Source organism: Flavobacterium sp. (assembly GCF_013822155.1).
Taxonomy (GTDB): Bacteria; Bacteroidota; Bacteroidia; order Flavobacteriales; family Flavobacteriaceae; genus Flavobacterium.
Genome location: NZ_PNJW01000014.1, coordinates 1 through 57671 on the forward strand (window position 1 = coordinate 1; position 57671 = coordinate 57671).

At 35.6% G+C, this 57671-nt stretch carries 52 protein-coding genes (1 of these 52 running past the window's edge); 18 read left to right on the top strand and 34 right to left on the bottom strand.

Translation table 11 applies throughout. The annotated features are described in order from the left end of the window. Positions 1–238: 238 nt before the first annotated feature. The 5 genes from C0512_RS05450 to C0512_RS05470 all read right to left on the bottom strand — a co-directional run bounded on the left by C0512_RS05450 (position 239) and on the right by C0512_RS05470 (position 4630). Positions 239–529, bottom strand: coding sequence for a hypothetical protein (locus C0512_RS05450; RefSeq protein WP_290859554.1), 291 nt, complete (start codon positions 527–529; stop codon positions 239–241). Positions 530–557: 28 nt separating this feature from the next. Continuing rightward, positions 558–830: a hypothetical protein gene (locus C0512_RS05455; protein WP_290859555.1), complete on the bottom strand. Its 273-nt coding sequence runs from the start codon at positions 828–830 to the stop codon at positions 558–560. A gap of 1051 nt (positions 831–1881) precedes the next feature. Further along, the gene (locus tag C0512_RS05460) at positions 1882–2154 is read right to left on the bottom strand and encodes a YegP family protein (protein ID WP_367160572.1); all 273 of its coding nucleotides are present in this window, start codon (positions 2152–2154) and stop codon (positions 1882–1884) included. Between the two features lie 155 nt (positions 2155–2309). Next, positions 2310–2978, bottom strand: a complete 669-nt coding sequence (locus C0512_RS05465) for a response regulator (RefSeq protein WP_290859557.1) — start codon at positions 2976–2978, stop codon at positions 2310–2312. A 2-nt stretch (positions 2979–2980) separates the two neighbouring features. Beyond that, positions 2981–4630, bottom strand: coding sequence for a tetratricopeptide repeat protein (locus tag C0512_RS05470; RefSeq protein ID WP_290859559.1), 1650 nt, complete (start codon positions 4628–4630; stop codon positions 2981–2983). Between the two features lie 303 nt (positions 4631–4933). On the opposite strand from C0512_RS05470, the gene C0512_RS05475 reads away from it, so the two are divergent. Both C0512_RS05475 and C0512_RS05480 read left to right on the top strand, forming a co-directional pair. Beyond that, positions 4934–7030 (top strand): Ig-like domain-containing protein, encoded by a 2097-nt coding sequence (locus tag C0512_RS05475; protein WP_290859560.1) that lies wholly within the window; start codon positions 4934–4936, stop codon positions 7028–7030. Between the two features lie 72 nt (positions 7031–7102). Continuing rightward, a complete protein-coding gene (locus C0512_RS05480; RefSeq protein ID WP_290859561.1) occupies positions 7103–9127 on the top strand; it encodes an OmpA family protein in 2025 nt (674 codons plus the stop codon). Between the two features lie 165 nt (positions 9128–9292). Here C0512_RS05480 and C0512_RS05485 read toward each other — a convergent pair whose 3' ends face one another. Together C0512_RS05485 and C0512_RS05490 are read right to left on the bottom strand one after the other, a co-directional pair. Next, positions 9293–10174: a cupin-like domain-containing protein gene (locus C0512_RS05485; RefSeq protein ID WP_290859563.1), complete on the bottom strand. Its 882-nt coding sequence runs from the start codon at positions 10172–10174 to the stop codon at positions 9293–9295. 164 nt (positions 10175–10338) lie between these two features. After that, a complete protein-coding gene (locus C0512_RS05490) occupies positions 10339–11058 on the bottom strand; it encodes a carbonic anhydrase (protein ID WP_290859564.1) in 720 nt (239 codons plus the stop codon). 224 nt (positions 11059–11282) lie between these two features. Between C0512_RS05490 and C0512_RS05495 the strand changes: the two genes are divergently transcribed. Next, positions 11283–11735 carry a KTSC domain-containing protein gene (locus C0512_RS05495; protein ID WP_290859566.1) on the top strand — a complete coding sequence of 151 codons (453 nt, stop codon included), beginning with the start codon at positions 11283–11285 and terminating at the stop codon, positions 11733–11735. Positions 11736–11849: 114 nt separating this feature from the next. Here the strand turns inward: C0512_RS05495 and C0512_RS05500 are convergent, their stop codons facing one another. From C0512_RS05500 to C0512_RS05525, 6 genes are read right to left on the bottom strand one after another with little or no spacing between them, the layout of a single operon-like run. Further along, positions 11850–12392, bottom strand: coding sequence for a YceI family protein (locus C0512_RS05500; RefSeq protein WP_290859568.1), 543 nt, complete (start codon positions 12390–12392; stop codon positions 11850–11852). 9 nt (positions 12393–12401) lie between these two features. Then, positions 12402–12743 (bottom strand): hypothetical protein, encoded by a 342-nt coding sequence (locus C0512_RS05505; RefSeq protein WP_290859570.1) that lies wholly within the window; start codon positions 12741–12743, stop codon positions 12402–12404. Positions 12744–12754: 11 nt separating this feature from the next. Continuing rightward, a complete protein-coding gene (locus tag C0512_RS05510; protein ID WP_290859572.1) occupies positions 12755–13624 on the bottom strand; it encodes a DUF5777 family beta-barrel protein in 870 nt (289 codons plus the stop codon). A 2-nt stretch (positions 13625–13626) separates the two neighbouring features. Next, entirely contained in the window at positions 13627–14025 is a 399-nt protein-coding gene (locus C0512_RS05515) for a hypothetical protein (RefSeq protein ID WP_290859574.1), read from the bottom strand. 18 nt (positions 14026–14043) lie between these two features. Next, positions 14044–14841 carry a T9SS type A sorting domain-containing protein gene (locus tag C0512_RS05520; protein WP_290859575.1) on the bottom strand — a complete coding sequence of 266 codons (798 nt, stop codon included), beginning with the start codon at positions 14839–14841 and terminating at the stop codon, positions 14044–14046. A 27-nt stretch (positions 14842–14868) separates the two neighbouring features. Continuing rightward, complete coding sequence (locus tag C0512_RS05525; RefSeq protein WP_290859577.1) at positions 14869–15390, bottom strand: ankyrin repeat domain-containing protein; 522 nt, start codon at positions 15388–15390, stop codon at positions 14869–14871. A 404-nt stretch (positions 15391–15794) separates the two neighbouring features. On the opposite strand from C0512_RS05525, the gene C0512_RS05530 reads away from it, so the two are divergent. Continuing rightward, the gene (locus tag C0512_RS05530; RefSeq protein ID WP_290859578.1) at positions 15795–16535 is read left to right on the top strand and encodes a porin family protein; all 741 of its coding nucleotides are present in this window, start codon (positions 15795–15797) and stop codon (positions 16533–16535) included. Positions 16536–16566: 31 nt separating this feature from the next. Continuing rightward, positions 16567–17709, top strand: a complete 1143-nt coding sequence (locus C0512_RS05535) for a hypothetical protein (RefSeq protein ID WP_290859579.1) — start codon at positions 16567–16569, stop codon at positions 17707–17709. Between the two features lie 99 nt (positions 17710–17808). Here C0512_RS05535 and C0512_RS05540 read toward each other — a convergent pair whose 3' ends face one another. Beyond that, positions 17809–18567 (bottom strand): LuxR C-terminal-related transcriptional regulator, encoded by a 759-nt coding sequence (locus C0512_RS05540; protein WP_290859580.1) that lies wholly within the window; start codon positions 18565–18567, stop codon positions 17809–17811. Positions 18568–18745: 178 nt separating this feature from the next. Here C0512_RS05540 and era point away from each other — a divergent pair, with 178 nt between their 5' ends. Together era and C0512_RS05550 are read left to right on the top strand one after the other, a co-directional pair. Beyond that, complete coding sequence (gene era / locus C0512_RS05545) at positions 18746–19630, top strand: GTPase Era (protein WP_290859582.1); 885 nt, start codon at positions 18746–18748, stop codon at positions 19628–19630. A 129-nt stretch (positions 19631–19759) separates the two neighbouring features. Continuing rightward, positions 19760–20770, top strand: a complete 1011-nt coding sequence (locus tag C0512_RS05550; protein ID WP_290859583.1) for a DUF481 domain-containing protein — start codon at positions 19760–19762, stop codon at positions 20768–20770. Between the two features lie 19 nt (positions 20771–20789). On the opposite strand, the gene C0512_RS05555 is transcribed toward C0512_RS05550, so the two are convergent. After that, the gene (locus C0512_RS05555; RefSeq protein ID WP_290859584.1) at positions 20790–21284 is read right to left on the bottom strand and encodes a hypothetical protein; all 495 of its coding nucleotides are present in this window, start codon (positions 21282–21284) and stop codon (positions 20790–20792) included. Positions 21285–21458: 174 nt separating this feature from the next. Here C0512_RS05555 and der point away from each other — a divergent pair, with 174 nt between their 5' ends. The 6 genes from der (at position 21459) to C0512_RS05585 (ending at position 26808) form a co-directional block, all read left to right on the top strand. Then, positions 21459–22769, top strand: coding sequence for a ribosome biogenesis GTPase Der (der, locus tag C0512_RS05560; protein WP_290859585.1), 1311 nt, complete (start codon positions 21459–21461; stop codon positions 22767–22769). An 89-nt stretch (positions 22770–22858) separates the two neighbouring features. Next, positions 22859–23293: a hypothetical protein gene (locus C0512_RS05565; RefSeq protein WP_290859586.1), complete on the top strand. Its 435-nt coding sequence runs from the start codon at positions 22859–22861 to the stop codon at positions 23291–23293. A gap of 152 nt (positions 23294–23445) precedes the next feature. Next, a complete protein-coding gene (locus C0512_RS05570; RefSeq protein ID WP_290859588.1) occupies positions 23446–24036 on the top strand; it encodes a DUF4136 domain-containing protein in 591 nt (196 codons plus the stop codon). 23 nt (positions 24037–24059) lie between these two features. Continuing rightward, positions 24060–24788 (top strand): DUF2092 domain-containing protein, encoded by a 729-nt coding sequence (locus tag C0512_RS05575; protein ID WP_290859589.1) that lies wholly within the window; start codon positions 24060–24062, stop codon positions 24786–24788. 27 nt (positions 24789–24815) lie between these two features. After that, positions 24816–26054 (top strand): DUF6515 family protein, encoded by a 1239-nt coding sequence (locus tag C0512_RS05580; RefSeq protein WP_290859591.1) that lies wholly within the window; start codon positions 24816–24818, stop codon positions 26052–26054. A 286-nt stretch (positions 26055–26340) separates the two neighbouring features. Beyond that, positions 26341–26808 carry a hypothetical protein gene (locus C0512_RS05585; RefSeq protein WP_290859593.1) on the top strand — a complete coding sequence of 156 codons (468 nt, stop codon included), beginning with the start codon at positions 26341–26343 and terminating at the stop codon, positions 26806–26808. Positions 26809–26898: 90 nt separating this feature from the next. On the opposite strand, the gene C0512_RS05590 is transcribed toward C0512_RS05585, so the two are convergent. The 14 genes from C0512_RS05590 to C0512_RS05655 form a co-directional block, all read right to left on the bottom strand. After that, positions 26899–27294 (bottom strand): hypothetical protein, encoded by a 396-nt coding sequence (locus C0512_RS05590; RefSeq protein ID WP_290859595.1) that lies wholly within the window; start codon positions 27292–27294, stop codon positions 26899–26901. Positions 27295–27331: 37 nt separating this feature from the next. Then, positions 27332–29710, bottom strand: a complete 2379-nt coding sequence (locus tag C0512_RS05595; RefSeq protein WP_290859597.1) for an arylsulfatase — start codon at positions 29708–29710, stop codon at positions 27332–27334. A gap of 234 nt (positions 29711–29944) precedes the next feature. Then, positions 29945–30751, bottom strand: a complete 807-nt coding sequence (locus tag C0512_RS05600) for a carbonic anhydrase family protein (RefSeq protein ID WP_290859599.1) — start codon at positions 30749–30751, stop codon at positions 29945–29947. 22 nt (positions 30752–30773) lie between these two features. Further along, the gene (locus C0512_RS05605) at positions 30774–31901 is read right to left on the bottom strand and encodes a DcaP family trimeric outer membrane transporter (protein WP_290859601.1); all 1128 of its coding nucleotides are present in this window, start codon (positions 31899–31901) and stop codon (positions 30774–30776) included. Positions 31902–32379: 478 nt separating this feature from the next. Further along, positions 32380–33765 (bottom strand): DASS family sodium-coupled anion symporter, encoded by a 1386-nt coding sequence (locus tag C0512_RS05610; RefSeq protein ID WP_290859603.1) that lies wholly within the window; start codon positions 33763–33765, stop codon positions 32380–32382. A gap of 98 nt (positions 33766–33863) precedes the next feature. Beyond that, positions 33864–35051 carry a porin gene (locus tag C0512_RS05615; protein ID WP_290859604.1) on the bottom strand — a complete coding sequence of 396 codons (1188 nt, stop codon included), beginning with the start codon at positions 35049–35051 and terminating at the stop codon, positions 33864–33866. 15 nt (positions 35052–35066) lie between these two features. Beyond that, the gene (locus tag C0512_RS05620; protein ID WP_290859606.1) at positions 35067–36140 is read right to left on the bottom strand and encodes a type II asparaginase; all 1074 of its coding nucleotides are present in this window, start codon (positions 36138–36140) and stop codon (positions 35067–35069) included. Between the two features lie 32 nt (positions 36141–36172). Further along, the gene (locus C0512_RS05625) at positions 36173–37639 is read right to left on the bottom strand and encodes an aspartate ammonia-lyase (protein ID WP_290859607.1); all 1467 of its coding nucleotides are present in this window, start codon (positions 37637–37639) and stop codon (positions 36173–36175) included. Positions 37640–37656: 17 nt separating this feature from the next. Further along, positions 37657–39009 carry an anaerobic C4-dicarboxylate transporter family protein gene (locus C0512_RS05630; RefSeq protein WP_290859608.1) on the bottom strand — a complete coding sequence of 451 codons (1353 nt, stop codon included), beginning with the start codon at positions 39007–39009 and terminating at the stop codon, positions 37657–37659. 425 nt (positions 39010–39434) lie between these two features. Continuing rightward, the gene (locus C0512_RS05635) at positions 39435–41762 is read right to left on the bottom strand and encodes a hypothetical protein (protein ID WP_290859609.1); all 2328 of its coding nucleotides are present in this window, start codon (positions 41760–41762) and stop codon (positions 39435–39437) included. 311 nt (positions 41763–42073) lie between these two features. Then, positions 42074–43192 (bottom strand): AI-2E family transporter, encoded by a 1119-nt coding sequence (locus tag C0512_RS05640; protein ID WP_290859610.1) that lies wholly within the window; start codon positions 43190–43192, stop codon positions 42074–42076. 92 nt (positions 43193–43284) lie between these two features. Continuing rightward, positions 43285–43833 carry a DUF4136 domain-containing protein gene (locus C0512_RS05645; protein ID WP_290859611.1) on the bottom strand — a complete coding sequence of 183 codons (549 nt, stop codon included), beginning with the start codon at positions 43831–43833 and terminating at the stop codon, positions 43285–43287. Positions 43834–43959: 126 nt separating this feature from the next. Further along, positions 43960–45288, bottom strand: a complete 1329-nt coding sequence (locus tag C0512_RS05650; protein ID WP_290859613.1) for a BamA/TamA family outer membrane protein — start codon at positions 45286–45288, stop codon at positions 43960–43962. A gap of 43 nt (positions 45289–45331) precedes the next feature. Then, positions 45332–46075 (bottom strand): hypothetical protein, encoded by a 744-nt coding sequence (locus C0512_RS05655; protein ID WP_290859614.1) that lies wholly within the window; start codon positions 46073–46075, stop codon positions 45332–45334. Between the two features lie 266 nt (positions 46076–46341). Here C0512_RS05655 and C0512_RS05660 point away from each other — a divergent pair, with 266 nt between their 5' ends. From C0512_RS05660 to C0512_RS05670, 3 genes are all read left to right on the top strand, one after another. Continuing rightward, positions 46342–47118, top strand: coding sequence for a hypothetical protein (locus tag C0512_RS05660; RefSeq protein ID WP_290859615.1), 777 nt, complete (start codon positions 46342–46344; stop codon positions 47116–47118). A gap of 64 nt (positions 47119–47182) precedes the next feature. Then, entirely contained in the window at positions 47183–47974 is a 792-nt protein-coding gene (locus C0512_RS05665; protein ID WP_290859617.1) for an SDR family oxidoreductase, read from the top strand. Between the two features lie 90 nt (positions 47975–48064). Further along, entirely contained in the window at positions 48065–50848 is a 2784-nt protein-coding gene (locus C0512_RS05670) for a TonB-dependent receptor (RefSeq protein WP_290859619.1), read from the top strand. 60 nt (positions 50849–50908) lie between these two features. Here C0512_RS05670 and C0512_RS05675 read toward each other — a convergent pair whose 3' ends face one another. From C0512_RS05675 to C0512_RS05695, 5 genes are all read right to left on the bottom strand, one after another. Then, positions 50909–51700 (bottom strand): YgcG family protein, encoded by a 792-nt coding sequence (locus tag C0512_RS05675; protein WP_290859620.1) that lies wholly within the window; start codon positions 51698–51700, stop codon positions 50909–50911. Continuing rightward, complete coding sequence (locus C0512_RS05680; protein WP_290859622.1) at positions 51701–52138, bottom strand: TPM domain-containing protein; 438 nt, start codon at positions 52136–52138, stop codon at positions 51701–51703. A gap of 3 nt (positions 52139–52141) precedes the next feature. Beyond that, on the bottom strand, positions 52142–52726 hold the full coding sequence (locus C0512_RS05685; protein ID WP_290859624.1) for a LemA family protein: 585 nt from the start codon (positions 52724–52726) through the stop codon (positions 52142–52144). Between the two features lie 80 nt (positions 52727–52806). Further along, positions 52807–53139, bottom strand: a complete 333-nt coding sequence (locus C0512_RS05690; RefSeq protein WP_290859627.1) for a MerR family transcriptional regulator — start codon at positions 53137–53139, stop codon at positions 52807–52809. A 63-nt stretch (positions 53140–53202) separates the two neighbouring features. Further along, positions 53203–54183 (bottom strand): M23 family metallopeptidase, encoded by a 981-nt coding sequence (locus C0512_RS05695; RefSeq protein ID WP_290859629.1) that lies wholly within the window; start codon positions 54181–54183, stop codon positions 53203–53205. Positions 54184–54413: 230 nt separating this feature from the next. Here C0512_RS05695 and alaS point away from each other — a divergent pair, with 230 nt between their 5' ends. Together alaS and C0512_RS05705 are read left to right on the top strand one after the other, a co-directional pair. After that, positions 54414–57062, top strand: coding sequence for an alanine--tRNA ligase (gene alaS / locus C0512_RS05700; protein WP_290859631.1), 2649 nt, complete (start codon positions 54414–54416; stop codon positions 57060–57062). A gap of 6 nt (positions 57063–57068) precedes the next feature. Then, positions 57069–57671, top strand: partial view of a GSCFA domain-containing protein gene (locus C0512_RS05705; protein WP_290859632.1) — the 5' portion only. It continues 363 nt past the right edge of the window; the window shows 603 of its 966 coding nt (coding positions 1–603); it begins with the start codon at positions 57069–57071; its stop codon lies beyond the right edge, outside the window.

The following is a 57671-nucleotide window of genomic DNA, read 5'->3' on the forward strand; positions in this document are numbered from 1 at the left end:
CTAGGACAAGCGTAGCAAAACAACGAAGGAAGGAACGGCAGCAACCCTCATAGCCGAGGAGGAACGACGAGCGACTTGGGTTGCGGAGAGACTGACGAGGTAGTTTTCAAGCTTGAACTAGTGAGGCTTGATTTTTTTTGTTTCTTTTTTCATCAAGGAAAAAAGAAAAGAACTTCTAGTATAAACCAACTAACCGCGAACAAAACTCAGTTACTTAGTGTGTCAACACCTTCTATCCTTAAGACCCCGCAAACGGAGTTCCAAAAATTCCAACTGCAAGTTCCGCCCAAACAAGAAAGAAAATAAATAAAACAATCCCACAAATGATGATTCTGCTTTGAAGACTTTTAAACCTTCGCAAAATCAACTCACAGAGAAGACCCGTGCCAAGCAGTAGGCCTCCCATGACAACAAAATCAAAAAGATTCCAGTTTACTTCGTCCGTAAATTGCATCGCAACAAGCGGAACAAGCAACAGTAAACCAACCGATAAAAGAATAAAGCGTAAGCGAGTGTCTGGTGTAATCATAACCAATGAATTTAAAAAGTGAATAAAATTATAGCCCTGCAATATCCGCCAAATCCGTTACAGCCAATGTTCCCCACATCACAACCAAAGCCAAAAACAGTTGCACATAAAAAGGGATTTGGATATGTAGTGTGCGAAAGATAAGCCTGGTTATAAATGGAAAAAATAACAAAGAAAAAAACAAGTAAAACAAGCCCGGCACCGGATGCACCAGAAGAAAATTAAAAAAACTAATCACCAAAAACCAAAAACCCAATATCCAGCAAACAAGGTTTTTGTAATTAAATCCAGAAGCTTCCATCGATTATTTTCTTTATAATGAATTAATAACAAGTAGTATGCTTGTAGCAAAAGTACTTTGCAGTACAAAGTAAAATAAAAAACAAATCATCCCCAAATTTTTATTCATAAAATTGTAAAAAGTCAAACTTAACCAAACAACTAGTGAATAATAAATGGGGATAGTTTTTTACTTCTGAATTACCTCTAAAAATATTTCTATATCAATTGAAAACCAACTAACCGCGAACCCATTAGCACAAATCCCCAACTAAAAACAAAATAACCGCGAAGCCCCTCCGCCCTAACAGAACTGACGTAGAAAACAACGAAGGAAGGAGAGGCAGCAACCCTCATAGCCGAGGACGTAGGACGAGCGACTTGGGTTGCGGAACGACTGACGAGGTAGTTTTCAAGACAGGGCTGTTCAGGCTTGATTTTTTTGTTTCTTTTTTATCAAGAAAAAAGAAAAGAACTTCACCTAAAAACAATATGACCGAAAACTCATTAGCACAAATCCCCAACTAAAAACAAAATAACCGCGAAGCCCTTCGCCCTACTAGGGCAAGCGTAGCAAAACAACGAAGGAAGGAACGGCAGCAACCCTCATAGCCGAGGACTTGTCTCGCCTTTGGCGGAGGCACGACGAGCGACTTGGGTTGCGGAGAGACTGACGAGGTAGTTTTCAAGCTTGAACTAGTGAGGCTTGAAATCGAAGATTCACGAAATCCCTAGGCAAAATATAAACCTGAGTAATTTTTTGTTTCTTTTTTCATCAAGAAAAAAAGAAAAGAACATCAAATGAAAACCAACTAACCGCGAACAAAACTCAGTACCTCAGCACCTCAGTACCTCAGCTAACGACGAGCGACTTGGGTTGCGGAGAGACTGACGAGGTAGTTTTCAAGCTTGGGCTAGTGAGGCTTGAAATCGAAGATTCACGAAATCCCTAGGCAAAATAAAAACGTGAGTAATTTTTTTCTTACTTTTTTTATCAAGAAAAAAAAGTAAAGAACTTCACTTGAAAACCAACTAACCGCAAACAAAACTCAGTAACTCAGCAACTCAGTAACTCACCCCCTCACTACCGCATCCCCGGCAACCTTTTTCACTAACGCCATAGCCTGTTCACACCCATCCAAATGAGGATACATTTCACTCACACCAATAATTTTTTCACTTCCCATGGAGCGAAGCACAAAAAAATGGTCTTTTCCGGGAGAGACACGCCGTTCGTAATTTTCAGGATAAGCTGCATTCATGCGGACAGAAAGAATTTCCCCATGGCAACTTTGATTAAATTCATGTTTTAATCCGGTTAGCAAAATACTGCCGTTGGCGGACAAAAGTTGGTAAAACCAGGAACCTGAATCGTGTTTTTGGATGATAAAGCGTGGCATGGTGGGTTGATTTTTAACAAAATTACAACTGCTTCAACGAAGTCTTTTACGGAAAACCGTAAAGGGAAGGTTTTTTTAAAAAGAGGAATGTGAAAAAGGGGTTAAATCAGGCCTAAGTCTTTGGCCATCGCAACCAAATGAACGGTGTTGTTCGCCCGAAACAATACTTTAAGTTTCCCAATTCGTTTTTCAATGGTGCTTTTGCTGTTGGGTGAAATGCCCTTTTGTTTGAACACTCGTTCCATTTCTTCTTGTTGAACGCCTTCGGACAAATGCTTGATGATTTGAATGTCAATCGGTTCAATCGTGGCAGTGGTTTTATCTACCAGGATGTGTTTCAGTTCGGGAGCAAGATAGGGTTGGTCTGATTCAAAAATAGCTAGTATGGCCTTTTTTAATTGAAGAATACTGTCACGGCCTTTTAAGACGAACCCATTAATGTGTTGCACCTCAAAAAGCGATTTGATGCGGTAGTTTTTGTCTTCGATGGAGTAAACGAGTACCGGAAGTTCGGGTTGAATGTTTTTAACGGCTGTGATGAGTTCTTCCCCTGAGGCGAGGGTTACTTTTCTGCCGTCTTCTTTGAAGGAGAGGTCTGAAATGAGTAAGTCAAACGGTTTGCCGTCGGCTAACGCCCGTTTGATTTTTGGGATGGCATCATCACAGTATTTCACATGATGAATTTCAGCAATGGCGAGTTCCCTCACCACATAATCAATGGCTAGGTTGATGCTGTCTAAATCTTCGGCTATTAATACTTTTTGAAACATAGTTATTTCGGAATGATAAGTTTGGCCCTAAATCCTTTTTCGGGTTCAGAGTCAAAAGTAAGGGTTCCTTGAATAGCAAGAATACGGTTTTCCGCATTCTGTAAACCTGATTTTTTGGGAATGGTTAAATCATAGCCTAAACCGTTATCGGAATAGTGAATGAAAAGCGATTTAGACTGGTTTTGAAAATCAATGACGACAATACTGGCCTGGCTGTGTTTTTTGGTGTTAATGAGCAGTTCCTGCAACACGCGGAAAAGGGCAATCTTTTTTTCAGGCAATAGTTTTGACCAGACGATATCGTTTTTTGTTTTGACCAAAACATTGAGTTGAGGGTCGGAAAAACTGTTGAGGAGTTGCAGTAAATCAGCTTCAAAATGCTCATCAGTCCGGATGTTGCTGTTTTCTTTTGAAATATCCCGTGTGCGTTTGTAAATGGTTTCCAGGGCATCTAATAAGGATTCTTTGTTTTGGCTGTTTTGCAAATCGGTGGTTTGCGTAAAAGTCATGGCGTGAAAAACATCGTTCGCCAATTCGTCGTGAATACGTTTGGAAATGCGGGTTTCTGTCTCATAGGCGGAACGTTGCAGTTTTCGTTTGGTAATCGATTGATACAAGAAGTACAACAAAACACCTACCAGCAGGATAAAGGCAATGATGACGAGCAAGAGGAGGTTTTGATTTTTGTATTTAATCACTTCCTGCGTGGCTTTTTTGGAGTCATATTTAATTTTGGCAAATTGATTTTTGGCTAACTGCCGGACTTTGGTGAGGCTGTCGTTGAGTTGAATATACCGGTCATAATATAATTTTGCCTGTTGAGGCTGGCTGTGGGTTGTTAGCCATTTTAAAGCTTCTAATTGATCATCCGGACTTTGGGTTGCCACGGATGCCTGGTAGGCTAAATCAGCATATCGCTTTGCCGTTTCGGGTTGAATGAGTTGATAGTATTTAGATAAATGCATGCAGGAAGCAGTGAGCCCGAAGTTGTCTTGCAAACTGTCCCGCAATCGCCAAGCATTGGAAAGGTTTTCAAAAGCTTCCGGAAGGTTAAGTTTATATTGAGCATAGCCCAGGTTGTCTTGCACGCGGGCATATTCGGGTTTGTTTGCGATTAAAAGTTCTTGCCGGAGTAAGGGGGCTAACAAAGCGATGGATTGAGCATAGTGCTTTGTTTCGAGGTGAATTAAACCGATATTGTTTTGGTAAATCAGCCGTTCCATTTCCACCGTTGAGGTTTCATACGCTTTTTGATAATAGGAAAGTGCCTCCGCGGGGTTATTCAAACGGTAGTATGAACTCGCCAATAGATTATATAAATAAGGCAAATAGGTGCTTCCTTTATAATTTGCCAAAGCTTCTGTTATTGTTTCTTCAGAACCGGAAAAGTCGCCTTTGTTGTGCTGAAGCATGGCTATTTTTAGAAGGGTATAGGCAAATAGGTCACCGGTTCTGTCGGGAGAATTAATTTTTGCCTGTGTATAATGATAGTATGCACTGTCTAATTGAGCGGCATTTTCAAAGTCAATCGCCTTTTGACTGGAAGCTTTGTAAAGAGCCTCTTTTGAAAGTACATTTTCAGGTTGACAAGCATAAAAAATACCCAGTAATAGGGTAATTAAAAACAGGAAATGAATCGTACTGCGTTTCATTTCCCGAAGGTATTAATTTATCTAAATTTAATTTCAATAAATTGAAATCTTTTTTTAACCGGAGGAAATGGAATCTAACCGATTTCCTTTCAATCCATCACGGGTTAAGAGGCTAAAAAAGCAATTCAACACACTCCTTAGTTGCTCTGAATAGAATTCATTATTCAAAAAAACACAAAATTTATCAGGTAGTAATTTTACAACATAGCCTTTTTATTGTGTAACACGTTAGCCCTTATAAAGTGTAACATTTGTTGCGTGTTTTGGTTAATGACCAAATCTATAATTTAAACCTTAAAAATAATGAAAACAAAAAAACGCTTCGGGATTTTAACGATGCTGGCAGTAATGTTCTTAGCAGCTTGTTCGAATGACGAAGAAGTGGCAGTAAGTGGCTTATGTCCGCTGGTCATTTCAACTATCCCGGCAAATGGAGCATTAAATGTTCCACAAGACCAAGTAATTTCGGTTACGTTCAACAAACAAATGAGAACGTCTACCATCACCAATGCTTCTTTTACGGTAGAAGGTGTTTCTCCGATTCAAGGTACCATAACATTTGAAGACAATGCCTCCGGAACAACGGCTATTTTTACTCCATCCTCCGATTTATTGGAAGATACGACCTATACCGGAAGAATCAAAACAACAGTTAAAGACCAAGATGGAAACGCCTTGCAAATAGCCTATGTGTGGAACTTTACAACCGGAGTTATCATCCGACCGATTGTGGTTGCTACGGACCCTATCGATACCGCAACGGCAGTTCCTTTAAACAAAGTGATTACCGCCACCTTTAGTGAGGCGATGAATCCACTGACCATCACAAATGCTTCCTTCACGTTAATGAATGGGACAACTTTAGTTCCGGTTACGTTTAATTACTTCGGCGAAACAGTGAGTTTTACGCCTACCGTAAACTTACTACCCAATACAACCTATACTGCAACGATTACGAATGCCGTTGAAAACCTTGTGGGTGTGACTATGGTAAGCAATTACGTATGGAGTTTCACCACGGGTGTTTTAGTAGCACCAACTGTTATTTTAACAGACCCATTGAATAATGCCATAAATGTTCCGTTGAATAAAGTGGTGACCGCCACATTCAGCGAAGTCATGAACCCGGCCACCTTGAATGCTTCCACGTTTACCTTAAAAAACGGAACAACAAACGTTCCCGTTTCCTTTGGATTTACAGGAGCAATGGTAAGTTTTACACCAACAACTGTTTTACTTTCAAATACGGTTTATACCGCAACCATAACCACAGGGGCTCAAAATCCTGCCGGAGTAGGTTTGGTAGCGAATTATGTTTGGAGTTTCACCACAGGAACTATAGCAGCACCTATGGTCATCTTAACCAGTCCACTAAATAATGCAACAAACGTTTCCATCAATAAAGTAGTGACCGCCACTTTTAGTGAAGTGATGAACCCGGCAACACTGAACAATTCCACCTTTACCTTAAAAAACGGGAATATTTTAGTGCCGGTTACTTTTGGTTTCACAGGAGCGATGGTAAGTTTTACTCCGCTAGTTAATTTGTTAACCAACACAACTTATACTGCAACCATTACTACAGGAGCTAAAAACCCTGCCGGAGTTGGTATAGTGTCTGATTATGTTTGGAGCTTTACAACGGTAACAGATAATGCTCTTTTGCCTGATATAGGTTCCTTGGAAAACTTTGGTGGATTTGGTGGAAATGCCGGATTAACAAACCAAGGATTAAACACGGTTATTAACAATGGAGGGATTGGAACAACAGCAGCTTCAACACTGGTGACCGGTTTTCACGATGGTTTAACTGGAGATGTTTATACGGAAACTCCTTTAAATGTAGGCTTAGTAACCGGGGGTATATATACAGCACCACCGGCTCCGGGTACCGCAACTTCGTTAGCGTTAGCTCAACAAGCTTTGTTGGATGCCAATGCCTTATATTTAGCAATATCTCCCGCTTCAATGCCGGGTGGTATAGACCCTGGAGCAGGGGAGTTAGGTGGTTTAACACTTGCTCCGGGCGTTTATAAATCTAACAGTGGAACTTTTAATATTTCCAATGGTAACCTAACCTTAGATGCACAAGGGGATCCAAATGCCGTTTGGATATTCCAAACCGCATCGGGCTTAACTGTCGGTATTGCCGGTCCAACGGGAGCTAAAAGTGTAATCCTAATCAATGGAGCTTCGGCATCTAACGTGTTTTGGTATGTTGGAAGTGCCGCTACAATTAATGGAGCCGGTGGTGGCGTAATGGTGGGAACCATTGTCGCTAATTCCGGTGTGACGCTGTCAACAGCTGGAAATGCAGCACAAACCGTGCTTAACGGAAGAGCAATTTCATTAATTGCTTCGGTTACCATGGTCAATACAACGATTAACGTACCTAACTAGAAATACAAAAAGGGTTGTTGGCTCAATTGTGTGAACAACCCTTATTTAAATAAGTCATAATTCTTTATTACAATGAACTATAAAAATAAGTTATCAACCGGACCGTGTTTTACACCGTCACACAAAAGCCTGAGCACAAACAGTATTCTTGTTGCACTGGTTTTTTTATTGGGCTTCCAGTTTTCTGCACAAGCTCAAGCCCCTGAATATACCAGACCTTCTTGGTATTTCGGAATTGGAGCAGGAGCCAATTTAAACTTCTACCGCGGAACAACGCAAAACCTAAATGCCGACTTAACCGTACCATCTGCTTTTTATAATGGTTTTGGTGCCGGACTATATATTGCACCCTCTATCGAGTACTACAAACCAAATACACTTTTTGGGTTTATCCTTCAAGGAGGTTTTGACGACCGTAGTGCTTCATTTGACCAAGTCACTACAGTTTGTAATTGCCCGGCGGATTTAGAGACGAAAACAACCTACTACACCATTGAACCCAGTCTTCGGATTGCCCCGTTTAAAAATAATTTTTATATCTATGGTGGGCCAAGATTTGCGTTTAACATAGAAAACTCCTTTACCTATCAGTTGGGAATAAATCCGGATTACCCGGATCAAGAACCGTCTGAAGCGGTGAATGGAGATTTTAGTAACACGGAGAAAACCTTAATTTCTATGCAAGTAGGAGCCGGGTATGACATCATGCTTTCATCAAAAGCAAACAAAGCACAGTTTGTTTTGTCTCCCTACGTGGCTTTTCATCCTTATTACGGACAAAATCCGCGTTCCTCCGAATCTTGGACGGTTTCTACCGTTCGGGTAGGAGCAGTCTTAAAGTTTGGAGTGGGCAAAAAAATTGCTACTCCGGTTGCTGAAGTTTCGACACAAAAACCATATGCTTTTAGTGTCAATTCACCCAATAATACGGCAACGGAACCGTATCTTACAGAAACCTTTCCATTGCGTAATTATGTATTCTTTGATTTAGGATCAACTGAAATTCCGGAACGTTATGTATTACTTAGTAAAAGTCAGGTAAAAGAATTTAAAGAAGACCAACTGGAAACGTATGGACCCAAAAAAGTATCCGGTCGTTCCGATCGTAGCATGACAGTTTATTATAATATATTGAATATTTTAGGCGACAGAATGCAAAAAAATCAATCGTCTACAATCACTTTAATAGGAGCTTCTGAAAAAGGTCCGGAAGACGGTAAAGCAATGGCAGAGTCTATCAAACGCTATTTGACAACCGTATTCGACATTGCACCAAACAGAATAACTATTGAAGGAAGAACAAAACCAAAATTACCTTCTGAACAAGAGGGTGGAACAAAAGAATTAGAATTATTGCGTCAGGGAGACCGAAGAGTTTCTATTGAAAGCAATTCACCGGCATTATTAATGGAATTTCAAAGTGGACCAAATGCACCCTTAAAACCAATAGAATTTGCCAGATCTAAAGAAGCACCGAAAAGTAGCTACTTGGCTTTTGATTTAAAAGGAGCCAAAGAAGCTTTTAAAGTGTGGAGTGTTGAAGTGAAAGACAACGAAGGTTTTATTCAAAATTACGGACCTTACACGGAAGAAACAGCCAGTATTCCAACGAAAACCATTTTGGGCACCCGTGACGAAGGAGACTTTAAAGTAACCTTAGTGGGAACCCGTCCTGATGGTACTGTTATCAGAGAAGAAAATGATGTTCATATAGTGCAATGGCAACCTTCCACAACGGAAGAAAGTATGCGTTTCAGTGTGATTTATGAATTCAATGATTCAAAATCAATCGCCATTTATGAAAAATACTTATCTGAAATAGTTGCCCCAAAAATTCCTAAAAACGGTCGTGTAGTAATTAATGGTTATACCGATAGCATAGGTGATGCAGAAAATAATACTGTCTTGTCATTAGCCAGAGCAAATGATGTGAAACAAATTTTAGAAAGCAGCTTGGCCAAAGCCGGCAGAAAAGATGTAACCTTCACCGTAAACGGAAATGGCGAAAACGAAGCTTTAGCACCCTTTGCAAACAGCTTACCGGAAGAACGATTTTATAACCGTACGGTAGTAATTGATTTATTACCCTCCAAATAAAACGAGAATACAGTTGATTTAGGTTGGAAAAAAGGGCAGGGATTGATTTCCTTGCCTTTTTTATTTTTATAAAAAGCCATAAGATGCCTCTTTCGTCATAACATAACAACGCGGGCTAGAAATAGGAACAAGAGCGTTAAACAAAATTAAACTTTCCGAAACCCTTTATTTCGGACTTCCGTTGCGGTAGGCTCTTTCAGCAATTGTGACTGCCAGCTTTTCCCGCCATTGAGCATATTTTACTTTAAAAGTCATTTTCAACAAACTGTCTACGGCACCATGCATAAACAAGCTCCACACACTGGCCATTTTTCTGGAAAGCGATTTGTCCCAAGCCCGCAATGTTAACGAAAAAGAACCGTCAATATACCGCATCCAATGCCACATGCCTGTGGGCATGAACAAGGTGTCGCCGTGCTCTAAAAAAACTTCATAGCCTTCCACCCCTTTCAACGCGGGAAACTTTTCAAAATCAGGATTGGCTACATCATAATCTTCTAAGGCATACGTTGTGTTCGGAATGCAATACAATCGCTTTTTCCATTTATTGTCAAAAAGGATAATGTGTTTTCTGCCACCAAAATGGGTGTGAAACAAATGGGGCAAATCTATATCGTAATGTAAAAAAGTAATCGCTTTGGTACCACCAAAAAACATCGCAGGCATACTCTCAATAAAACCGCCCATCAACTCTTTTGGAATTTTGATGTCATTTAATAATTCCGGGGAATGCTTAAACAAATTCAGGAAAAAGATGCGAAGTTCGGTAGGCTCCCGTTTAATTAAATCTAAATAGTCACCAAATTTCATGCTGGCAAGTTTGGCATTGATAGCTTTGGAGGGATCAGCTTTAGAATTATCCACCAAATCAACTTGAAGATCACCTGCAATTTCTTTAAAATAATCCAACGTCCATTTCTCTCTGGCAGGCCAATCTTTAGATAAGTTTTTAATAATTAACGGTTTTCTGGGGTCTAAGTAATTCTTCTTGAAATCTTCACGACTTATCGTGTCAACGGTATCAACCTGTTTTAAAATATAACTCATCGTAGGCTTTCTTGATTTTTTTAATTAAAAAGGAAAAGTTTAATTAAAAGTAAAATTATTAATTAAAATTTAAAGTACTGTTAATACTAAGTTTAAATTTATAAACCTAAAATATCTTTTTAGTAAAATAAAAGTCGCCACAGAATAAGCTAAAATGGATGATTTTAATTTAATAGACTAACCGCACCTGTACTTAAATCATATAATAAAGGAATTACTCTCGCATGATTTTCTTTCACGATTTTATTTTTTTCTATGACATTTTTTGAGTGTAAAATATTTGCTTTAATACAGGCATTATAGTAATCAGGTGAGTCTTTGTCAATATTTTTTATTTCTGTTTCGTGATCAATAATTTCTAATATATCATCAATATGATTAGTATGTTTTTTAAATTGTTTGCCAGTATCTTGTACATAAGCCTTAATCGCTCCACAATTTGTATGCCCGACAACTACAACTAATTTTATGCCTAAATGTTCTATGGCGTATTCAATGCTACCCATATCAATATCATAAATGAGGTTCCCGGCATTTTTAATTTCAAATAAATCTCCAATTCCTTGGTCAAAAATTAAATGGGTATCCATTCGACTATCTGAACAAGTTAAAATAACAGCAAAAGGATTTTGTTCATTTTGAGTAGCTTTTACTCGTTTTAAGTCTTCGTGAATAGTATCTGATGTCTCCGTTAGAAATCGTCTATTTCCCGATAGTAATTTTGTTAATTGGTCATTCAAAATATTGTTTTCAGTAGGAGTAGATTCGTTGCCTGTTACTTGTTTATTTAATGTTTCATTTGGTGTTTTTTTTTCCGATTGATTTGTATTGCAGCTGATACATGCACAAAGAAAAAGAAAGGAAATGCAGAAAATGGTTTTCATACAAGTTGAAATTTTTAATAGTAATAAAGCGAAAAGTGAGATAAAGATACAAAATCAATTCAAAAAGGACTTTTTAATCTGAATAAAATTCGTCATTTATAGTATTTCAAGTCTTTAAAATCAATAATTTACAATGTTAAATAAGAAGAAAGGATATTAAATAAAAAACAACTACTTTTGCAAAAAATTAAAAACGTGGGGAAGCACGTTTGTAAAGTCAACTTATGAATTCAAAAAAAATTGCAGAATACCGAAAACTACTTGAAGTAACCAAAACAGCCACGCTGAAAGAACTGAAAACGGTTTACAGAAACAGTATGAAAGACAGTCATCCCGATACCATTGCGGATGCTGATGAACGCCATGCTGCGGAGGAAAAAAGTAAAGCCGTCATTGAAGCTTACCATTTTTTAGTGAGTATTGCTCCGGAAACGCAGGAAAAAGTAAAAGAGGAATATATAAAAACCACGACTACTTCGGGAATAATGGATTTCTATTTTGAGAATGGGGTGTTATACATTAACTTTTTAGACGGAAACACGTTTGAATATTTTGGTGTTCCAAAAGTAACCTACATTAAATTGGTGAATGCAGAATCGCCGGCTCGTTTTGCCCGTAGACACATTTATAATGAATTCTTATACCGTAGTGCCAGTAAATTGGTTGCGGCGGAATAAGTAGTTTTAAAATACGCTATTTCAATTTGATTTAGGCTTGTTACAGAAGCAATAAAACCACTTTTTAAAGTGGTTTTATTTTTTAAACATAAACAACAAATAAATAAACTTAACTTATTCTAAGGTAAAAAGGAGAGCTATGTCGATGTCTTTAGCAATTTTTTCTTTTACTAAATTGGGTATTTCAATTTTATAATCTTCTGCTTTTACGATAAAGGCAGCGGTGACGTTATATTTACCCTCTTTCAACTCCAAATTAATTTTAGTCTTGATTTTTTTAGTAACGCCATGAATAGTTAATTCTCCTTCTAATTCATAGGGAGTTTTTGGTCCATTCAATTTTGATTTATCAAAGTTTATAATTTTTCCTTTGAAAGTAGCTTTTGGAAACTTAGAAGATTCCATATAATTTTCATTAAAATGTTCTTCCATTAACGGAGCTTTAAATTTGAATGATTTAACTAAAATTAAAGCAACAAAATCGCCATTCGTTTCATCTAAAATACAAGATGCTGTTTTTGTATTGGCGGCAATTTCTTCAAAAGAAGGCATGGAAGCTTCAAATTTCACTTCTCCCGTGCGGGTCATCTTTTTCTGAGCATAGGCACTCGTTCCTATCAAAAAACAAAGTGCAACTACGGTTGTTATTTTTTTCATCTTTCTATTTTATTGGTTAATATATCCTGTGGTAGACCACAATTTGATTTGATTAATTAATTCTTCGGGCATTGGACCACTGGTTGGCATGATTTCGCCACAGGTTCCCTCGATTCTGCAGATTACTTCTCCGTTTTCACAGGCATCTTTCACTTCATCATAGGTTTCTAGATTGGGATATTGATCACCGGCAGAGTGACAACCGATGCAATTATCGGTCATAATTGTTTTGATGTTGGCCTCGTAAGTAGGATTATTAACCACTTCGGTTAGTTCCTGGTAGGTGTTTGATTCACAAGATATAATAAGCAAACTGCTTATTAATAGCAATAATACATTTAATTTTTTCATATTATATTTTATTAAAATACGCGATACATGTTAAATCCAAAATAGATAGCACCGCCGTTCCAATCACCGGATGCATTTGAAAAAGCAATCACATCATTCATAGGTTGGCTATTCGAGAATACCATTTGAAATACATGTCCGCCCGTTTCAATATCTAACCCAACAGTCAGTGGGTTTTGATAAGGCGTGCTATTTTTGTCGTTTACATTTAAACGTGCGGCATATTCTAAATTCACGCTTAACCGTTTAGAAAGTTTATACCTTGCACCGGAACCGATCAGGTACAAATCTTCCTGGTCTAATTCGCCATCATAAAAATTCTTATGAATGTAGATAGGAGCAACTTGAAATGAAAAAGATTCAGAAAACTTTCTTGAAATCAACAGTTGGGAAGAATAAGCCAATCGATTGGTAAACTTCAATTCAGGATACAGCGAGGTCTTTAACGCACTGTTTACATCCACGGTATTATAACCAACGATAGAAAACGGAAATCCATCAATTTTTTGATCAGCAAACTTGTACTTAACGGTTGCTTCATATGTTTTGTCGTAGGTGTGCCTCGAAAAACCAAACGATAACCAATTGGTGGCACCATAAATACCACCAATTTTGGTTAACGCATTATCTAATCCGAAAAAGTTTTCAAAACCTTGTGTTAAATCGCCAAAGCGGTGCGAAATGATCATATAAAATTCACCTTTTACCGGCACCTTAGTAGATTGCATGTTGCAAATTTGTAACGCTTTAAAGGCAGCTGTTTCTACTTCTTTTACAGAAGATTTTACAGTGTCCAATTGTGTCAATAAATCATCTTGTGCTGATGCAATACCTATCCAAAAAAACAGGAGGACGGAAAATATTTTCTTAGTGTCTTTCATAGTTAATCATTAATAACGACAAAACAATTGTCTAATTTAATATCACCCATTAAATCGTCGTAGCCTACAATTCTTCCTTTGATGGTTACGTTTTCTACATTTTTTAGGTTTTTATTTTTATTTTTTAAATTGCATACAATTGTATTATTAAGAATAATTTCATTGTCGTTAACTGCTGTAATTTTACCGGTGATAGCTACTGCTTTTTCAAGGTATTTTTTATTTGAAACCTCGGTGTTTGATTTAAATTCTTCCGTAATACGGTCTGAAGTCACTGTAAATGCAGTATCTTCTTGGGTCAAATCTCTTGCACCGCCGTGCATCACATAATTGTAGCCTGAAAATCCAAAAAGGAGTAACAATAAAACAACTAAAATTCCTGTTTTTTTTCTTTTGTTCATGGTAGTAGATTTAGGGGATTAGTTTTTGATAATTTTTTTTACGACTTTATCTTCAGCATTTGAAATTTCTACAAAATATAATCCGGAGGATAAATCAGAGATATCAAATGAAATATCTTGTGAAGTATAATCAGTGTGGATTTCTTTCAACAATTTTGCATTGGTGTCATAAACTCGTATGTCAGAAATGTCAATCGTATTGTCTTTTGAAATTGAAAATTGTCCGTTGGAAGGATTAGGATAGATTTTTAGTTTTTCTAGCGTAGCAAAATCTTCTGTGCCGAGTAGAGGAGTGAAAGTAACGGTTTTTGTCCCTTTGGTATTACTACCGTGCTCCAAAGTAAATGAATAGGAAGCAGAAGGGGCATAGGCCCAAATCATATTCAACGTAGTTAATGTAGTATAGTTGAACGCATAATCATTTGCATCACCGGTGCTTAAAGCTCTTGTGGCAACGACAGTTCGGGTTGTTCCAACTACGGTGTTGCTTGTTATTGTCCAGTTTTGAATAGGATCTGCCACAATATCATTATGACCACCTAATGGTTTACAATCAGTTAAAACAGTTCCGGAACTCATGGTGACACAGTCGGTGGTGGTATTCATCTTGATAGGGGTAGCCGTAGTGTTAAATCCAACAGAAAACCAACGATCGGTTGGTCCGGTTAAGGTCATCGTCAATAAGGATGTTGTGTTATCCATAATTAATCGTACCGTCATTACTCCTCCTAAAGTTGTAACAGGAGTAGCTTTTTGTTGTGCATGCATTAGTTGTGTTAGTGCAACTAAGCAAATTGTAAAATAAAGATTTTTCATTTCTTGGGGATTTTAGTTATTAATAAATTAGTGATCTAACAGAATAATTAATTCTGTGTTTTTATTAAAAGTGGCATAATCTAAAGCCGTTCTATTGTCGTTGTCTTTTTGTGTTTTGTCTACACCGGCATTCAGTAATAATTTTACGATGGCTGTTTTATCAAAAAAAGTGGCGTATATCAGTGCCGTTTTCATTTGTGCGTCATATTGATTCAAGTCAGCTTTTAACGAAATCAATTTTGAAATAATAGGCTCGTTACCTGCAATAACAGCAGCCATTAAGGCCGTTCCCATTCCGGAATTGTAATTGATGTCCTTAACTTTATCTGCCAGAAAAAGAGCAACTTCTGTATTCCCTTTATAGGCAGCTAAAATCAGAGGAGAATTTCCGGCTTCATTTAACGAATCGATGCAACTTGGATTTTCTTGATAAAGTGATTTGATTTCTGAGACTGTTCCTTTTCGGGCAACATCAAAGACACTTTTAACTTGCGAAAACGAAGTGTGCATTATAAAGAAAAGAATAAAAAGAGAGGCATTTCTTTTCATACATAGTAGGTTAAAGTTTGGGTTGACTTGGTTATTATAATTTTAAAACAATTAACAATTGTTTTACCCTACTTAAAAAATTATTTTTTTTTAAAAAGAGTTGAAAAGCTCAATTAAGTCTAAGTTTTTTAACGGGTTAAATACCTAAACCAGAAGAAAATTAAATGTAAAAGGCAATAGGTTTTTTTAAAATTCATGGAAATCAAAGCAAATGAAATGAAGTAATATTAAGACCCTACTTATTACATTTGATTTTTAAGTATTCTTTTAATTAATAGAACATAGATTCATTTATCAAGTAATTATTGTTAATTTTGTATTGTATTCTACGTTCATCCTTTAGAAGACATTTTCTAAACTTTGAATTTGTAAAAAAAATAGTATTCATTTCATTTTCTTAAACAATGAAAAAATATATTTTAATTGTCTTTTTTTCGCTTTTTACAATCAATAAAGCGGAATCTCAAGTAATCATTTCCTTGCTTTTTGGCGATAAATTAAATACCGGTGATATCGAGTTTGGCCTTGATGGCGGTTGGACCCTTTCGGACCAAACCGGATTGGCTGACAGTAAGATGTTGTCTAGTTTTAATTTGGGATTCTATTTTGATTTCAAACTCAAGAATGCTTGGATTTTACACACAGGTGTTTTGGTGAAATCGAACAGTGGTGCCGATGAAATTCCGGTTTATTCACTCAACAATCCAGAACTTGATGCCTTGTATCAGGATGGTCATATCAAACGAACTATGAGTTACTTTAATGTGCCGGTACTCATGAAATACATGTTTAAGAACCGATTTTATTTGGAAGCCGGACCTCAGTTTAGTTTAGGTTATAAAGCCACAGATGAATTTATAACAACCATAGACGACAATGAATTAAGCTATACTAAAGATGTGGCAAAAGAATTTCATCCGTTAGATGCCGGAGTAGTGGGAGGAATAGGGTACCGTATTCAAAAAGGGTATGGAATGAACCTTGCCATTCGCTATTACTATGGTTTTGTAGATGTATTAGTTGATGATTCCGGTGAGGCAGTAACCAATCAATCCCTTTATTTTAATGTAGGTATTCCAATTGGGGTAGGAAAAGCCAGAAAAAGAATGGAAGAAAAACAGCAAAAAGAGCAAAGCAATAAGTAAACAGAAGTAGTGTATTCAAACAAATCAAGTCATGAAAAAAGTAACTTTCAACAGCAACATTTTAGTACTATTAGTGTTGGTTTTAGGGTTTTATTCACCACTTGCCAACGGTCAGGTATTCACAAATAAAGAAGTTGGCAAAAAAAATCAACAAGTAATTGATAGTCTGAAAACAGCAGAGTATCCCTATGTATTGCCTATTTGGGGACAAAAAACTACTCAAAAAGGATTTCAGCTTCCTTATTCGGCAGGTATTGGTGTCAATTACATGTACCAGCAATCTGATTTAATCATTGAAAATTTGAAAGTTGGTTTTAATAACGGACCGATGTATGACATTGATGAGATTGTACGTTTTAATAGTGCTGTATCCACCTCAAACGGAGTGAATATTCGACCGGATGTTTGGCTATTTCCCTTTTTGAATGTGTACGGAATTTTTGCTAAAACAGATTTATCTACCGCTATAGGTGCCGGTATTTACATTCCAAATCAGGACGGTGAATGGACCGATGTCATGGATTTTAATACAGAGGCTAATTTTCAAGGAACAACAGCCGGAATCGGATTTACGCCTACTATTGGTGTTGGTGGTGGCTGGTTTGCTTTGGATATGAATGTGTCATGGACAGATGTACCTGCTTTAGATGAACCTGCTATGGCGTTCGTTTTAGGTCCGCGTTTTGGTAAAACTTTTAAATTAAAAAATCAAGATCAGAATATAAATGTTTGGACCGGAGCTTTTCGTTTGCACATTAATAGTGGAACAAGCGGTTCGTTATTATTGAGCGATTTGGTTTCAACGGATGAATTGCAAACAAAAGTGGACAACGGCATCATCAAGGTTGAAGATACGCAAGTTCAAGTAGATGATTGGTGGAATGGATTAACGAACCAACAGCAAAACAATCCGATAAATATTGCTAAATATGAAACAGCTAATCGTGCGTTGGCAACAGCCGGTGGTTTTTTAAATTCAATTGATAGTGCTTTAAACGATGAAGAGTCAGCTTCGGTGCAGTATTCCTTAGATAAAAGACCGGCAGATATGTGGAACTTTTTGTTGGGGACTCAATACCAACACAACAAACATTGGATGGTACGCTGTGAAGTGGGTTTCTTAGGTAGTAGAACACAAGTTCTAGCCGGATTGCAATACCGATTTGGGTTGTAAAGAAGGGATTACTTCAAATTGGAAAAACTATAAAAAGCAACAGTTCATTTGGTTGCTTTTTTTTGGGATGTACTATTCGATGTATAAGCCAGCCTTTGATTAAAGAATCCCTTTATCTTTAAACTCAATAATTAATTCCGAAATTTTAGTATGACCCGATTTTTTAAGAATATTTCCCCGATGGGTATTGACGGTATAGGGACTCAAAAAAAGTTTATCTGAAATTTCTTTGGTACTCAAGCCGGACATGATGAGTTTGATTATCTCAAATTCACGATTAGTAAAAACATTGCTTAACTGTAATAATTCTTCATCCGGGAATCTTAAGAATGATTTGTCATTTCCTAAATAGTGATGAAAGCCATTTTTCATTTTTTTACACCAATCAATATCGGTATGAATCTTGAGATAAAAAACGGTTTTATAAGGCACTTCTGTGTAAAATAAATAATTCTGCATAAACAGATTCGTGTAAGAACCCGTTGCATTGCGAACTTTAAAATTGGTAGACAGTAAAGTGGTTCCTGTTCCTGCAATAAATATGTCTTGAGCCAATTTTATAAATTTGGTTCTGGTCAAATTAAAGCGATTTAAATCATCCGGGTGAGTAGCCTCCATAAAATAAAGGGGTGATACTTCATGTGGGTCGAGTCCGATTATTCTTTTACTTTGCTTGCTGGTATAAAGTAATTTCAATTGAATAATATCTGCGATAAAAAAGAATTGATTGTTAGCTTCTAATAACTCGTCTAATTCTGTTAAAATAGAGTCATTTTCATCAATTGCTTTAAATCCATCTGGGAGGTATCGTTCAATAAAAGCATGAAAAACAGTGTACTCTTTTTTGTATGCTGCCATTTGACGGGTAGGATTTTTTACTCAATTTGATTGCTAATATATAAAAATAAGGAATGAAAAACCATTTTTTTTATAAAAGCAATTGACTTTACGGAAGCAAAATCAAGTTCAAACTACTTCATTTATTTAAATCGCTTTTCATTCCTAAGGAATACTTACCTTTGCAAAAATAATACACATGGCACACAAAGCAGGGTTCGTTAATATCATCGGAAATCCAAACGTTGGAAAATCAACTTTGATGAATGCCTTCATCGGAGAGAAATTGTCCATCATTACTTCAAAAGCTCAAACCACTCGTCACCGAATTCTTGGAATTGTGAATGGGGAAGATTTTCAAGTAGTTTTATCGGATACTCCCGGAATTATCAAACCGGCCTACGAAATGCAGGAATCAATGATGCAATTTGTAAAGTCTGCCTTTGAAGATGCCGATGTGTTGTTGTACATGGTTGAAATTGGCGAGAAAGAATTAAAAGACGAAGCTTTTTTTAATAAAATTATCCATTCCGATATTCCGGTGTTGTTGTTGTTAAATAAAATTGACAAATCTAACCAAGAACAATTGGAAGAACAAGTGGCTATGTGGCAGGAAAAAGTGCCGAATGCCGAAATAATGGCCATTTCTGCCTTAGAAAATTTCAACGTAAAAGAGGTCTTTAATCGTATTTTGGAACTGCTTCCGGAATCACCACCTTACTACCCCAAAGACATGTTGACGGATAAACCCGAACGTTTTTTTGTCAACGAAACCATTCGAGAGAAAATCTTACTGAACTACGATAAAGAAATTCCGTATGCTGTTGAGGTAGAAACGGAAGAATTTATTGAAGATGAAAAGATCATCCGAATCCGTTCCATCATTATGGTTGAACGCGATACGCAAAAAGGAATCATCATCGGACACAAAGGAGAGGCTTTAAAAAGAGTTGGTATGCAAGCACGTGCCGATTTAGAAAAATTCTTCGGTAAGCAAATTCACATCGAATTGTATGTGAAAGTCAGCAAAGACTGGCGTAGCAATGCGTTTCAGTTGCGACGATTGGGTTATAATCAGAAATAGAATTCTTCTTCATTATTCACTCATGTTGTTTCCTAACAGCAGTATTATTTATAAGTAAATAATTAGTCTAATTGCGACAAATAGTTTAATTTTAATTTACAAATTGAACAGTTTATCCGTTGTCAACTAATGAGAGTCTATCTGAATCTATTCATTGCATTTTTTTGCGTGTCTGCTTTTGCACAAAAGGACACGATTACTTTTAAAAACAAAGATGTAATGGTAGGTGAGCTGAAACAATTAAACAATAATATTCTAACCGTTAAAACTTCCTATAGCGACAAAGATTTTGCCATAGAATTTGATAAAGTAGTGTCGTTAGTGCTTGAAAATAAATATTCTGTAGTGCTTTCCAATGGATTTAGAATGTATGGTTACGTCAAAACAGAAACTCCGAATAAGGCCATAATTACTCAAGAAAATAACGTTGCCATTGAAGTTTTCTTAAAAGAAATTGTTGTTTTACGGAAAATTGATGATGGCTTTTGGAATCATTTCAAAGGTTCTTTTGATTTCGGGTTTAATTTAACGCAAACGAATAACAGCAAGCAGTTTACTTTTGCCGGAGCTTTAAGTTATTATAGTGAAAGATGGATTCACCGAGCCGAATACAATCAGCTTTTCACATCCCAAGACGACGTGGAAGATATTGAACGCACCGATTGGTCGATGGATAGTAAAAGGTATTTGAAAAGGAAGTGGTTTGTAAATTCTAATTTTTCTTTTTTGTCCAATACGAGTCAATCTTTAAAAGGACGATTTGTACCCAGTTTAGGAGCCGGAAATTACTTGGCTAGAAATAATCAGTTGTATTTTTTAGTTGGGACAGGTTTGACTTACAATATTGAAAAATACGAAGATTCCAGTACTGATAAAACTTCTACCGAAGCGTTTTTAATTACTGAATTCAATATGTTTAATTTTAAAAAAATCGAGTTATATGTCTCAGCTGTAGGGTTTCCCAGTTTGTCAGAAAGTGGTAGGTTTCGAACCGATGCAAATTTCCGATTTAAATACGATCTACCATTCGATTTTTATTTTAAAACAGAAGTACAAGTCAATTTTGACAATCAACCTGCCGCAGGTGCTGTTAAAACAGACTATGTGTTTTCAACGGGTTTTGGTTGGGAAATTAAATAAAAAGGGAACTGGTTTTACTTTACTCTAAAATCCGTTCCATTAAAACTTCCAATTCTCTTGCTTGATTCAGTCCTTTTTTTCTATTTAAACGAGCAATAAAATACAATAGAAACCAGATGTTTACCATGGCAAACATAACCAGTAAATCAAAACCGAAAGATTGATTAAGAGACCATTTTGAAAAAGCAATCATCGAAAATATCACAAATATTCCGGCTACGACAAAGTGTAAAAACATAAACATGGTCCATAGAACCGGGTCAGGACCATATAATCCACGAACGGAAGTATTGCCGTCTTCCATTTTTTCGATTTCCAAATGCAAGTGGGGCGAATGCTTTTCGCGATGTAACATGCCAATGTGCAACCAAATGTGGTGTCCCGAGATTTTAATTTTATAATCAGGTTCGACTGTTTCTTTCAATTGTTCACAACTGCTCAGAATGTCATCGTATGATTTGGTTACTACTTTTTCAAATCGATACCGTAAGGGTAATTGGTCTTCTAATTCCATGGCACGGAAAAATTAATTTAAAACACTAATTTACAAATAATAACTGAAAACGGGAAAACAACGGTTATATTTTTGAAAATAGCCGGATAAAAGCTAAAAGAAACATCCTTATAAGTTTACGTCCGATAGTTCAAACAAAAAAACTACCTTTGCAAAATATTAGAAAATTGAAGTATGAGTACTATTGTAGCCATTGTAGGAAGACCAAATGTAGGGAAATCAACCCTTTTTAACCGTTTAATCAAACGAAGAGAAGCGATTGTTGATTCAGTAAGTGGAGTCACCCGTGACCGTAATTATGGCAAAAGTGAGTGGAATGGAAAAGAATTCTCTGTCATTGATACCGGCGGATACATCAAGGGTTCAGAAGATATTTTTGAAGCGGAAATTCGGAAACAGGTTGAATTGGCTATTGATGAAGCCGATGTGATAATGTTTGTAGTAGATGTAGAAGAAGGCATCACGCCGATGGATGATGAGGTTGCAAAATTGCTTCGCAAAATTACCAAACCGGTCATTGTGGTAGTAAATAAAGTAGATAATGCCATGCGTGAAAAAGACGCATATGAATTTTATAACTTGGGATTAGGAAATTATATTACCATTTCCAGTACTTCCGGAAGCGGAACTGGGGAGTTGTTAGATGAATTAATCAATGTTTTTCCAAATAAACCGGAGCCAACACAAGAGGAATTGGAGTTGCCTCGTTTTGCAGTAGTGGGACGCCCCAATGCCGGAAAATCCAGTTTTATCAATGCTTTAATTGGTGTTGACAGGTATATTGTCACGGATATTGCCGGAACAACCCGTGATTCAATTGATACAAAATATGATCGTTTTGGTTTTGAATTTAATTTAGTAGATACTGCCGGCATCCGAAGAAAAGCCAAAGTGAAAGAAGATTTAGAATTTTATTCTGTGATGCGATCTGTTCGGGCTATTGAGCACAGTGATGTGTGTATTTTAATGGTGGATGCAACCCGAGGTTTTGAAGGTCAGGACCAAAGTATTTTTTGGTTGGCAGCTAAAAACAGAAAAGGAATTATCATTTTAGTGAATAAATGGGATTTGGTGGAAAAAGACACTATGTCTACCCGAGATTATGAAGCTAAAATCAGAAAAGAATTAGAACCGTTTACAGATGTTACCATCTTATTTGTTTCTGCCTTGACCAAACAACGTTTGTTGAAAGCATTGGAAGAAACCGTGAAAGTATACGAAAACAGAAAACAACGGATTCCAACTTCAAAGTTCAACGATTTTATGTTGAAATTGATAGAAGCCTATCCGCCACCGGCCTTAAAAGGTAAATATGTGAAGATTAAATATTGTATGCAATTGCCAACACCAACGCCTCAGTTTGTGTTTTTTGCAAACTTACCACAATATGTAAAAGAAGCTTATAAACGCTTTTTGGAAAACAAAATCCGTGAAAACTGGGATTTTTCAGGAGTACCAATCGATATTTATATCAGAGAGAAATAGATAATCATCTAAATTAATTTTTTTCAAGTAGAATAATTTTTTATAAATCATTGCGTTTCATTGCTATTGTTTTATTTAAAATTTAATTTATGAGGAAATTATTTATTGTATTTGTCTTTTTACTATCAGGATTATATCAGACTACAGCACAGGAAGTTGGTATTCGTTTTGGCGAAATGACCGGTAATAATGTGGCGGTAGATGGTGTTTTTAGTTTAGGTGAATTCAGTAGAATTCATGCCGATGTTTCTTTTGGAGACGGATTGGGTGTTGATGCTCTTTGGGATTTTATTTATAAACCAATTGATGACGACTTTAATTGGTATGTTGGTTTCGGTCCTTCCCTCTTGATTGACGATCCTTTTTTTCTGGGAGTAAGTGGTGAGATTGGAATAGAATATCATTTCGATACTGTGCCAATTGCTATCGGATTGGATTATCGACCAACTTTTTGGATAGTTGAAGAAACAGATTTTGATGCCGGAGGTTTTGGTTTGAATATCCGCTACGTTTTTGATAAATAGTTAAAAATAGCTTTGCTAAAAAGGGTTTGTTAATTTAATTAATAAACCCTTTTTTAGTTAAAATAAATTATAGATTAAATAATAATTTTTATTATCTTCGATTAACGGTATAAGATACTATTATCAGCCAATTTAACCAAAAATAAATTTAAATGCTTAGAAGTGTAATTAGAATTGGAATCATTAGCCTCTTGTTTTTTTTAACGGTGCGTTGTGGTTCCACTATTTCAGTGACCAGTGATTATGACAAAGGAGTTGATTTTAAAAAATATAAAACCTTTAGTTTTTATCATTTAAAAACAACGGGAGAAGTAAGTCAAGTAAACGCAGACAGATTAGTGAACGCTATTGTGTTGGAAATGAAAGGAAAAGGGTTTGTGGAATCAAGTGACAACCCGGATTTATTAATCAATGCAGTTACTGTGTTAACTGAAAAAGAAGCGGTTTCTGTTTCTTCGGAATATTATGGATATGGGGGTTATTATCGTCCTTATGCATATGGGTATGGCTATGGATATGGCACGGGTTATCCTGTTGAAAATACGGCTGCCGTAAATACCTATAACTACAGAGACGGAACAATAATGATTGATATTTTAGAAGCTAAATCAGAAAAATTAATTTGGGAAGGAACCGGCACAGCAGAAATAAACACTAAGCCAAGTGACCCTGCCAAAGTTATAGGGTATGCTGTTTCAAAAATTATGGAAAGTTTCCCGCCTGAACCCAAAAAAAGTAAGTAAGTATATTTAAAAAAATTTCATTTATGAGAAATTTAATTTTAGGCCTAGTTGCCTGTTTGATGCCCTTCAGTGGCAATGCTCAAGTGAAAAAACCAGACACGATTGCCGTGGGAATTTTTGACAGAATGAGCGATGTTATAGGGGAGTTGTCCTCTATCAGTTTCACTTTAAAAGTTCGAAATGATGAAGTGGACCAAGATTTAGGGTTAGTTACAAAATTTTCAGAAAGTCAAGTTAATTTTAATGGTCCGAGTCAAATGCAAATTCATTCGTATGGTGATAAAGGACATCGGGGTTTTTGGTTTAGTGGAGAATCTTTAGTTTTTTATTCCTTTGAAGAAAACAACTATGCGATTATTGATTCACCATCAAACACACTTGATATGATTAATGAGGTGAATGATAAATACGGAATAGATTTTCCGGCGGCCGACTTCTTTTCGCCCACTTTCACGGATGATATTTTAACCAATTTTGATGATTTGAAGTATGTTGGAAAGCGTGTTTTAGAAGGAAAAGAGTGTTTCTATATTATAGCTAAAAGAGCTGATATGATTGTTCAATTTTGGATTGCGAATGATGCGTTGAATTTGCCGGTGAAAATGCTAATTATGGAAGTTGCCGGTAAAGATTCCAAACAATATGAAGCTACTTTTTCAAATTGGGATATCAACCCGTTTTTACCCGATGCTATGTTTAAATTTCAAACCCCACCCAAAGCAAAAAAGATATCCATTTTGCCTAGAAAATAAGTTTACGTTTAACAAAATTTAACTGATATGAAATCAACAAATCATACTTCCTATTTAACCCTAATTTCAGTATTTTTTTCCTTACTGTTGGTTAATGTTTATACTACCGAAGCTCAGCGGATGGGACGCGGTGGCGGTGGAAGAGCCTCTTCCAGTATGTCAAGACCCAGTTCTTCCTATGGAGGTGGTTCAGCTTCAACAAGACAAAGTTCATCGTATGGGGGTGGTTCAGCTTCAACGAGACAAAGTTCATCGTATGGTGGCGGTTCTGCTTCAACTAGACAGAGTTCGTCGTACGGAGGTTCATCTTCAGCTTCTAACAGACAGTCTATTAATGGAGGAAGCTATAAGTCTCCTGACAGAAGTATCAATAATCCATCTGCCGGAAATTCGTCTATGAATAATACCGGAAACAGAGCCGGCGACAGACCTTCAAAACCAAGTACTAATGAAGCGACCAGCGGAAGAAATAAAGGGACTTCTAACGATAAACTTTCGGGAAGTAAACCGGGTGTTAGTACAAATGATCGAACAAAACCAAGCACAGGATCCGGTGATAGAAATAAACCAAGTGCCGGAACAAGTGATCGTACAAAAGACAATATCAATGGAGGCAGAGGGAATGGGAATAATAATAACAATAATAATATTAACGGAGGTAGAGGAAATGGGAACACAAATGTAAATATAAATATTCAAAATAATTATTATGGACGACCTAATACGATGCCTTATTATCGTCCGCCTTATGCTTATGGTGGGTTTCATTATTATTGTTACCACCCTTATTATTATCATCCTTATCACCCTTATTTCTATGGGCCATATTATCATCCTTGGGGGTTCTTTGTAGCTACAATAGCAGTAACTGCCATTGTTGTTAATTCTCAAAGTCAACAGTATTATTATGACAATGGGGTTTATTATATTCAATCGGATGGAGGTTATACGGTGGTAGAAGCTCCTGCCGGTGTTTCCGTAAAAGCATTGCCAAAAGAAGCACAGACTGTTGTGGTAAATGAAACCACCAATAATTATTATTATGCAGGAACTTACTACGAGAAAAAAGGGGATGAATATGTTGTGGTTCCACCAACAGCCGGTACCGTTGTAGAAAATTTACCGGAAGGTGGAGAAGAAGTTAAAATTGGTGAGGTAACCTATGTTCAAGTGGGTAAAACTTACTACCAACCCATCAAAAAAGATGGTAAGGACATGTATGAAGTAGTGAATGTTGAAAAAGCAGAAGAAAGCAAACAGAAATAAGTTTGAACATACTTTATGATAAACATCGATCTATAATTAGGTCGATGTTTTTTTAAAAAACTAATACGAAACTGTTAAACTTTATATTACTTAAAATTCAAGTTTTATAAGTATTTCTTTTGAACGTTTATAACTATACTTTTGATATGAAATAATTGAATAATTTTTTAAAAAAAGTATTTTAAAAGAACATCGTTCAAGGTATTTTTTTGTAAATTTATGATGAAATTATAAAATCATTTCATTTGTATTATTTTATTACTTAACCCTTTAAATTATTTAAATTATGAAAAAAATGATGGTGATTGCTCTGTTTGCAATCTTTACAATGTCTACGTATGCTCAACAGTCTAAAGACGAAATTTCAATTTTACAAAGTGCTTATGGAATGCAAAAAAGAGAGCTTGTAGCTAAATTTATGGATGTTAGCGAAGCTCAATCGGCAACATTTTGGAAATTGTATGAAGAATATGAAGTAGCTCGTAAAGCTATTGGTACAAAAAGAGCTAATAATATCTTGGAATATGCCAAAAAATATGATGCAATTACCGATGAGAATGTTCAAAACATGGTGAAAGTATCCATGGAAGTACACAAAGAATTTGATGCTCTTTGGGAGAAAACCTATAAAAAAATGTCAAAAGCATTATCTCCAAAAACAGCTGCTAAATTTTACCAATTAGAATTGTATTTAGAAAATATGGTTCGTACCGAACTTTCAGAAAGTATTCCAATGATTGATGAATTGAAATAATAAATCAAATTATTACAATAAAAAAGCTAACGGTTTATTTAATCGTTAGCTTTTTTTATGCTTCTAATATTCACTTGAAAGTATTTAATTTTATTCTTTGTTGCGAGTATGGTATACGTTATTTCTTGTTCTCAAAAGTAACATCACACACCAAAAAGCTAATCCAATATGTGTTACTACAGCAAGCCACAAGACTATTCCCATTAGATTTTCATAAAACCCGGCATAGCTTAGTAAAAGTGAGGAAACTATATTGTAGAATAATAAAGCTGTTAGTAATCCTAAAGCACTATTGTTTTTTCTTAAAAACCAGCATACAAGGGCAATTGAAAATAAAGCTGCACCAGCAATCCTAGTGATCATAATACCCAGAGGCTCCACTAATGGAGCCCCGAGTAAAAGTGAAATTACAATTGATGGTTTTGAAAGTAATGCTATACCAGTGGTACCCTCTAAAAACGAACTTACTGTTAAGAATTTTTTCATAAATCAATTTCTATCTATCAAACTTCTTTTATGATTGCTATTTACTGAGATCAACAGTTACTTTTTTTATTTTACCCGTAAATTTGTTGTCTCCCTCTTTATAATCATTCGAAACACTTGTTTCATTATCCATACCAACATCAACACCTTCATCTGCGGAGTATACAAATGGGATTGTTTTCGGTATTTGAGTTTCGGCTACTTTTTCACCATCAATATATAAAATACATTTGCCTCCTGCAGCAGGTTTGGGAGAATCAGCAATAAATTCATATTTAATTGTGTGTTTCCCGGCTGTAAGTATATTTGGAGAAACTATTTTGGTGCGTTCTAATCCAAAGAAATTATATTCGTGACATGCTTTTCCTTCTTTCATGTATAGTGACCAACCGCCAAAACGACCTGCTTGAGCAATAATAACACCGTTTGTAGCAGCATCCTTTAACTCAATTTCAGAAGTGATGGTATAATTTTTATTTTTAATGTTGATAAACACATTTTCCATAATTCCTGTCATCCCTTCGTACAATGTTAAAGATTTTCGACTGCCCATAACATCCGGTCGTCCTGCTATTTCAGCATTAAATCGTTCTGCACGACGATCATCAATAGGAAAAACATTATTTTTAATAGCTTCTTGGTTGAAAATATCCTGTAATTCTTTTAGTTTTTTAGGATTACTAGCGGCAAGATCGATATTTTGCGTAAAATCGTCGTTTACATTATATAATTCCCAAACATCGTCTTTTAAAGCAGGTAGTGTTGCACCCATAACCCAAGGAATTGAATGGCGTGTGCATGCAACCCATCCATTGTGATAGATGCCGCGATTTCCAAACATTTCAAAGTATTGCGTAGTATGCTTTTCAGGAGCTTTTTCGTTGTCCATTGAATACATAAAGGATGTGCCACTAAATGGAATTTGTTCGGTGCCATTTACAGATTTAGGAAAAGGTAAACCTGCAGCTTCTAAGATGGTAGGTGCTAGATCTGTTACATGGGTAAACTGCGAACGTATCCCAGATTTTGCTTGAATACCTTTTGGCCAATGTACCACCATTCCAGTTCTTGTGCCGCCAAAATGTGAAGCCACTTGTTTTGCCCATTTATAGGGAGTATTACAAGCATGTGCCCAACCTACAGAAAAATGGGGGAAAGTTTCCGGGCCACCCCAATCCTCGAGATGTCCCATCATTTGTTCAGCCTTGCCGGGTATGCCGTTTAACGCCATTAACTCATTATAGGAACCTTCCAACCCGCCTTCTGCACTTGCACCATTATCTCCAGCGATGTAAATAAATAAGGTGTTGTCTAATTCTCCCATTTCTTCTAAAGATTGAACTAATCGACCTACTTCATAATCAGTGTGTTCAGCAAAACCGGCAAAAACTTCCATTTGTCTTGCAAATAATTTTTGTTGCGTTGGTGTCAAAGAATTCCATGCAGGAATTTCGTTGGGACGAGGGGTTAACTCCGCATTTTTCGGAATGATTCCCAAAGCTTTTTGTTTTTCAAAAGTTTCCTCACGGTATTTGTCCCAACCTTGGTCAAATTTCCCCTTATACTTTTCTATGAAGTCTTTTGGTGCATGATGAGGAGCATGTGTTCCTCCAGGTGCAAAATACATATAAAAAGGTTTGTCAGGAGTCAAACTTTGTTGAGCATTTACCCAGTTGATGGCCTGATTCGTCATGTCGGTAGTAAAATGATAATTAGGGTCTTTAGGCACTTCAACTCTTGTGATTCCATCATAGACTGCGGGAGCCCATTGATTTGTTTCACCTCCTATAAAACCGTAAAATTTATCAAATCCTGAGCGAGTTGGCCAACGGTCAAAAGGTCCTGAAACAGAAACTTCCCAAGGTGCAGTTTCGTGATATTTTCCAAAAGCGGCTGTACTATATCCATTTAATCGTAACATTTCAGCTAATGGTGCAACCGAGTTTGGTCGAACTCCTGAATTTCCTTGAAATGCAGTAGCTAATTCCATAACTGCTCCTGCATTATTTAAATGATGGTTCCTTCCGGTAAGCAAAGCAACACGTGTGGGTGAACACAATGAGGTTGTATGAAATCGATTGTATTTTAATCCATTATTAGCTAATTTTTCCAAAGTTGGTTCGTTTACTTTACCTCCAAATGCAGCAGAGGTGCCATAACCTTGGTCATCAATTAAAACAACCACCACATTGGGTGCTTTTTCAGGAGCGTTTACTTCAAAACGACTAGGTGCTTTTGCTTGACGTGCATCTAAGATGGTTTCTTTTGGATAGGACGGTTCTTTTACCGGCAAGGATGTTCTGTCAATGGTGTACGTTTGTTTTTTTGCATCAGTGGTTTCCTTTCCCTTTTGTGCGTAACTAAAAAAACTTATTCCAAGAAGAAGAAGTAAAGGTAGTTTGTGAATTATCTTCATAATTGATTTTTTTAAGTGGTTAGTGAATTAAGTGTATCAGCTTTTCTAAGAGATTGAAATTTTTTATGTTCTAAAAAAAATTATTTATTATTATTTGAAGAGATTGATTTAAAAACATAAATTTAATTCAAACCACTTATTTAATGATAGTTAAATATGAAATAAAAACTTCTGAACGTGAATTCAGAAGTTTTTCTAATTTCATTACTTCATTCAAATTTTAACAATTTCTAATTAATTTTTTGATATTGTTCGACCGTATAATGCTTGAACGTGACGAGCATTATTTCCTTCAATTTTATTAATTGCTTCAATTTGTGCAGCAGAGGCTTCAAAGATGTGTTTAGTAATATACCAACGAACGGTTTCAGTGTAGGGAGGTGTAGTTAATGAACCGCGGTAATTGTAAAAAGCACCTTTTAAGTTTTTAGGAATGTTTCCAAATAAATCATGTAGTGTAACTTTTCCAGCTTTTAAATCTGCAGTGCCTTTTTCATCTTTAGGGATGGCATTTAGGAAATCTGCAATGAACTTATTTTCTTTTCCTTCTTTAAATAAAACACCAATTACCAAATATTGAGGTGTTGCATTTTTATCTTCATTTGGCATAATGTTCACAATATGCATTTCCATCGGATAGGTCATTCCGTCAATTAAATGCTCTGATGGTGTGTGAAAATGGCATTGCTTGAAAGCGAATAGGGTATCATCTTGAGTGATGGTACTGCCTTCAGCAAAATCTAATTGAACCGTATGTCCCAAATTTTCGATTTTGTTAATTTCATCCTTGAAATATAAGGTTATCTCATGCTTACCATCAGTATTAGTACTAGAGATAATATTTACCGGCGATTGTTCAAATCCGTGATCCAGTCCCGGTAAAATATAACCTTGCAGTTTTTTTGTTTCCGCATCGGGAGCTGTCGCATTGACTTCATTAGCATTTTCAGGAGTTTCGGGAGTTGCTTCTTGCTTGTTTTGTCCACAGCTCATTAGTAATGCAGTGAGGCCAATAATCAGTGTTCTTAATTGTAAATTCATAGTTATTCTTGTTTAGATGTTATTAAAATAATTTATTAAATTTATAAGTTGCATTCATCTGAAAACGGAAAGCAGTTCCGGAACTATCGTCAACATTAATACGTTCACCAACCAGGGCTTCAACACCAAAAGTTAGGTTTTTTACTGCATCCCAAAATAAATTAATCGAACCGTAGTAGCTTGATTGATAATCTGATGCAGTTAAATTATCGTTTTCTTCAACATTTAACAAACCACCTGTTAAAGAAGAATACACATGATCTTTCCAATAATGTTGATAAGTAAAATTCAATCCGGCCATTTGCAAAGCTTCTAATTCGTTAGTTCCATTGTAGATGGCATCATAGTTTAGTCCACTGGCTCCCTGAATATACCTTGAAACACCGGTACCCATCACACCTTGGAACTTTATTTTATCTTTTGCTCCAACTTTTATTGAAGACATTACTGTAGCTCCATATCCATAAAGGCTTCGAGCTTCATCACTTTCATAACGTATCTCTCTGAACAAAGCTGCAGCTTTTATAAATCCAAACGAGCCATTGATTCGATAGGCTCCAATTACATCCGGAAAACGTTCTGACAATGTTTTAATTCCTCCGCCTAATGTTATTGATTCCGTTGGATTTTCTAAAGAAACTGAGAGAACATTTTTTGATTTGTAAGTAGAAAAACGAACTTGTGGTGTTCTTGACAAGGTTGAACTGTTGGGGCCTTCAAAATCAACTGTTGTGGGATTAACCTCTTCATCAAAAAAGTTACTCCATGTCATTCCAACCATTACAAATTTATAATTTGCATAAGCATGACGCATTCGAAATAAACCTGTTGCATCTGTTGCATCATTATGAAAATCTCCTTCTATCTTTATTAATAATATTTCTTCACCTAATTTATGCTTAATATCTAGTCCTATTCGGGATTGTTTAGCCCCCATGAAAAAATTAGGGTTTTTAGTTGCATCGACTTTGATATTGGCAGGGACAAATAAATCACTTCTGCCTAATTCTTGGTCATCCCAAACCAAGGTTGTGCGTCCAAATCCATACAGAGAAAATTGTGTTGCATCCTCTGTCAGAGTTTGTGCAGATAAAGTACAAGTAATAAATTGGAATGAAATTAGGGTAAAATAAAATTTTGATGTTTTCATAGGATTAAAATAGTTAAAATAGTACACTTATATGACAAAAAATTACCTGAACAAAAAGATTATCTACTTTATTGAAAAGTTTACGGATTAGCTAAATTAATGTTTTTTTTGTTAATTTTTAGATAAAATTTAATATTTTTTAAAAGCTATACTTATTAAAAATGTGTTGTATCATTCTTAATCGAATAAGTAAATCATCTGCTAAAATTTAAATGTATAAGACTATTTATATCACTAATTATTGCAACTAATCTTAATAATACATTGTGCTATAAATGATAATAGAATATCTTTTTTTTGTATTTGTATTCATCATTAATGTGTTTTAAGAATTTTATATCGTCCTGCCTAAACAAATCACAATGTTTTTAATCCTGCAGTCATTTATAATGATTTCAATGTTTGAAACTATTTACCTGAAGATCGAAATAAAAAACACCCTAAATTGAGAGTGTCTTTTAAAGTTATTTAATTGTTTTTATGACACCAATAATACCCAAAGCACAATCAATGCAGGGCCAAATAATCCAATTAAAGTGCCGCCTAAACGCAAGTCTTTTTGTTCAATCAACCCGGTACTGTAAACAATTGCATTGGGTGGTGTTGAAACGGGAAGAAACAATGCAGTAGAGGCAGACAATCCGATAATCATGGCAACTTCCAATTGCATGTTCGGTAAAATAGCCATTCCCAAAGGTATTAAAACCGTGCTCGTTGCCGTATTACTCATAATGTTAGAAAACAACATGGTCGCGTAAGCTAAAATTAATAAGAACACAGTGTCGGAAACATTTATCGTGGCAATTCTTTCAGCATAGATTGATAATAATCCGGTTTCTTGGAGTCCGATTCCTAATGATAATCCACCCGCAACTAAAAGTAGCGTGTCCCAACCCATTTTACGAATATCCTCTCCTTTTAAAACTCCGGTTAAAGTTAAAACTACTAATGGTATGGCAGAAACAGCTGCTGCTTTTATTCCGTGAAGCGGACTACTCAACCACATGATGAGTGTTACAATCAAAACTCCAATTACTATATTACGTTGTAACTTTAATTGGGAATCAGTACCTTTTTTAGCGGTGCTTGATTCATTTTCAATCGGTTCAATAACTTTCATAAACAATTTGACAAGAACCCACCAACTAATGAAGGTTAAAAGAATTGCAACAGGTAATCCAAATTTTAACCAATTTATAAATTCCATTGAAATGCCCACGTTGTTTAAAGCTCCAACAGCTATGGCATTGGGTGGAGTTCCAATCAAGGTTCCCATTCCTCCGGTTGTAGCGGCAATTGGAATTCCTAAGAGCAAGGCTTTGCCTGTTTTTGATTCCTTTCCTAGTTTATTAATTAGTGGAATTAAAGAAGCTACAACCATGGCAGTTGTTGCCGTGTTCGAAATTAACATGGAAGCAATCATGGTTACGGTCATCAATCCAAATAATATCCATTTTGGGTTGGTTCCGCAGATTTTAAGTGTCATGTTGATTAAATCTTCATCCAGCTTTGTTTTGGTCATAGCCGATGCTAAGAAAAAGCCACCCAAAAGCAACCAGATGACCGAACTCGAAAAGGTGTTGGCAAAAACGGATATGTCTTGAGGTTTATCCGTGAACACATCAAATCCTAGGCTATACACTAAAAAAGCGATGATAAATAATCCCACAGAAAAAGGAGAAACAGCTTCTGTCAGCCATAATAAAACAGAGAAAACAAGTAAAAATAATACATCATTTTGTGCTTGTGTGAATTCAGGTTCCTTTACAAGAAATGTTACAACCAATGCGATTACTAATGAAAGTATAAAATTGATTATATTTTTATTTGTTGCATAGAACGATTGTGATGCAGCTGGTTTCATATGCTTGAAATTTGATTATAAATGAAAACTGAACAGATTTAAAACGTGCTATTTTAATTTCTGTTCAGTTTAAATTTTTGAATGAGGTATTTGTTGTTTTAAAATATTCCTAAAGGAGATACAAATCCAATCGCTATTCGTCCGGTTGAATAATCGGTCGCACCAGTTGAACTTGTGGCATAATCCGAATAGTCATAATCTCTACCTACGTAGTTGATGTAAAAACGAAGATTCAAATTTTCAAATGGATAGTATTCAACCGTTGGAATAAAACCTAAAGCTGTTCTGAAACGATCTTCTGTTTTGTTAGGAATTCCATCTGCTTTCCAATCGGCTGTATCGTACATTCCCACAAAGGCAAAATTCCATTTTGCATTCAATCGATAGTAGATGTGCAACCAATGACCAATATATAAAGTATTTTCTAAAGCATAAGGATACAAATCATCCGGTACAGTTTCACTAATGATGCCGGTTCGATCTAAATCTTCGGAACTCCATTTAAAATCGTATTCAATCGTAAACTTGTTAAATTTTAATTGATTACCTAAGGCAATGTAATTCATATTGGTTTTTTCAGCTTCGTTATGGATGGCATACGACCAAATAGTATTGAATTTTCCATCAAAAAAACTACCTCTCCAATTCGCAATAAATGCTAATGGAGCTTTTGATTCGGTGATGTTGGGTTGTTGTCCATACAATTCTTCAAAAGTTTTTGTTCTGGAATCTAACACTTGAATCGTAGCTTGGTGTTTCGGGTGAAATTTATAACTGGCTCCAACGCCTGTTAAAAAGTTATCGGCATATTCAATAATATCTGAATATTCGTAGATATCAATTGGATTATAATCAAACTCATACGCACCCCAATCGGCACACATTTTACCTGCCGAGATATTGAATTTTTCAGAAATATCAACCCGAATATAGGCTAAATCTGTGGAACGACTCAAGTTGTCAATCGATTGTGGGTCTTGCGAACGGGTGTATCGGTCACGGAAACGGAAATACACTTTTTCATGCACCATTCCACGAAATTCAAGTCGGAATTGCTCATTTACAAAACGGGATTGGGTATAATCGCCATCAATAAATTCATTTCGTTCTGCAAAACGCATATTGGCAATCATGCTCATGTTTTTTAAAAGCCCTTGTTTGGTTTCCGGTATCAATGTTTTATATTGAATCGTATCACCTGTTTGTTGCTCTTTTTTTTGTGAAAAAAGCATCATAGGAAACAGTAGAAACCAAACAACCCAAATTATTTTATTTGAATAGTTCATTTGGTATCGATTAAATTAATAATTGATAAACAATTTTTGTAATTCTTCTCTACTTCTTTCTTTTAATAAAGCAAGCATCAAAAGAATTCTGGCTTTTTGAGGGTTTAATTCGTCTGAAGAAACAGTTCCGTAATCTTCGTCAACAATTTCCCCTTTAATTAAAACCGCTCCGATAGGAACACGGGAAGCTCTCACTACGGGCACGCCTGCTTTGGTTGCTTTTTTAACGGCCTCCAAAGTTGCTGTATTCATGTTTCCGTCACCAACACCTGCAATGATAATTCCTTTCGCTCCGGCTTTAACCATTAAATCTACTAAGTCCGCAGAGGAGTCAGCACAAGCATATAAAATATCTACTCTTGGCAATGATTTGATTCCGTTTACAGAAAATTCACTTTTGGTTGTATTCAATCCATGTGGTTTATGGAAAAACAATGTTTCACCAAAAATAACGGTACCAATTAAGCCTTCTTGAGGCGATTGAAACGTTTGAACCGGAGTAGTAATCATTTTTTTAACATCATGAGCAGAATGTATCTCGTCATTCATTACTACCATTACACCATAACCTTTAGCGTCAGGATGAGCGGCTAATGCTACTGCGTTATATAAGTTTAGCGGACCTTCAGCACTTAAAGCGGTTGATGGACGCATAGAGCCCGTTAAAACAACCGGTTTGTCGCTTTTAACTACGAGTGTCAAAAAATAAGCCGTTTCTTCTTGGGTGTCAGTTCCGTGTGTAATAACGATGCCATCCACGTCTTTGGTTGCTAAAAGTTCATTGATTCTGTTGGCTAAGTCCAGCCATACTTTTACACTCATGTCTTGCGAACCTACGTTGGCGATTTGTTCACCTCTTAAATTGGCTAATTTTCTAATGTTTGGAACGGCATCAATCATTGCATCAATTTTTACTTGACCGGATGTGTAAGCAGAACCGGTTGAACTGGCTCCTGCTCCTGCAATTGTGCCTCCTGTTGCTAATACCACAACATTTGGTAACTTTTTATCTTGTGCAAATCCCAACATGCTGAATGAAAGGATGAACAAGAATGTCATTTTTTTTATAAAATTTACATTTGTTTTCATTAGGTTTAATTTTGATTGGTTGTTATTTACTTTTATTTTTTTACTTCTGTCATGGTAGCTGGGTCTAATAATTTTTGGATTTCAGCTTCCGTTAATAATTTTTTCTCACGTATTAATTCCAAAATACCTTTGTTGGTCGCAAGAGCTTCTTTGGCTAATTCGGTTGTTTTTTCATATCCTAAAACTGGGTTTAATGCGGTAACAATCCCAACACTTCGTTCGATATTGCGTTTTTGAACATCCGCATTGGCAGTAATTCCATCGATACACTGCGTTCTAAAAAGAGGAAAAGTTTTGTAGAATAATGCTTGAGATTCCATGATTGCGATAGCTTCAACAGGCTCGTAGGCATTTAATTGTAATAATCCTGAATGAGCAGCTAAAGTCACCGTAAAATCATTACCCATTACTTTAAAAGTTACCAAATTCATTAATTCGGGCATCACCGGATTTACTTTTCCCGGCATAATAGAAGATCCAGGTTGTTTTGCAGGTAAATTAATTTCAAATATTCCAGTTCGTGGTCCAGAAGCTAAAAAGATTAAATCGCTACTTATTTTTGAAAGAGTTACAGCCATACTTTTTAATGCGGATGAATACATTACAAACCCTTGTTGACTACTGGTTGCTGAAATTAAATCGTTGCTTAAAAACATAGGTTTTCCAGTAATTTTAGCTAAGTGAACGGCACATTTACTAGCATAACCAGGCGAAGCTGTAATACCGGTTCCAATGGCAGTAGCTCCCATATTATGTTCATATAAATAAGCCTCCATTTGACGTAAAGTTTTTATCTCTGCATCCAATTGGTTTCCAAAGGCATGGAATTCTTGACCAACGGTCATTGGAACTGCATCTTGACCTTCGGTACGACCCATTTTTAATATATTTTTAAACTCTTCTCCTTTTTTGTGAAAGGACTGAGAAAGCAATTCTGCCTCTTTAATGAGTTTGTCATTGTGTAATAATAATGCAACTTTAATGGCGGTAGGGTAGACATCATTGGTCGATTGTCCCATATTCAAATCATCATGAGGTTCTATGAATTGGTATTCACCTTTTTTCTTGCCCATCATTTCTAAGGCAATATTTGCCAATACTTCGTTAGCATTCATATTTGCTGAAGTTCCGGCACCACCTTGGTATAAATCGACAATAAATTGTTCATGGTATTTTCCGTCCATAACAGCTAAGCATGCTTTTTCAATGGCAGCAAGTCTGTCTTTTTTTAATCTTCCGTCTTCTGCATTGGCTCTGGCGGCTGCTAATTTTACCATTGCATACGCTCTTACATAATCCGGATAAAAATTTGTTTTAACGCCACTTACTTGAAAATTTTCTAAAGCACGGGCTGTTTGAACACCATAATAAGCTTCAAACGGTATTTGTTTTTCGCCTAATAAATCTCGCTCAGTTCTTGTTTTTTGAGCATACAGTGTTCCGATACAAAGAACTAATCCGAGTAGAAGTATTTCTTTGATTAATGATACTGATTTCATACTATTTATAGATTAAATTAAAAAAAGATTGATTGTAATAATAAGCCTGCAATAACGGAGGCTATAGTGGTAACAATTCCAGGCATCATGAAACTGTGATTTAATACATATTTTCCAATTTTTGTTGATCCGGTTCGGTCAAATTGAATGGCTGTTAATAAAGTGGGATAACCCGGAATAAAAAAGTGTCCATTGACAGCGGGAAAAATGCCAATCAAATAGGCTGGTGGTAATCCCAATGATAATCCGAGCGGCATTAATGCTTTAGCTGTTGATGCTTGACTGTATAAAAGCATACTCAAACAAAATAAAGCAATGGCAAATGTCCAAGGATAAGATGCAACTAAAGAACCTAATGTTTGTTGAATGGTTTCAAAATTATTGTCCATAAAAGTGCTACTCATCCAAACGACGCCAAATACGGAAATGGTAGCTTGACCTGCCGACATGAATAAACTGGCTTTGGTAATTTGAGAAGCAGTTGTGTTGGCCAATAAGATGATTAAACCTGTAGCACCCAACATAATCATCATAATCATAGAAGGCATCATGACATGACCTGCTGCATTGACTGCAAATCCGGGTTTAAATCCTTCGGTGTTTCCAAATTCAGGTAATAATTCCGGAAAAGATCCTAAGAGCACAACTAATAAAACCGCAACACCAAAAATCACCACAGATTTTATAGCTCCCGGAGCTATTGTTTTTTGGGATTGCTCTTTTGGACCTTCCAAATTTTTTACAAATTCAGGATCTTTCATGCGTTCCAAAAATTCAGGATCTTCATTTAGTTCTTTCCCGCGTTTCCAAACAAATAGAATTCCAATAATTACACCTATTAAGGTAGCCGGAATACAAATCATCAATATATCTGCTAATTTGATTCCACTTGGTACTAATACCGTTAACAAAGCTGCCGCTGCTGCCGAAACAGGACTAGCTGTAATAGCCATATGAGCTGCAGTTACACTCATGCTCATGGCTCGTTCAGGGCGAATTTTATTTTTAATGGCTACTTCTGCAATAATGGGCATAATAGAGTAGGAGATGTGTGCGGTTCCTGCAAATAATACAAAGGCATAAGTAATTAGTGGGCCTAAAAAAGTTATCTGTCCTGGGTGTTTTCTGAGAATTTTTCCGGCAATTTCAACTAAATAATCCATTCCTCCAGCTGCTTGAAGTGCTGCTGCGGCGGTAACCACACTCAAAATAATTAACATCACTTCCAATGGTGGGTCGGATGGTTGCATTCCGAAAACAAAAAGGAGCACTAGCAATCCAATCATGCCCATTACTCCCAATCCAATACCCGACATTCGGGCACCAATAAAAATACAAACTAATACTATGGCGAGCTGAAGTAATATCATACTAAATGATAATTTAATTAATAAATATCAGCAGATAGTTGAATTGTAATATGTTTAGTTGTTTAACAATTAAATCTTAAAAAAATAAACAATTAAAAATAGAAGGCATTTAAATTTCTGATAATCCTAAAATTTCTATATAAAATTAAGAAATTTTTTCGTTAAAAATTAATTTTTTACACTCTTTTTTGTAGTGATTTTTTAAGGAAATTAATTAATTTTTTATGTCCTTTAGTGCTAAATAAAAAGGAGAACAAATTTTGTTCTCCTTTTTTAACTCTATTGAAATTCTATTTCTATTCTTCTGATTTTGAAATTACTACTTTTTCAAAAGTTATTTATTTTTCAGTAATATTTAAACAATACCATTTTAAGATCTTCTTCTAAAATACTTTGTTTTAAATCAGTTTTTAATGGATAAATTTTTAACCTCTTCCTCTTGATCTACCACCGCCTGAAGGTCTGCCACCGCCAGATGCTCTTCCACTACTTGATCCACCTGACATTCTTCCTTGATATTGTTGCGTTTGCGTATTACCACGTTGTCTGTCGCTGGATGCTTTATTCATTTCATCGTGGCTTGAGGTTTGATTTGCTGCCGATTGACTTCCATTTTTTGGTACGTTTGATGGTGTTTGCGTTTGGGATTTAGTTTGAGCTTGGTTTTGAGTTTGATTTTGTGGCTGTTGCTGAGCTTGTGCGTTTCCGCTACCGCCTTGTTGCCAACCATCACCAGTATTTGAATATACGTTTCCGTTAACGGAGGCATATTTATCACCGCTTGCAGTTTTCACGGCAGCTCCACTATTATTTTGGCCACTACCTGCTACAGCTTTTCCTCCTTGTGAGTTGGCAGCACTTGCAGTTGTGCCTTGTGATGTAGTTTGGTGAGCTGTAGTAGTTGTTTTTCCCGCAGCATTGGTGCGTGTAGTTGTTCCATAACTACCATAGGCATTGGATGTTTGTCGCGTTGTGGCACTTCCGCCTGTATATGGATTGTATGCTTGAGCTGCTGAAGTGGTGCCATATGCTGTAGAAGCTGATGCACCTCTTGCTACCGTACCAGTAGATGGATTATATGCTTGAGCACCGGTAGCACTGCCGTAGGGGCCATATGCTGTTGCACTTCTTGCGTATGTTCCGGTATTTGGATTGTAGGAAGCATGATAGGAAACGCCTCCGTAGGGATAGGCGTGATATGCATAACAACCATAGGTATATGGATAATGGTAATAGACCGGATAGCCATACGGAGGGTAGTAATAATAAGGCGGATAATAAAAGCCAGTACCTGATATTATGACTACTGTTGTTGAGGTGTTTACAACATATACTCCCTCGTACCCTGAAGTGTAGCTCGATACTACAGCTCCTGAAGAATCTTCTTTTTGAGTTACATAGGTCACATTATAAACGGGTGATGAGGCAGGTATTTTATAAATTTCTGCAGGAATATAAGTAGCAATAATCCATGGGCCATTAGGCGAATTTGCTTCAAACCATATCCCATTCTCGCATACAAAATAATCTTTTTTGGCAACCATGATTACTTTTGACGATGTATTAACTGCATACGATAATGTGGTAGTCTCAATGGGTTCGAACTTTGGTTCTCCTGAATAAATGACATTGACTGAGTTGGCAGCATCTTTAGGGATATTTATTGTGGTAGGAATTTGAGCAATCATCACTGCATCAGCTGCTTGTTCGCTACCTGGCACAAATGCCAAAATTGACGATGCAGGACTATCGTTAGGAATGTGTAAAAAGTCAGCAGGTAAATTTGATGAAGCAAAAACCCATGGCCCATTTAAACTTTGCGAACTAAACCATCTTCCGGAGCTTAAATAATAGTACTGATTGTCAGTGGAGCAAAAAAACAAATCACTGGTCGTGTTGGTTGCAAATTTTAAACTTGTCCCTTTTATTGATGAATAAGTTGGATTCCCTTCAAAAAGAATTAGCTCTGCAAGTTTGTCTGAGTAAATAATTTCGGGAATTTTCGCATTTGGTTTTGTTTTTGCAGGGATTGCCCCTTTAAGGTTATCCCAAACTTTGTCTGATGATAATTTTACAATTGAATTGGGTACAGTACTAGTAAACTTCCATGGGCCATTAATTGCCGAAGCTGTTTGCCATTCTAATCCATCATATAAATAAAAAAAGTTGCTATTTGTGTCTACAAAGACAGGAAAATTTGCATTGACAATAAAGTCTAAATTAGGTTGACCTGAGGCAGCTTTTACCATAGGACCTGTTAATTGAAATAATACAGCAGGCGTGGTGCTGTGAAAAAGTATTGGAGGATCATTATTAACAACAACATTAGATGTTTTTTGTTCTTTGGGAGTGCAAGCCACTACTTGATTTAATGACATCGTAAGTGTATGATTAGGCTCTAAAAAAGAACGAACTTTAGGTTCCAAATTTTTAGCAGTGGATGCATCTTCATAGGGGAAATGTACCTTCGTGATAACCATATTTGAAATTAATACAGTGTTTTTCTCTTTGTTTACCTCTGTTTTCGCGGTCATGTACAAGACTCCCAAAACTTCATCGCTTGAATTTGGAACCAATGAGAAAGCTAAGCGGTAGGTAATGTTCTTGTAGTCTTGCCAATCTTCTACTTGAGGTTGATACATTGTTAAAACGGAACTTTTGTTTGTAAGTGTTCTTGGCCAATTAACAATTTGGCTAAAACAACTATTTCCAAAAGTAAATAGAATAAAAAAGAGGATTAAATATTTTTTCATTGGTTGGTATTTCTTTTAGTGGATATAAATATTGGTAAATTTCTTTTGATTGTTAAATAATAATAACGTCAAAAACAAAAATTATTTAAATAAACAGCGAGCATAAATAAGTGAAAAACAGTTTTAGTAATTAAATTTTAAAATGTAAGTTCAAATTGTCAACTCAATTGCTAAGGTTTGAATTTTATTATAAGAATTTAAAATTTATTTCTAATTAACATTGATAAAAAAATCAGGCACTATTTATTTTATGTCTGTATAATTTACAATATATAGTCGACGACAAAATCAATAATTAATTCAAATTTCAATTATTCCTCTATAGTAAAAACTTCTTCTTCAACTACTGTATTCTTATCAGATGTGCTAACTTCAACCCATTTCACAATCAAATTGTACACAATAGTTAGGATAATAGCTCCTGTAAAAAGTCCAATAAAACCGTTAGCAATAAAACCGCCAATCGTTCCAACAAAAACAACCAACATTGGAGCTGGTGCACCTTTGCCCATTAATATTGGTTTTAAAACATTGTCAATGACACTTAAAAAGACAATCCATATTGTAAGTAATACTGCCGTTGTTGTATCAGCACTTCCCCAGATGTAAATTACAACTCCTAAGGCTACAGGAAAAATACCAATTTGGACGATTGCCAGTAATAAACAAACAATAGCCCATAATCCGGCAAAAGGGACTCCGGCAATAACAAGTCCAATACCCACTAGAGATGATTGAATAAAAGCTACTCCTAAGATTCCTTTTGTAACATTTTGTATCGTTTTGCTAATGGTAGAATTTATTTCCTTTCCATTTTCTCCGGCAATTTTGATAAATAAAGCATCTGTAAATCTCGTTATAGATTCAGAATAAATCAAGGCTATTCCACTTATGATAATTGCCCCTATAAAAATCAAAATACCTTTTCCAACACTTGATAGTAGTTCTATTAATTTTAAGGCAACCGGTTTTAATTGATCTTGGTGTTTTAAAATAAATGACGATTTATCTACGGAAACTTCTGTCCATGCGGCATAAATTTTTTCACCAATAATTGGCCAGTTTTTTACACTTTCGCTCGGTGTAGTTAATTGTAATTGATTGGCATGAATTGCATTTTTAATTTCTTTTACTTCCTCAAAGGAGGCAAACAGAAGCCAAACGGAAGGAAGTATAATTAATAGCAATAGTGTAATTGTTAAAAGTATGGCTGCAATTGTATTTTTGCCTTTTAATTTGTTGGTTAGTTTGGTGTGTAAAGGCTGTAGAGCTATTGCTAATATTAATCCCCAAAGAAGAATATTTAAAAAAGGCTCAATAATATGATAGCATTTAATTAAGATAATTGACAATACTACCAATTGAATGGCATAAAAAACAACTTTATTTTGAGAAGATTGGTTGTTTTCGATTGTTTTATGATTTTCCATACTAATGACTAGTTAATTTGTTTACTAAAAAAACCACAGAATAATTTTTTTTGAAAGATTCTGTGGTTGTTGAATTTTTACAGCTCGTTATATTATTTTGCTTTTGGAGGATAATTAGCCATAATTTGATTCACACCATAATTGATGTTTTCTTCTCTTTTTTGAGCACTTGCATTTTCATCAATGGTTTTTACACCGGTGCCTTGCCAAACTAATTTGTTGGTGTTTTTGTCGATCATGGCAATCATTAAAGTACCTTCAGTATAAGTGTCATAGCTTACTTGTGTAGTAGTAAACCCGCTTCCGTAGCCATAACCTCTGTATCCATAATAGCCGCCATAACCACCATAACCGGTTGTTGTTGCCGTTGCCGTTTGATATTGTTGGCCTTTAACATGAATATCAATAATCACATCAGGATTTCCGGATTCTGTAAACCCTTTTGCAGCCAGTTCGTTTTTGATAGCTTTAAATAAGCGATCTTTATTCAATTGGTCCATCTGAAGTTCCATGGATTGTTGACTGAAAGCATAAGTTTTGAATTTAGTAAAATCAACATCCTTATCATAATCATAATTTGTTTTGATAGAAGAACAGGCTGTTAAAATAAATAGTACTGATAATAAAGCTATTTTTTTCATAATTATAAGATTTTATTGTTTTTAAATTGATTGAATTAATGAAGATTGTTTAACAAATTTACGAAACATTTCAGTTCAAATTTTTTAAATACTAATTTAATAGTTGTGAATTCTTAAAAAATTACGTCAGAAAGTTTCTCCTACGACCAAATAAAAACCTTTGGAACCGTTTTGCCCAATGGCAAAGTCCATTCCTAAATTTAACCGGCCCGCACGTTCTAAAAGCAATCGTAAACCGGCACCACCTGCAGGTCTGATTCCTTCGAATAATCGTAATTTTTCAATGTATTCGGTTCCAATTGTTATCTCATCTCTTGAGGTTGTGGTGGCACTTCCAAACGCTACACCACTTAACAATCCGCTTTTTGAAATAGGAAAACGATATTCCGCTTCTGCGGTAATCCACGAGTTGCCTCTGAATCTTCCACCAACATAACCTCGGCCAATTCTGTTTCGCATGTCATTTCCACTCGAAGGAAGATGTAAATAAGGTGTGTCACCGGCTAATGTAAATTGTCCAATTCCCCATAAGGCTAACAAATGTCTTGGGTTTATTTTAGACAGTGGTTTGAATAATCTGGTTTCGATGGATACCATTTGGTAATCTGTTTCACTACCTAAAAATTGGGGGTTAAACCGATATGAAGCATGAATAAAATTTCCTTCATAAGCGTTCACAGTATGATCACGATCATCAATCAAAAAATCGGCACTTATTCCTGAGGATAAATAGTTGTTGGGATCAAATCCGTACAGTAAACTATACGCATAGTGGCTGGTGATAACAGGTTCTGGAGCATCTAAATCCAAGTTTAAATCGTTGATTTTGTAATGATAATCCAAATGATAGCCGCCTCCAACATAAATTCTTTTGGTGATGGCTTTCAGTGCAGTCAAATGTACTCGCACTTGATTGGATTCAATCGGTTGGGCTCCACTAACTCCGGTAGTTTCCACTCCGCCAATTAACCAGCTTTCTTGAACAGGTTGACTGTAGTCACTTCCTAAGCCATAGGTATTTTCAGAAAAAACACTGTATTTCAAATCGACCAACATTTCCCAGGAATTATTGGGCATCATGACAGTTCCTTTTATTGAGCTGATGAATTGTTTGTTGGTTGTATATTGAATGGATACATTTAAATTTGAAATATTGGTCGTTTCAGGATTTCCAAGATAAATTGAACCGGTTCCTCCTAATCCATAAAAGAAACCTAAGGTTGGATTTGACCCTAGTATTGGCACTGCAAACCACATCAATTTATCCTCTTTTGGTAAACCGGTATCATTTTTTGACTTTTCTTTTCCTTTGATTACCATTTTCAAATCTAAAGGATATATATTCTGAAGTGGATGAGACAAACTGTCCTTTTGGGCATGAAGACCAGAAGGAAATAAGTTAGCAAGCAAATAGACTAAGAAAGTTAATCTAAAAGGGAATTGAAAAAGGTTCATTTGACTTTGATTTTCAAAATTAATAGATTAATTATGCGTTAATTTATGGATGTGCTTGTTCTAAAATCACAACAATAACAGATATGGCAAATCCAAAAACGGTAAATACCCCTGCTAATTTTCCACCATGTTCATAAGACTCAGGCATCATTGTATTTGCTAACATCATTAGAATTGCACCACCGGCAAAAGCCTGAATGAAAGAAAACCATTCTTTGGAAGTATTTGTAAATAGACTATATCCCGCTAATGTAGCCAATGCAAAAATGACAGCTAAGCAAATCCAAAGTAAAATAATTTTTTTCAAACCCCAACCACCACTTTTCATTCCTGTTGAAGCAGCAATTGATTCCGGTAAGTTTGAAATGAATACAGCCACTAACATGGCTACGCTTACGGTACCTTCTTCAAAAACACCTAATCCGATTACAATCGATTCAGGAATTCCATCTAAAATAATGGCTAAAATCATGGGGACTACAATTTTAGAAGGATGTGTTGCTCCAATAGACATTCGGTCTTTAGCTCCTAATTTTTCGATTAATAAATCGCTAAAATAAAAGGTAAAAGCTCCTGTAAAAAAACCAATGCCCGGAAAAAAAGAGCCTCTGCCCATTTTTACTGCCTCATAGATGAGTTCATAAGCAACGGCGGAAATTAATGTTCCTGCACCAAATGCCATAATAACACCCAAGGCTTTTTTGCTTAATGAAAACCAAGAGATAATCAATCCTCCTAACACTAGAGAAGAAGTTGCTAACAGACCCCACAAAAAAGCATCTAACATAATTAGTGTAATTACTGATTAGTATATAAAAGTAGTAATTTTTTGTATTGACTTTAATAAATTGGATAAAATTGATTTAAAAAATAATTACTTTCTAATGTAAATAAGTATAAATGTTTAGTGACTAAAAATAGTTAAGAAATAGGCAGTGAAAACGTTAAAAATAATGTAAAATTTTCTAACTTTGTTTAACGGTTAATTAATTATAAAAAAATATTTTTAATTAATTCAATTCTACTATCAATGTTCAATTTTATTTTATAAAAATGAAAAATATTTTCAAAATATCGAGCTTTTCTCTATTCGTTTTATGCTTCACTTCTATTGTCTCTTTCGGTCAGGAAGCAACAGTAGATACCGCCAAACATGTTAGAAAAAATATTATTCGATTTAATTTAACAGGTCCATTATTGTTTACGACCGATTATTTGGTTTTTGGCTATGAACGAGTATTGAAGGAAAATCAAACCATGTCTATAAATATTGGTCAGTTTGCAGTAGGTAAATTTTCAAACAAGTTAGAAGAAGCAACAGGTTTAGAGATAAATAGAAATACTGACGATTTTGGTTTTAACACTTCTATTGATTATCGATTTTATTTAGGAAGCGTTAACAAATATAGTGCTCCTAGAGGTGTGTATATTGGTCCGTTCTATTCCTATAATCATTTTACACGCGGGAATTCTTGGAGTTTAGACGGAGACGAATTTGAATACCAAGGTGAAGTTTATAGTGAATTTGCTTTAAATATTCATACCTTTGGATTTCAATTGGGCTATCAGTTCATTTTCTGGGATAGAATGGCTTTGGATTTAGTATTGATTGGACCGGGTATTGCTAATTATGGTGCCAAAGTTAACTTGGATACCACTTTATCGGCGGAAGATGAAGCATTGTTTTTTGAAAAATTTAATGCTTTTTTAGCAGATAAAATACCAGGATATGATCAAGTTATTGAGCCGGGTGAGTTTGGTAGAAGTGGTTCTTTTAATACAACTAGTGCTGGTTTCAGATACATGATTCACTTAGGGTATAAGTTTTAATTAACTTTTAAAACACTAACTTAGTTCCTTGAATTTTTACTCAGGGAACTTTTTTTATCTTAAAATGGCAGCAATAGAAAATAAAATCGTTTGGATAACCGGAGCTTCCGGTGGAATAGGGGAAGGCTTGGCGTATGCGTTAGCTCAAAAAAACTGTAAACTTATTCTTTCTGCCAGAAATGAAGAAAATTTAAATCGAGTAAAAAATAATTGCAAAACCCAATTTGTTGAAATATTACCTTTAGATTTAATAGAATTTGACCAAGCTTCCAACCATGTTGAAAAAGCAATTTCTTTTTTTGGTAAGATTGATATTTTAATAAACAATGGTGGAATCAGTCAGCGGTCACTTTTAGCGGAAACCCCATTTGAAGTAGACAAAAAACTCATAGAAGTAGATTATTTAGGAACGGTTGCTTTAACTAAAGCAGTATTGCCTCATTTTATGAAAAACAAAGCGGGAACGTTCGTCACTATTACTAGCTTGATGGGAAAATTTGGGTCACCTTACCGTTCCGGCTATTGTGGAGCGAAGCACGCTTTACATGGCTTTTTTGATGTTTTGCGAATGGAACACCAAAAAGACAATATTCAAGTCACGCTAATTTGCCCGGGATTTATTCAAACTGATGTGGCTAAAAATGCCTTAACAGCCGATGGTTCAAAACAAAATACAGATGATGAGGCAACTCAAAACGGAATGCCCGTTGCTGTTTTTGCTCAAAAATTAATCCGGGCGGTTGAAAAAGAACATTTTGAAGCCACTATTGGAGGTAAAGAAACGTTAGGTGTTTTATTAAAGCGATTTTTTCCAACCTTTTTGCACTATTTTGTTTTGCGAAGTAAAGTGCGTTAAATGTTAAAATTAATGTAAGAAATTTTTACAATTCATACTAAAATTGTTAATTCGCTGTTATAGAATTTTCTCACAGTTAATTTTCATTGTATGTCTAAATGTTTTTTTACACTTACCCTCTTTTTTTGTTTCACATTTGCTATAAGCCAAAATTTTGTTTCTATAAATGGTAAGATTATAGATGATAAAACTAAACTACCCCTTGAATCAGCTACGGTCTATTTAACTTCCAAAAAAGATTCTACAGTTATCGATTATACTATTTCCGGTAAAAACGGAAATTTTCAGTTTACTACCCGAAAAAGTACACAACCGGTTTTTTTAAAAGTTTCCTTTTTAGGCTATCAAAATTTTAAATTGGAATTACCGAATATTACTGAAAACAAAGAGTTGGGATTAATTTCGTTGTCTGAAAACGGTACTTCATTGGATGAAGTCATTGTTAAAGGAGAAGCTCCTCCCATTCGAATTAAAAACGACACCTTAGAATTTGATGCGGCTTCATTTAAAGTGGGAGCCGATGCAAATGTGGAAAAATTACTGCGTCAATTGCCCGGAGTTGAAATTTCACCGGAGGGAAAAATTACCGTTAACGGAAAAGAAGTAAATCAAATTTTAGTAAATGGGAAGCCTTTTTTTGGTAAAGACGGTAAAATAGCCACCCAAAATCTTCCGGCAGAAATTATTGAAAAAATTCAAGTGGTCGATACTAAAACGAAGGAAGAAGAAATTTCAGGAGAATCAGCTACTTCAGAAGAAAAAACGATTAATTTAACCATTCAGGAAGATAAAAATAAAGGTTTTTTTGGGAAGGCCATGGCCGGTTACGGCTCCGATGAACGTTATGAATCGAGTTTACTTTTAAATTGGTTCAAAGGGGAACGAAAGGTGAGTGTTTTAGCTTCAGCAAATAATATCAATTCAGTTGGTTTTTCTATGAATGAAATTTTCGACAACATGGGAGGCGGAAGAAATTCGTCTGTTTATTATAGTGATGACGGGAGTTTTGGCATTAACGGAATGACTTTTGGTGGAAGTAACGGGATTACTACGTCCAATTTAGTTGGGTTGAATTATGTTGACAAATGGTTTAAAAAAGTTGACATGAGCAGTAATTACTTTTTTACCAATGCTGAAACGGATAATGTGAATCGAACCTCCAGTACTAATTTATTGCCCACCGGAACAACCTACACGGAAGCCGATGCCAATTCAAATAGAATAGGTAATTCTCATAATGTCAGTTTTGATTTTGAAATGAAATTGGATTCTACCGCAACTATTTATATGAGTCCGAAAATAGCTAAGAGTTTTAATAAAGATAAGTATAAAAGCAAACAGGAAACTACTTCTGCTTCCGATGAACTTTTAAATGAAAGTCTTTCGGATACCTATACCGAAACAGATAATATTGCTTTTGAAAACAACCTTTATTTTTACAAATCGTTTAAAAAGAAAAACAGAGGAATGACCATTTCGGTGGATAATGAACATAAAAAAACGGATTTGTTTTCGAAGAACAATTCGGCCACCCTTTTTTATCAATCCGCTGATCCGAATGATATCAGGAATCAAAATCAATTTGCCGAAAATAAGTTTAATAAAATGGGGACAGAAATTCGTTTTGGGGAGCCCTTAACCGATTCGTTAAAGTTGAGTGCCACGACTGAGATTTTATATTACAGTTCGAACGAATCTAAAGAGACGTATGATTTTAATGATGTTTCCGGAGAATATGATGCTTTTAATGCTTTTCAATCCAATATTATCAATTCAAGTGTGTTAAAAATAACCCCCACTATTGGGCTTAATCTTCAAAAAAAGAATATCAGAGCCCGTTTTAATGTGGGGCCAGAGTTTGTGACTTTTAAGAATGAATCCGATTATTTAGGCGTCACGACACCTTTAAATGAAAACTATGTTTTTCCTAAAATCACAGGAAATTTAAGTTATACCATCAGTAAGAGCAAGTCGATTTATTCCAACTATGATTATAAAGTAGAATTGCCCTTGGCTAATCAAATTCTGCCCGTGTTGAACCTTTCAAATCCATTGAATACTTTTGTAGGGAATGCCAATTTAAAGCCCACTAAGCAGCATTCTTTTTATCTTAACTACAACAATTACAATTGGCAGGAGCGTAATGGAATCTTTTTTTACGGCGGAATGAATTTATATAAAGATCAAATTGTTTCCTCTACGGTTTACGATGCCGATTTTAAAGCTACTACAACCTATCAAAATGTGGATTCCGGGGCAAGCAGTTATTTTGGAGCCACCTGGAGTAAATCCTTTAAAAAAGAGAAAAGAAACCTTCGGTTAAGTATTGGTTTGGATTCGGGTTATAATTTCAACCAAGGGTTAACCAATGCTGAATTATATGAAGCAAAATCATGGCGAGCAGAACCTAAAGTAAGTTTGAATTGGAGTATTGAAGAACTAATCACCATTGCACCTTCCTATCGTTACACTTATAATACTACTGATTATACAAATTATCAATTGGACAACGCCAATACATTTGTACATAATTTCAAATTGGAACTGACAAACTACTGGCCTAAAAAATTTGTTTTCGGGAACGATTTTGGGTATACCTATAATTCTAACATTGCCGATGGGTTTCAAAAAGATTTTTATTTATGGAATACCAGTTTAGGCTACAACTTTTATAAAGACCGTTTGTTGGCCAAAGTAAAAGTATATGATGTGTTGAATCAAAATGTTGGCGTACGGCGAACCATCACGCCAACCGCAATAACAGATGTAGAAAACACTGTTTTGCAACAATACATCATGTTTTCACTAACGTATAAATTAGATAAGTTTGGAGGAAAGAAAGAAGGCGAAGGAGGTATTTTTATTATAGATTAAATGAAAAATGCGTTTAGGGTTTAATCTAAACGCATTTTTTATAAAACTTTAATTGATAATTTACCAACTTCCACCGGCACCGCCACCACTAAAGCCACCACCTCCAAAACCGCCACCAAAACCTCCGCCACCTCCAAAACCTCCACCCGATGAGGAACCACCGCCAAAACCACCTCGGCCTAAGCTGCTCAAGATGATTATATCGGTTAAGCTCGGTCCGGAAAATTTTCCTGTTCCACCGTTGCGATTGTTTTTAGAACCTTTGGAGATAATAATAATCAATATCATCACAAAGAAAAGGACTAAAATTATAGGTAAACCACTGCCTTTATTTCCTTTTCGTTCACCTTTGTATTTCCCTTTTAAAACATCAAAAATGGCATCAGCACCTTTGTCTAAGCCTTGGTAATAACTTCCGGCTTTAAACTCGGGAAGAATAACATTTCGTACTAATTCACCGGTAATTCCTGCGGTCAATCTGTCTTCTACGCCATAACCGGGAGAAATATGAATTTTCCGGTCATCACGGGCTAACAAAATTACTACACCGTTATCTTGTTCCTTACTTCCGCCTATTCCCCACTCTTGTCCCCAGCGAGGGGCTAATAAACCGATATTTTCACCCTTTAAATTCTCAATGGTGATAACAACAATTTGAGTACTGGTACTGTCAGAATAGCGAATAAGTTTTTCTTCTAAAGCCCTTTCTTCTTCAGGTTGTAAAACATCAGCATAGTCGTATAGACTGGTTTGTTTAACGGGAACTTTTGGAATAGTAAACTGGGCTATCGATGTCTGAATAGACAGAAATGCAATAATAAAAAAGCAATAAATTTTTGAAGTAAATTTCATTTATCCTTTGGATATTTCATTAGAAAGTTCGTTCGTGTCATCTGATGCATAGGGAAAGAATTCTTTTAATCTTTCTCCGGCTCTAGTAATTCCGGCCACTAAACCTTCTTTGTATTTTTTGTTTTTGAAGTTCTCTATGACAATGTCTTTGGTACAATCCCAAAAATCATCTTCTACAACATCATCAATACCAATGTCTCCAATGATAGCAAACTTTTTATCTGCAACACCTACATAAAACAACACGCCGTTTCGGGCTTCCGTTTTAAACATTTCAAGAAAATTGAACACCTCCTGAGCTCTCGCTATTGGAGGTGTTTCTGAATGATTCTCGATGTGTACCCGAATTTCTCCGGAAGTATTTTTTTCTGCCATTGCAATTGCCAGAACAATTTCCTGTTCATCTGCAGTGGTTAGAAAATCTTCTACTTTTGACATAGTTTAGAATTTAACTTCCGGTGCTTTTTCAGAACCCGGCTCTGCATCGAAATATGGTTTTTCTTTATATTTTCCTAAGAATAAATTGTTTGGAAATTTTAAAATATGATTATTGTAAAATTCAACAGATTCATTAAAACGTACTCTGGCTGTTTGAATTGTATTTTCAGTACTTGCCAATTCATCTTGTAATTTTAAGAAATTTTGATTGGCTTTCAGTTCAGGATAAGCTTCAACAGTAACTAACAGTCTTGACAAAGCAGAAGAAACGCCGCTTTGAGCTTTGTTAAATTCGGCTAATTGCTCTGAAGTTACGTTAGTAGGGTCAATAGTAGTTTGTGTAGCTCTTGCTCTTGCAGAAATAACGGCTTCAAGAGTACTTTTTTCAAAATCGGCAGCTCCTTTTACCGTGTTTACTAAATTGCCAATCAAATCACTTCTTCTTTGGTAAGAGGTTTGAACATCTCCCCAAGATTTATTGACCGCTTGGCTTTTAGTGATTGCTGTATTTTGAATTCCAACTACATAGAATCCAATAATGAATATTAATCCAATAATAATACCTACGGGAATTAACCATTTTCTCATAATTTCTGTTTTTTAATTTATATATTAGTCTATTGAGTGAGCAATGTGTTACATTAGTTTTTATTTTTGCCTATTGCCATTTACATCTCTCCTTTGATTTGCTGCAATTGTTCTTTAATTCCTTCTAATTTTGAAATTATTTCATACTTGTCTAAGGTTTTTTTTTGACCTTCTTTCAAATGCGTTTTGGCTCCTTCCAAAGTAAAACCCCGTTCTTTAACCAAATGATAAATTAACTGAAGGTTCTTCACATCTTCTTGCGAAAACATTCGATTTCCTTTGGCATTTTTTTTTGGTTTGAGGATATCAAATTCTTTATCCCAAAAACGAACCAGAGAAGCATTTACGCCAAATGCATCGGCTATTTCTCCAATACTGAAATATAATTTGTCTTTAGAAAGTTCAATTTGCATCGTTTTTATTTTTTTAAATTCTATTCTGCTACTAAGATAAACAAAATAACCTTTATTTAAACCTTAGTCAAGAGCTTGATTTTCCTGATTAGCAATTTTTGAAATAGCAATATATTCAGCTGCTGAAATGCTTCCGTAATAAAAATTAATCGGATTAATTGGTTCCCCGTCTTTGTGCACTTCATAATGTAAATGGGGAGCTTCGCTTCGGCCGGTACTACCTACATAGCCAATTATATCTCCTCGTTTTACTTTTTGACCGGCTCTCACTTTATATTTGCTTAAATGGGCATAGTAAGTGGTGTATCCAAAACCGTGTTTGATAACTAATAAATTTCCATACCCAGACAAAGTATTATCAGACTTTTCGACAACTCCATCGCCGGTAGCAAAAACCGGTGTGCCTGTTTTGGCGGTGAAATCCATTCCATAATGCATTTTTCTGATTTTCGTGAAAGGGTCATTCCTAGTTCCAAATCCGGAGGCCATTCGGGTTAAATCTTCATTTTTAACAGGTTGAATTGCCGGAATAGCGGCTAACAGTTTTTCTTTTCCTTTTGCTAAAGATAAAATTTCATCCAATGATTTGGATTGAATGGCTAATTGTTTGGAAATAATATCTACCCGTTTAGTGGTGTTTATAACCAATTCAGAATTATCAAATCCTTCCAATTCTTTGTAGCGATTAACTCCACCAAAACCTGCTTTTCGTTGCTCGGTTGGAATAGGAGAAGAGTTAAAATAAACGCGATATAAATTGTTATCACGGTCTTCTAAACTAACTAAAACTTCATCCAATTGATCCATTTTTTTGTTTAAAAGGGCATACTGAAGTTTTAAATTCTCAATTTCCCGAGCCTGTAAACGGTCTTTTGGCGTTTCAAAGTAAGGCGTGTTCAATAAAATGACAAAACATAAAAATCCAAATAAAGCTGAAGAAACCAGAAACAATGCCACATAACCAAACTTCCTCCCTTTTTTAGGGCTGATTTTTTTATAAGCTAAACTTTCGGTATCGTAATAATACTTTACTTTCTTCGACATTTCTTAAATTATACTATTTTTGTGCTTTCAAAAGGATTAGACGAACAAATTTATGAAATGTTTCATTCTAAAGCTAATTTAATTTGACCTCCAAGTTAATATTAGTACTGAAAAATAAATGAATTTTAACTGTTTAAAATCTGAGAAAATAATAAAATTAAAATAAACTTTGAAACTTTATAACTTGGTTCCATGATGGCACTAAGAAGTAAATTCAAAAATCAAATACAATGAAATCACAAGATATCCGCAAGCAGTTTCTGCAATTTTTTGAAAGTAAAGGGCATTTAATAGTTCCTTCAGCTCCCATTGTTCTAAAAGACGATCCAACGTTGATGTTTAATAACTCAGGGATGGCTCAGTTTAAAGAGTATTTTTTAGGAAATGCAGTGCCAAAAAGCAAACGAATTGCAGATACTCAAAAATGTTTACGGGTTTCCGGAAAACACAATGATTTGGAAGATGTTGGTTTTGATACCTATCACCATACCATGTTTGAAATGTTGGGAAACTGGTCTTTTGGCGATTATTTCAAAAAAGAAGCCATTGCTTGGGCTTGGGAGTTTTTGACTGAAGTTTTAAAATTAGACAAAGACCGATTATATGTTTCCGTGTTTGAAGGAAATCCACTAGAGAATGTACCATTTGATCAGGAAGCTTTTGATTTATGGAAACAATACGTTGCGGAAGATTGTATTATCTTAGGAAATAAAAAAGATAATTTTTGGGAAATGGGCGACCAAGGACCATGCGGTCCATGTTCAGAAATTCATATTGATTTACGTTCAAATGAGGAAAGAGCTAAAGTTTCCGGAAAGAGTTTAGTGAACAATGACCATCCGCAAGTGGTGGAAATTTGGAACAACGTTTTCATGGAATTCAATCGTAAAGCCGATGGAAGTTTAGAAAAGCTTCCGGCTCAACACGTGGATACCGGTATGGGATTTGAACGATTATGTATGGCGATGCAAGGTGTACAATCTAATTATGATACCGATGTTTTTACGCCAATTATTAGAGAAATTGAGACCATTACTGGTACAAAATATATTCCACTCAGTGGAGCTGAAGGAAGAATTGCTTCTGCTGAGGAAGAAAAAATCAATATTGCCATTCGCGTTGTAGCAGACCATGTACGGGCTGTCGCATTTGCCATTGCCGATGGACAATTGCCTTCTAACACCGGGGCAGGTTATGTTATTCGTAGAATTTTGCGAAGAGCCATTCGGTACGGATTTACTTTTTTAGGAACTAAAGAACCTTTTATTTATAAATTAGTGGAAACACTAAGTGATCAAATGGGTGAATTTTTCCCTGAAATAAAAGCACAAAAGTTATTATGTGCCAATGTGATTAGAGAGGAAGAAGCTTCGTTTTTAAGAACGTTAGACCAAGGACTCGTTTTATTGGATTCTATCATTTCCAATACAACGGGAACTATTGTCTCCGGGAAAAAAGCATTCGATTTGTTTGATACATTTGGCTTTCCAATTGATTTAACAGCCTTGATTCTTCGCGAAAAAGGATTTACGCTTGACGAAGAAGCCTTCAATTCAGAACTAAAAAAGCAAAAAGAGCGTTCACGTGCAGCTTCACAAGTAAAAGCGGGAGATTGGCAAATTTTGGTTGAGGATGCTCAAGAAGAATTTATTGGCTATGATAATTTAGAAGGGTTAGTAAAAATTACACGTTACAGAAAAGTAGACAGTGCCAAAGACGGTGAAGTTTTTCAACTGGTATTTAATTATACCCCTTTTTATCCTGAAGGCGGAGGTCAAGTGGGCGACAGAGGAGCCATAGAATCACCGGATGGAGATGTTATATATGTTATTGATACTAAAAAAGAAAGTAACCTCATTATTCATTATACGAAAAGTCTGCCTAAGGATTTATCAGCTACTTTTAAAGCTTTAGTTGGGCAAAATTTACGTTCTAGAACGGAGGCAAACCATTCTGCAACGCATTTGCTTCATCAAGCCTTACGGTCTATTTTAGGGACTCATGTGGAACAAAAAGGTTCGATGGTTAACGAACATAATTTGCGATTTGATTTTTCACATTTTTCGAAAGTAACCTCGGAAGAATTAGTAGAAATTGAACAGTTCGTTAATGCTCGAATTCGTGAAAATTTAGATTTAGTTGAAAAACGTTCCATGACTTATCAAGCGGCAATAGAAGAAGGAGCTATCGCTTTATTTGGCGAAAAATATTCAGATGTAGTTCGAGCCATTCGTTTTGGAGAATCGATGGAACTTTGTGGTGGAACTCATGTGAAAAATACCGCTGATATTTGGTATTTTAAAATAATATCAGAAGGAGCTGTGGCTGCCGGAATTCGTCGTATTGAAGCAATTACAAATAGTGCCGTAAAAGACTATTTTTTAAATCAATCAGAAATTGTTAACGAAATCAAATCGGTTTTAAAAAATGCTCAGGATCCTGTAAAATCAATTGTGACTTTGCAAGATGAAAACTCGAAATTAAAGAAACAAATAGAACTTTTACTTCGTGAAAAAGCGAAGAATCTAAAAGGTGAATTAGCAACAGCTTTGCAAGAAATCAACGGAATTAAATTTTTAGCCACACAAGTTGATTTAAATGCAGAAGGAGCAAAAGAGTTAGCTTATGAATTAGGGAATTTAGGAGATAATTTATTTTTAGTTTTGGCTACTGCTGAAGACGACAAACCCATGTTAACCTGCTATATTTCGAAAGAATTGGTAGCATCTAAAAGCCTAAATGCGGGACAAGTAGTTCGTGAATTAGGAAAATACATCCAAGGAGGTGGCGGTGGCCAGCCATTTTTTGCAACAGCGGGCGGAAAAAATGTAAAAGGAATTAAAGAAGCTTTGGAAAAAGCAAAAGACTATTTGAACTAATTTTTAATGAACTTCAGAACTCAAATCACTATACCTAAAACAAATCATCCCATCGATTATAATTCGAAGGTGATTTCGATTGGATCGTGTTTTGCTGCAACGATTAGTACTAAATTAGAATATTTCAAATTTCAACAATACGGCAACCCGTTTGGAATATTGTTTCAACCCAATGCCATCGAGAATTTATTGACCAGGGCAGTTGAGAATAGATTATTTACCGAGGATGATTTAGTTTTTGAAAATGAACTTTGGCATTGCCTGGAAGTACATTCTGAACTCAGTAACTCCGATCAAGGGGACATGTTGATTAATTTAAATGGAATTTTGACGTTTTTGTGTGGCCAACTTCAATCAGCGACGCATTTGGTTATTACGTTTGGTACGGCTTGGACCTATCGTTTTTTAGAAACTCAAAAGAGAGTAGCAAACTGTCATAAAATACCACAAACTAAGTTTTCAAAGGAAATTCTTTCTGTTGAGGAGATAGTAACATCCCTTCAAAATATTCATAGCCTTTTAAAAAGATTTAATGCAGACTTAAATTTTATTTATTCGATTTCTCCCGTGCGACATTTAAAAGATGGCTTTGTAGAAAACCAACAAAGT

Excerpts from the sequence above, each read along its gene's own strand:
- C0512_RS05580 (WP_290859591.1), top strand. The coding sequence starts at position 24,816 with ATGAAATCAACAAATCATACTTCCTATTTAACCCTAATTTCAGTATTT.
- C0512_RS05635 (WP_290859609.1), bottom strand. The coding sequence starts at position 41,762 with ATGAAAAAATATTTAATCCTCTTTTTTATTCTATTTACTTTTGGAAAT.
- C0512_RS05540 (WP_290859580.1), bottom strand. The coding sequence starts at position 18,567 with ATGGCAGCATACAAAAAAGAGTACACTGTTTTTCATGCTTTTATTGAA.
- C0512_RS05605 (WP_290859601.1), bottom strand. The coding sequence starts at position 31,901 with ATGAAAACATCAAAATTTTATTTTACCCTAATTTCATTCCAATTTATT.
- C0512_RS05475 (WP_290859560.1), top strand. The coding sequence starts at position 4,934 with ATGAAAACAAAAAAACGCTTCGGGATTTTAACGATGCTGGCAGTAATG.
- C0512_RS05640 (WP_290859610.1), bottom strand. The coding sequence starts at position 43,192 with ATGGAAAATCATAAAACAATCGAAAACAACCAATCTTCTCAAAATAAA.
- C0512_RS05615 (WP_290859604.1), bottom strand. The coding sequence starts at position 35,051 with ATGAACTATTCAAATAAAATAATTTGGGTTGTTTGGTTTCTACTGTTT.
- C0512_RS05495 (WP_290859566.1), top strand. The coding sequence starts at position 11,283 with ATGAATTCAAAAAAAATTGCAGAATACCGAAAACTACTTGAAGTAACC.
- C0512_RS05675 (WP_290859620.1), bottom strand. The coding sequence starts at position 51,700 with ATGAAATTTACTTCAAAAATTTATTGCTTTTTTATTATTGCATTTCTG.
- C0512_RS05665 (WP_290859617.1), top strand. The coding sequence starts at position 47,183 with ATGGCAGCAATAGAAAATAAAATCGTTTGGATAACCGGAGCTTCCGGT.
- C0512_RS05660 (WP_290859615.1), top strand. The coding sequence starts at position 46,342 with ATGAAAAATATTTTCAAAATATCGAGCTTTTCTCTATTCGTTTTATGC.
- C0512_RS05470 (WP_290859559.1), bottom strand. The coding sequence starts at position 4,630 with ATGAAACGCAGTACGATTCATTTCCTGTTTTTAATTACCCTATTACTG.
- C0512_RS05510 (WP_290859572.1), bottom strand. The coding sequence starts at position 13,624 with ATGAAAGACACTAAGAAAATATTTTCCGTCCTCCTGTTTTTTTGGATA.
- C0512_RS05610 (WP_290859603.1), bottom strand. The coding sequence starts at position 33,765 with ATGAAACCAGCTGCATCACAATCGTTCTATGCAACAAATAAAAATATA.
- C0512_RS05670 (WP_290859619.1), top strand. The coding sequence starts at position 48,065 with ATGTCTAAATGTTTTTTTACACTTACCCTCTTTTTTTGTTTCACATTT.
- alaS (WP_290859631.1), top strand. The coding sequence starts at position 54,414 with ATGAAATCACAAGATATCCGCAAGCAGTTTCTGCAATTTTTTGAAAGT.
- C0512_RS05550 (WP_290859583.1), top strand. The coding sequence starts at position 19,760 with ATGAGAGTCTATCTGAATCTATTCATTGCATTTTTTTGCGTGTCTGCT.
- C0512_RS05525 (WP_290859577.1), bottom strand. The coding sequence starts at position 15,390 with ATGAAAAGAAATGCCTCTCTTTTTATTCTTTTCTTTATAATGCACACT.
- C0512_RS05690 (WP_290859627.1), bottom strand. The coding sequence starts at position 53,139 with ATGCAAATTGAACTTTCTAAAGACAAATTATATTTCAGTATTGGAGAA.
- C0512_RS05490 (WP_290859564.1), bottom strand. The coding sequence starts at position 11,058 with ATGAAAACCATTTTCTGCATTTCCTTTCTTTTTCTTTGTGCATGTATC.
- C0512_RS05535 (WP_290859579.1), top strand. The coding sequence starts at position 16,567 with ATGAAAAAAGTAACTTTCAACAGCAACATTTTAGTACTATTAGTGTTG.
- C0512_RS05685 (WP_290859624.1), bottom strand. The coding sequence starts at position 52,726 with ATGAGAAAATGGTTAATTCCCGTAGGTATTATTATTGGATTAATATTC.
- C0512_RS05515 (WP_290859574.1), bottom strand. The coding sequence starts at position 14,025 with ATGAACAAAAGAAAAAAAACAGGAATTTTAGTTGTTTTATTGTTACTC.
- C0512_RS05585 (WP_290859593.1), top strand. The coding sequence starts at position 26,341 with ATGAAAAAAATGATGGTGATTGCTCTGTTTGCAATCTTTACAATGTCT.
- C0512_RS05655 (WP_290859614.1), bottom strand. The coding sequence starts at position 46,075 with ATGTTAGATGCTTTTTTGTGGGGTCTGTTAGCAACTTCTTCTCTAGTG.
- C0512_RS05455 (WP_290859555.1), bottom strand. The coding sequence starts at position 830 with ATGGAAGCTTCTGGATTTAATTACAAAAACCTTGTTTGCTGGATATTG.
- C0512_RS05450 (WP_290859554.1), bottom strand. The coding sequence starts at position 529 with ATGATTACACCAGACACTCGCTTACGCTTTATTCTTTTATCGGTTGGT.
- C0512_RS05520 (WP_290859575.1), bottom strand. The coding sequence starts at position 14,841 with ATGAAAAATCTTTATTTTACAATTTGCTTAGTTGCACTAACACAACTA.
- C0512_RS05485 (WP_290859563.1), bottom strand. The coding sequence starts at position 10,174 with ATGAGTTATATTTTAAAACAGGTTGATACCGTTGACACGATAAGTCGT.
- C0512_RS05590 (WP_290859595.1), bottom strand. The coding sequence starts at position 27,294 with ATGAAAAAATTCTTAACAGTAAGTTCGTTTTTAGAGGGTACCACTGGT.
- C0512_RS05695 (WP_290859629.1), bottom strand. The coding sequence starts at position 54,183 with ATGTCGAAGAAAGTAAAGTATTATTACGATACCGAAAGTTTAGCTTAT.
- der (WP_290859585.1), top strand. The coding sequence starts at position 21,459 with ATGAGTACTATTGTAGCCATTGTAGGAAGACCAAATGTAGGGAAATCA.
- C0512_RS05645 (WP_290859611.1), bottom strand. The coding sequence starts at position 43,833 with ATGAAAAAAATAGCTTTATTATCAGTACTATTTATTTTAACAGCCTGT.
- C0512_RS05650 (WP_290859613.1), bottom strand. The coding sequence starts at position 45,288 with ATGAACCTTTTTCAATTCCCTTTTAGATTAACTTTCTTAGTCTATTTG.
- C0512_RS05630 (WP_290859608.1), bottom strand. The coding sequence starts at position 39,009 with ATGATATTACTTCAGCTCGCCATAGTATTAGTTTGTATTTTTATTGGT.
- C0512_RS05620 (WP_290859606.1), bottom strand. The coding sequence starts at position 36,140 with ATGAAAACAAATGTAAATTTTATAAAAAAAATGACATTCTTGTTCATC.
- C0512_RS05480 (WP_290859561.1), top strand. The coding sequence starts at position 7,103 with ATGAACTATAAAAATAAGTTATCAACCGGACCGTGTTTTACACCGTCA.
- C0512_RS05595 (WP_290859597.1), bottom strand. The coding sequence starts at position 29,710 with ATGAAGATAATTCACAAACTACCTTTACTTCTTCTTCTTGGAATAAGT.
- C0512_RS05575 (WP_290859589.1), top strand. The coding sequence starts at position 24,060 with ATGAGAAATTTAATTTTAGGCCTAGTTGCCTGTTTGATGCCCTTCAGT.
- C0512_RS05530 (WP_290859578.1), top strand. The coding sequence starts at position 15,795 with ATGAAAAAATATATTTTAATTGTCTTTTTTTCGCTTTTTACAATCAAT.
- C0512_RS05600 (WP_290859599.1), bottom strand. The coding sequence starts at position 30,751 with ATGAATTTACAATTAAGAACACTGATTATTGGCCTCACTGCATTACTA.
- C0512_RS05505 (WP_290859570.1), bottom strand. The coding sequence starts at position 12,743 with ATGAAAAAATTAAATGTATTATTGCTATTAATAAGCAGTTTGCTTATT.
- C0512_RS05500 (WP_290859568.1), bottom strand. The coding sequence starts at position 12,392 with ATGAAAAAAATAACAACCGTAGTTGCACTTTGTTTTTTGATAGGAACG.
- era (WP_290859582.1), top strand. The coding sequence starts at position 18,746 with ATGGCACACAAAGCAGGGTTCGTTAATATCATCGGAAATCCAAACGTT.
- C0512_RS05570 (WP_290859588.1), top strand. The coding sequence starts at position 23,446 with ATGCTTAGAAGTGTAATTAGAATTGGAATCATTAGCCTCTTGTTTTTT.
- C0512_RS05625 (WP_290859607.1), bottom strand. The coding sequence starts at position 37,639 with ATGAAATCAGTATCATTAATCAAAGAAATACTTCTACTCGGATTAGTT.
- C0512_RS05565 (WP_290859586.1), top strand. The coding sequence starts at position 22,859 with ATGAGGAAATTATTTATTGTATTTGTCTTTTTACTATCAGGATTATAT.
- C0512_RS05465 (WP_290859557.1), bottom strand. The coding sequence starts at position 2,978 with ATGTTTCAAAAAGTATTAATAGCCGAAGATTTAGACAGCATCAACCTA.
- C0512_RS05680 (WP_290859622.1), bottom strand. The coding sequence starts at position 52,138 with ATGTCAAAAGTAGAAGATTTTCTAACCACTGCAGATGAACAGGAAATT.
- C0512_RS05555 (WP_290859584.1), bottom strand. The coding sequence starts at position 21,284 with ATGGAATTAGAAGACCAATTACCCTTACGGTATCGATTTGAAAAAGTA.